Below are 57671 nucleotides of genomic sequence, written 5' to 3'. Positions count from 1 at the left end.
GAGAGCGGCTGGTCGAGCGCAAAGTCCTCGGGCAGGTCGACCGTCAGCGCGTAGTCGATGTCCGGCGCGGCGTCAGCCGGAGCGTCGGGTGCGGGCGGCACCTCGGTGCGCACGACGACGCCGGAGTCGATGAGCGTGGCGAAGATCTCGTCGGCGCGAACCTCAAGCTTGGCCTTTTCTTCGGGGGTCTGCAGGCTTGTCTCGATGAGGTCATGTACGCGGGCTCGGGCATTGCCGCCCTGCTCGACCACACTAATCACCATAGAGTGCGTGATGCGCAGGCGTGGCTTGAGTGTTTCGGGTGGCGTCTCGATCAGGCGCTCAAAAGTTTGCTTGTTCCATGAGACAAAGCCCTCGGGGGCCTTTTTCTTTTTAATCTTACGGAGTTTTTTGGGGTCGTCGCCCGCCTTGGCCATAAGCTTGGCATTCTCGATCTCGTGCTCGGGTGCCTCGGCGATCACCATGCCCTCGGTATCGAAGCCCGAGCGACCGGCGCGACCGGCAATTTGATGGAACTCGCGGGCGCGCAGGCGACGCATCTTGTAACCATCGAACTTGGTGAGCGCGGTGAGCACCACGGTGTGGATGGGTACGTTGATGCCGACGCCGAGTGTGTCGGTGCCGCAAATGACGGGCAGTAGGCCCTGCTGCGCCAGGCGCTCGACCAGCAGGCGATAGCGCGGCAACATGCCAGCATGGTGCACGCCGACGCCGCATCCAAGCAGGCGCTTGAGAATCTTGCCAAAGGCCGTGGAGAAGCTCGTTCCCTTTGCCGCTTCCTTAATGGCCTCGCGCTGCTCCTTGCTGGCGATGCCAAAATTGGCGAGCGACTGTGCCGTCGCAAGGGCGGCATCCTGGCTAAAGTGCACGATATAGAGCGGGGCCTCGCCACGGCGCATGGCGAGCTCGACCGTGCCCTCAAGGGAGGTCGTCACATAGTCGTAGCTCAGCGGAACAGGACGCGGGGCATCGACAACCAAGTCGCAAGCAGCGCCGGTGTGCTCCTCGAGCGAGGCGGCGATGGCGGAGACATCGCCGAGCGTGGCGCTCATGAGCATAAACTGCGTGTGGGGCAGGGTGAGCAGCGGTACCTGCCAGGCCCAACCGCGATCGGGGTCGGCAAAGTAGTGGAACTCGTCCATGGCGACGCAGCCAACATCGGCATCTTCGCCCTCGCGCAGCGCATCGTTGGCAAGGATTTCGGCCGTGCAGCAGATGACGGGCGCCTTGGTATTGATATGCGTATCGCCGGTGATCATGCCGACGTTATCGCGGCCGAGTACCTGTACCAGGTCGAAGAACTTTTCGCTGACCAGGGCTTTGATGGGGGCCGTGTAATAGCAGCGCTTGCCCTGAGCCATGCCCATAAAGAGCATGCCCAGCGCGACGAGCGATTTACCCGATCCAGTCGGTGTGCCTAAAATGACGTGATCGCCGGCGGCCAGGTCCATGAGGGCCTCTTCTTGGTGATCCCACAGCTCAATGCCACGGTCGCTCGTCCATTCAAAGAAGCGTTCGAAGGCCTGATCGGGCGTGAGCCATGGTTCGGGCTCGCTGCCGTCCTCGGGCTCCCACCAGGTGGGAGAGAGCGCGCCGAGCGAGCCAAACTCGGCTTCGGTTCCCGTGCCGCCCGAGAACGAGCTGGCGGCGCCGGCACCGGAGACGGTGCTGGCGGCGGTATCTGTCGTGGTCTGTGCCATGTGTTTGCTTTCTCTCGCGATTGTCCGCCAACTATTATGGCGTAGCGTCGCATCGATGCGTTCGCAGGCAAGAAAATGCAGGAAATGGGCGTTCTGCCCAGCTGTTTGGTGCAGTTGCCAGCTAAGTGAGTAGACTTTTTGCAATATCGCGAGCACATGGCTTTTGCACAAAGGCTCTACCTGCGGTTTTAGTATTGGTTATGCGGGTTGTGCTTGGCTATTGCAAAAAAGTCTACTCACTTAGATTTGAGGGTCGTTTGCTGGCGCCTATTTGCGCTTGTTTGCCGAAGCCGCGACCATCAGGGGCCCCTGGGACTCCTGCGGTAAGCGCTTCTTGCCCTTGCGGGCGCGGTTTTTAAAGTTCTCGACGGCCTCTTCCATGCCGAGGGGCACGTAGGTGAGCTCATCGAGATTGTCGGGCAGGTAGCACGCAAGGCTTTGCTCCTGCGCGCGCCCCGCCGTGAGCTGTTCATCGCTGGGCAGCGCGTCGGGAGTGGCGCAAATGCCATAGACGGCGGCACCCATCTCGCGCGTGCGGCGCTCGTATTCGGTCTCGGGATGCTCGGGATGGTCGCGGCGAACGTCGTCACTTACCCATAGTGTGTCGTAGCCGGCCGCGGCAAACTGCCCCAGGGCGTAGTCGCGCAATGGCTTGCTGTCGGTGCGCAGCGTGACGGTGGCGCCGGCTGAAAAAAGCGGGCGGTAGAGCATCAGATGGTCGACATGGACGAGTCGTTTTTTGGCGTACTTGGCCTTAGGCTGCGGCGTGGGAAAGTTGATGGTGATGGCATCGAGCTCGCCTGTGGCAAACAGCTGCGGTAACGATGCGGCGCCTCGGGGCAGGACGAGTGCGTTGGTCAGTTCCTGCTCGCAGATTTTCTGTGCGGCATAGGCGATGCAGATGGGCTCCTGGTCCATGCCGATAAAGAGCGTGTTTGGCTCGTGGGCCGCGCGCTCTACAAGGTACGTTCCCTTGCCGCAGCCAAGATCCAGGTGAAGGTGTTCGAAAGACTTGCTGCCTGCGGGCGCACAGGCCTCGCGCCAATCTCCGGCATAGATTTCAGGGTTCGTCTCAATCGCATCGGCGTAGCGCTCCAGGCGCTCTTCGAGCACAAAGTTCTTAGGCGTGCGAACGTGGACGGCTCCCATGAGGCTCCTTGGTCATAAGTATGGAACGCATAGCTGCGCGTTCCGTCAATGGGTTGAAAAAGGGTAGGCATAGCTTGCCCGAAAGACGCGGTGCGGCTCGACGGCGAGTCGTCGGCGCCTACAGGCGCTTGAGAATCACGTAGCGGTTGAGCTCGCCACTGCGACCGTCGGCATGGAAGCGCTCAAGCTCGCGTACGGGGACCTCGCCGCTCTTGTAGAACGTGCGCACGCCGCGCACCAAGTCGGTGATCTGCTGATCGTCAAAGTGGTGGCAATAGCGGTAAGCATGGCGGTCGTTTTGCCAGCCAATGAGGTGGTCGCCGGCTTCAAACTGTGCTGAATCGTAACCCTCAAACGGCGGGGTGAGCTCGGCGCGGGCCTCGGCGCGAACGGCCTTGCGCGCCATGCGCTCGTCGTTCATAAACTCCCAAAAGCTAATGGCGATGATGCCGCCCGGGCGCGTCTGCCGCACCAGGGCGTCGAGCACGCGTACGCGGTACTCGCACGACGGTACGTGGTGCATAAAGCCAAAACAGACCGAGATGTCGGCGAGCGGGGCGTCGAAAAGCGCGTCGGGAGTCTCGGCGGGGTTGAGCTTCATGAGGGCATCGAGCACGTCGAGTTCCTGGAAGTGCAGGTTGGGAATGCGCAGGGCGTGACCGTGCGCATCGATAGCCAGGTCTTGGCACGAGTCGACGCCATAGAACTCAAACGGGCAGCTGGCGTCTGCCGAGGAGTTTGCGCCGTCGACGCCCTTGGCGGCAAGTGCGCCGCCGGCGGCAAAGTTCTCGAATCGCATATTGCCGCAGGCGAGATCGAAGACGCGGACGGGATGCTCGATCCTGGCGACGTCGAGCTGCTCGAGCGCGATATCCATGGTGCGTACCCAGCCGGGCCACGGGGCCTGACGCGTATCGGAAAAGGAGGCGGAGTGCTCGCGATAGAACGTGTTGTTGAGCTGGATGAGCGATGAGGCGAAATCGCGGTTCACGGCGCGGGACTCCCTCCGTTGGCGGTGCGAAATTAACAGTACGACCATACTACCGTTAACGCCGCAACGGGGACAACTAAGCTACGTGTCATTGCTTTGTTTGGACACATTTCCGCAGCTCATATGCACCCGCAACCGCCGGTTGTCAAAAATCTCACTAGAATAGGTGGCATGCTTTTGGCGGTGGCGGATAGTTTTTTAACTGTGCAAGGCGCCTTAAGAACAAAAACGGTCCGGCGGCACGGCTGGCATCACATAGGAGGAACCATGAATGTAGAAACTGCGCAGCGGCTCGCCGACCTTCGCCGCAGCAAAGGCTTTAGCCAAGAAGGGCTGGCGCGAAAGCTGGGACTGTCGCGCCAAGCGGTCAGCAAATGGGAGCGCGCGGAGAGCTCGCCCGATACCGAGAACCTGATCTCGCTCGCCAAACTCTATGGCGTGAGCCTGGACGAGCTCCTCAATCCGAGCGATGAGATCGAGGACGATATCGAGTTTGAGAACGAGGACCGCGCCCGTCAGCGCGAGGCCGAGGCCGCGGAGCGCGCCCGCACCCATGAGGCGGCGGCACGCGCCACCGAGGCGGCAACACAGGCGAGTGATGCTGCGGCCAAGGCGGCACAAGCGGCAAGCTGGAGTGCGCAGGCCGCCAACGCCGCTACGGCGCAGGCGACGAGTGGCGGTGCAGTTGGCTCGACTCCGGCGAAGGGCCCGTTCCAGTCGTTCCCGTATTGGGCTGTGTGTTGGCTGCTGTTCTTTTTGCTGATGTTCCCGTTTGGCGCCGGCCCCTTTGCCGCGCTGATCTTCTTTACGATTCCTATTAGAGCGGGGGCGCGTTGCCGAGGGTATGGATGCCTCCAAGGCCGCGACGCAAAACATCGCATCCGTCGAGGACTCGACGCTCAAGGTTTCCCAGTTTGGAAGTGATGACGGTAAGGCAATCGATCGCTCAGTTACGGTTGAGCTGCCACGCCGTGTTGCCGAACATCTGAAGGGAGTCAACGCGCACGTGGGCTCGGGTGATCTGCAGATTGCCGGTGTCAGCTGTGATGGTTTCGACCTTTTCCTGGGCGCGGGAGATGTAGAGTTTTCGGGCAGCGTGACTGATGCGCTCAGCGCTGAGGTCGGTTCGGGCGATGTGACGTTCGAGCTTTACCAGGCCCCCGCGAAGTCGATGGACGTGAGTGTGGGCTCGGGCGATGTGGAGATGACGGTTCCGAACTCGACGGGCTTTAAGGCGAGCGTCACCTTGGGCAGCGGCGACTTCGAGAGCGATTTCCTTCCGCTTGGCTACGACGGCGAGACCATTTTGAATCTTGAATTCGACAACGGGGATAAGTCTGCCACGTATCGTTTTGAGGTCGGTTCGGGTGACATGTCGTTTGATCCGGAGAGAGAAACGGATATCGAAGACTTATAAACCCTAGACGCGCTCTTTGATGAAGGCGCCGGAGCCGCGACGGGCTTCGGCGCCTTTGCCTTTACAATGGGGGCATGGAACAGATTATCTTGAACATACTCGAGGCTCTGCGTCGCGGCGAGACCGTGGACGACAAAGCGCTCGTCAAACTGATACATGCCGAGGCGCGCCGTGAGGGTGCCGACAAGCGCGATCTGGCCAAGCGCCGTCTGCTGCCGTTCTACCAGCGGGTTAAACGTGAGGAGCCGGCTCGTTGGGCTGGGTGGAATGTCGATGCCGAGCTAGAGCGTCAACTGCTGCAGGTGCTACGCATGAAGCCGCGCCGCACGGCTTCGGGCGTAGCGACCATTACCGTCATCACCAAGCCGTGGCCGTGCTCGGGCGATTGCCTGTTTTGCCCCAACGACCTGCGTATGCCCAAAAGCTATTTGCATGCCGAGCCCGCGTGCGCCCGTGCGGAGCAAAACTGCTTCGATCCGTATCTGCAGGTGAGCGCTCGTCTGACCGCGCTTTCGCAGATGGGGCATGCGACCGATAAGATTGAGCTCATTGTGCTCGGTGGCACCTGGAGCGACTATCCGGAAGGCTATCAGACATGGTTTATGTCGGAGCTTTTCCGTGCGCTCAATGACGATGCCGTCGCCGGCGTGGCGGCCAACCCCATGTTGGCGCGTCCGGGCATCAGCCGTGCCGAGGCGGGGCGTCTGCTCGACGATGCACCCGCCGATGCGCTGCCGCCGGTGGTGTCGGAGCGCCGCGAGCGCTATCGGGCTGCCGGCATTGCGACAGACGAGGCCGAGCTCGCTGCCGGCGTTGCCGACGAGCAGGAGCGTGTGGATGCTGCCGTGGGCGGCTATAACCGTGCGGTGCGTCGTTTGTACGGCCCCGGTACGCCGTGGGGCGAGGTCACCGAGTGGCAGACGGCAACGATGGAGGAGCTCGAGCGTCAGCAGCGCATCAACGAGACGGCGAAGCATCGCGTGGTGGGACTCGTTATCGAGACGCGCCCCGATGCCGTAACGCCGCAGGCGCTTACGCTCATCCGCCGCCTGGGCTGCACCAAGATCCAGATGGGCATCCAGAGCCTCGACCAGTACCTGCTCGATATCAACGAGCGTCGCATTTCGGTGGGCCAAATCGAGCGGGCGTTTTCGCTTGCGCGCCTGTTTGGCTTTAAGATCCATGCGCATTTTATGCTTAACCTGCTGGGCGCCACGCCCGAGGGGGACAAGCGCGACTACGAGCGCTTTATGACCGAGGGGGCCTTTATGCCCGACGAGGTCAAGGTCTACCCGTGCGCGCTCATCGAGGGTTCGCGTCTGGTGGGCTGCTACGAGCGCGGCGAGTGGCGCCCCTATACCGAGGAGGAGCTACTCGACGTGCTAGCCGATGACATCGTGGCGACGCCGCCGTTCTGCCGTATCAGCCGCATGATCCGCGATTTTAGCTCCGATGACATTATGGTGGGCAACAAGAAGCCCAACCTGCGTCAGCTCGTCGAGAACCGCCTGGCTGCTCGGGGTGACGGTGCGACGGTGCGTGAGATTCGCTATCGCGAGATCAGCACGGCGGGTGCCGACTTGGATGAGCTGACCCTTGACGAGGATGTAGCGTACGAGACGCCGGTGACGCACGAGCGCTTTTTGCAGTGGGTGACGCCGCAGGGCAAGATTGCGGGCTTTTTGCGCCTGTCGCTGCCCGACCATTCGTTTGTTGCCGCGCATGCGGACGAGTTGCCGACGACGCCGGAAGAGGCGATGATTCGCGAGGTGCACGTGTACGGCATGGCGGCGCGCGTGGGCGACCAGGGCCAGGCGGCGCAGCATCATGGACTGGGGCGGTCGCTGGTGGAGCGTGCGTGCCATATTGCTCGGGACGCGGGCTATACGCACATCAACGTGATCAGCGCGATCGGTACGCGCGAGTACTATCGCCATTTGGGTTTTTACGACCATGGACTCTATCTGCAAAAGGAGCTCTAAATGAACAAGCCGAGTGTTTCTGCCGGCGTTGTTGCCGGTGTTGCTCTGGGAGCCGCGGCGCTTGGTGCGGCTGCCGTCGCTGTTCGTGCTGCCTGTCTGCAGGTTGCGCGAACCCGCAATGGGTTGGCGCGTGTGAAACGCGTGCACGATGAGGGCGGCGATGAAGTCCGCGTATTGGTGCAAGGCGGTGTCTACCAAAGCGCGAGTTACGTCGGCGAGCGCTGGGCGGAGCCCGTCTTTTCGTATTATCGCGCGTTTGACGACGTGTTTGAGGCCGAGGATGCGATGCGTGACGTTTATGGTCACGGTATCAGCCGTATGCTTATGCTAGGTGGCGGCGGGTTTGCCTATCCCAAATTTGCGCTGATGTCGCACGAGGGCCTGCGCATGGACGTTATCGAGTATGACGGAGAGATTACGCGCCTGGCGCGCCGCTGGTTCTACCTAGACGAGCTAGAGCGCGCGGCGGGCGATCGCCTGCGGGTGATAACCGCTGAGGCTCGCTCGTATCTGGGTGTGACGAGCGTGGGCCATCGTCGCTACGACGTGGTCGTGAGCGATTGCTTTGGCGGTGCCGAGCCCGTACGCGAGCTGGCGACGGTTGAGGCGTTGCGTTTAGTGCGGGGAAGCCTGAACCCCGGGGGTATCTACGTTGCCAATATCGTGAGCGCAAACGAGGGGAGCGATGTAACGTTCCTGCGCGACTGCGCTGCCACGGCACTCGAGGTATTCGCCCACGGCTGGGTGGTCCCCTGTGGCGATACAGAGTTCGGCGGCGAGGAAAACTACCTGCTCATCGCCAGCGACGGGAACTATGCCTTTGCCGAAGCCGTGCCCTTTGACGCCGACTTCCTCGGCGCCGTCCTTCACGACTAGCGCGTCTTTCTGCGACCAGTCTTTCTGGGACGGGGCTTTTTAGCTGCTTTCGGATGCCGGCTCGCTCCACATCGGGAGCAGTCAATTTGGGACGGGGCTATTTTAGCTATCCCTGCCACTAATCGGCCAAACCTTTCGCTTTACCTGCAAGGGCAGCTAAAATAGCCCCGTCCCAAATTGACTGCTCATATAGTCAGCCCCGTTTTATGCGTGGTCGCGCCAGCTGCGGACACGCTGCTTCATGCCATCTATGTCGAGCACGCCTTCGGCAAAGCCCTTACGCACGAGCTCTTCGGGAACGAACTCATCGTAACGATCAAAGTAAGGCACCTCGCCGGGATAGACGAGCTCGATGGGATCGAAGTCCTTCTCGGCCTCGGCGGCGAGTACCTCAAAGAACGTCTCTTCGTCGGCCTTCATCTTAAACTGCATAAAGTACGGGCGCGACGGGTCGAGTCCGCGAAGGCCCAGATCCGCGGCACATTTAATCTTGAGCATGCGCTCGAGCGCCAAAAAGGCATAGCTGCCCAGCCAGGGGAAGAGCACCCAGGTGTCGCCGCCCAGGTTAATGAGTGGCCTAGTGCCCGCACCCGAAATCTCGGCCGTATGGCGAGCCTGCGCCAGACGGGCTCGCGCGTTGCCCATAAGGTACGGATACGCGGCATGTTCGTTGAGCGCTTTACGCATGCGCTCGAGTACATGCGTGTTGATGTCGCCGGGGCAGTCGCCAAAGTAAGCCGGCACACGGCCCTTGACCTGCGTGGCAAAGACGGTATGGCGCTTCCAGTCCACTTCCTCGACAATCCAGCAGTGCCCGGCGATGGCGATGCGTTCACCGGGCGGTGGGGGATTGACGATCGTGCCCAGTTCGGACGACTCGCTGCGGACGGTGAACTCCTCGTTTTCCTGGAACACGGCGTAGAACTTAAAATTGTTGATGATGCGCTCGCCCGCGAGGCCCACGATGAGTCCGCCGCCCTCGGTGACCTGGATATGGTCGATCTTAATGAGGTGACGCAGCAGCACGCGATAGTCATCGGCTGAGACGCGATGGAAATAGCTGAGTGTGAGCACGCGCTGGGCAAGTTCTGCCGGCGTGAGCTCTCCGGTGCTGGCAAGCGTCGACATAGTCTGGTGATAGAGCAGACTGTAGGGGAGTCGATCGAGCTCGGGCGGCTCGACCCACTTTTCCTCGCGATAGAGTTGTACGAGTGCGATGCCCTGCAGGAGCTTCCACGGAATGGTTTCGGGCATCATCGTGCGCGGCTCGGGCTCTTCCTCGCGCATGACAAACCACATCTCGGGCGGAAGGTCGCGGCGTCCCGTGCGGCCCATTCGCTGCAAAAAGGAACTGACGGTAAATGGCGCATCGATTTGAAACGCACGCTCCAGACGGCCGATATCGATGCCAAGCTCAAGCGTAGAGGTGGTGACGGTCGTCTGTGCCTGCTCCTCATCGCGCATGAGCTCTTCTGCCGTCTCGCGCAACGATGCCGAAAGATTGCCGTGATGGATGAGGAAACGGTCAGGCTCGTGTCGGCTCTCACAGTAGCTGCGCAGCATGGAACATACGGCCTCTGCCTCCTCGCGCGAGTTGGCAAAGACCAGACACTTGCGCCCGCGGGTGTGTTCGAAGATATAGCCCATGCCGGGATCGGCGTTGTCGGGTGCGGTGTCGGTGGGGTTGAGGAGCGCTTGCTCGGCGGCCCGGGGGATGTCGACTTCGCCCTCGGGGGCCGAAGAAGTGCAGCGGTTCCCGGAGGTAGCCTTACCCTGTGCCCGTTTGCGACCTTGACGGCGCTTGTCCTGTGTGGGCTGTCCGCTGTGGCTCGCGCCTTGGGTGTCGGCCGGCAGCGCCGTGGGTGCCGCTGCCTCAATGCGCTCGGAGGCAAGCACTTCGGCCTCTTGAGGACCCATGCTCTCGAATCCCCGCTGCTGTGCCTGGGGACCCGAGTTGTAGAAGTGCTCCATGGAGATGCGCCACACGCGGCGCGGTTCCTCAAAACGAGGGATAACGCAGTCACGTCCCGTTCCCTGTGAGAGAAAAGCGCCCGTGCGCTCGGGGTCGCCGATGGTGGCCGAAAGGCCAATGCGTCGAGGCTGCACGCCGGCCATGCGCGAGAGTCGCTCGATAAGGCAGAGCGTCTGCCCGCCACGGTCGCCGCGCATGAGCGAGTGGACCTCGTCGATGACCACATAGCGCAGGTCGCAAAACATGCGCGGGATCGCCATGTGCTTATGGATCAGGAGCGCCTCGAGTGACTCGGGCGTAATCTGCAAGATGCCGCTCGGCTTTTTGATGAGCTTAGCCTTGTGCGACTGCGAGACATCGCCATGCCAGTGCCAGACAGGGATATCGGCCTCTTCGCAGAGGTCATTAAGGCGGACGAACTGATCATTGATGAGCGCCTTGAGGGGGCCGATGTAGAGGGCACCCACGCTCGCGGGCGGCTTCTCCCAAAACTCGGTCAGGATGGGAAAGAAGGCGGCCTCGGTTTTGCCGGAAGCCGTGGATGCCGTCAGGAGCACATTGTCTTGTGTGTTAAAGATGGCATCTGCCGCCGCAACCTGAATGGAGCGGAGACTCTCCCAATCGTGGGAGTAGATGAAGTCTTGGATAAACGGGGCGTAGCGGTCAAAGGCGTTCACGGGGCCTCCTTTCAAAAGCGAATCTCTCAACGCGGCGGGCAGTGGCTTGCTGCATGACTGCTTCAATGTTTGCCCAGATAAAACCTGCCAAAATAAACCTGTCCCTTTTTGGCAGGTTAGATGGCGAATTCGGCGAAGTTGCGGTCGGCGCCTGCGGTGCCGGTGTCGTCTGTTGCGGCTGCTGGCGCGTCACCGCCGACGCTTTGCAGCAGCTCGGCCACGTTGGCGTCGGGGTTTTGGCATAGGATGTCGAGCAGCTCGATAAAGTCACGAATGACTTCGCGCGGCGTCAGATGCGTGTCGGCTCCCACGCGACCGAACTCAATCTTGAGGAAGTCCACCAGGTCGCTCTCGGTAAGCGTGGGCGTCCAGCCAAAGTAGCCGGCGTGAATTTGCATGAGTTTTTCGATCAGCACCAGCAACTCTTCGTAGGTGAGTGGCTGCAGACGGATGATGGGCGCGAGCATGTCTTTAAGGTCCTCGCGTGCAAAGCGGCCCTGAGCGAGTCGGCTGCGCAGGGCCTCGTAGGAGAACACGCCGCGGCGGCGGTCTTCGATGGAGGTTGGCGTGCCGCCCATGATCATGCCCAGGTACTGCGCCTTGCCCTGAAGCGTGTCGTTGTACATGGTCAGGATCTTCTCGTAGTTGTATTGGCGCGTGATCGCGTTGGGAATCTTATACAGATTCACGAGTTCGTCGATGAGCACCAGCATGCCCTTGTAGCCGCTGCAGACCAAAAAGCGCGCAATGAGCTTAACGTAGTCGTACCAGTCGTCATCGCTGATGATGGTCGAGGAACCCAGTTCGGCGCGAGCCTCGCTCTTGGTGCGGTATTCGCCGCGGATCCATTTGGTTATGCGGCTCATGGCCTCTTCATCGCCCTCGGATACGGCCGTGCGGTAGCGGCGGAGCATGCGGGCGAAGTCGAAGCCGTGGACCATCTCCTCGAGCGGGGCCAGTTGGGCATTGACGACCGACTCGTCGACGTCGGCACACGAGGCGACCCAGCGATCCAGAATAAGGTTGAGCGCACCGCCCTCGGGGCGCGTCTTGGTCGATATGTTGCGGATGAGCTCACGGTAGGTGGCAAGGCCCTGCCCCTGACCGCCCTGCAGGCGGCGCTCGGGCGACAGGTCGGCATCGGCGACGACGAACCCCTCGCCCATGGCGTGCGTGCGGATGGTCTGGAGCAAAAAGCTCTTGCCTGCGCCGTAGCGACCGACCAGAAACCGGAAGCTCGCGCCACCGTCGGCGATGAGACTCAAATCGGTGAGCAGGGCGCGGATCTCGACCTCGCGCCCTACGGTGATATAGGGAAGGCCGATGCGCGGGACCACACCGCCCTTGAGTGAGTTGAGAATGACGGCAGCGACGCGCTTGGGCACGCGGGGTGCTGCGGATGCGGTATCACTCATGGTCTAGGTATCCTCTCACGTCTGCTTCGTAATCCTCGATAATTTGCGGTCCTGCCGCGCCGAACTCGATAACGGTGTCTCCCACCAGGTCAAAGAGCGTCTCGTTGATGCTGTCGACGAGCATATCCTCGCTCTGGCCCGACCTCTCCACTGCCGATGTCGCTTGCACTGTGTTTTGCTCGAGGAGCGCGCGAAGAAAGGCATCTTCGGCGGGCGCGAGTTTGTTCGTAGCTTCGGCAGACGCGGGCGTTACGGGTGCGGGCGCAGACACGAGGAGCGGTGCCATGACGCCAAACTCTTCGGCGGAGACAGTCGGCTCGTCGGGTTCGTCTTGCTGAATGGTCATCTCGCCAGGTTCGGCAGTCATGCCGGGCGCAGACTCGCGGCCCGGCTGCTCGATAAGCGTTGCCTCGGCTTCCACGGGCGTGCCGTCCTCGCGCTCCTCATCAATCAAAAGCGCTTCACGCGTTTGCGCGGCGGCGCTCCGAATGTGCCCCAGCTGGCTCAAATCGATATCGATCTTGACGGGCTGGTGTGCGGCATCCCACGAAAGCCATGCCACGATCTCGTCATCGATGATTTTGGCCAGATATTTGGGGACCTTCTCCTCCTTCAGGGGGTGGGCGGGGGCTAGGGCCAGGCGCAGACGTTGGTCGCAGGCGCGCATCATCTCACCAAGCTTGCTGCTCTTTTGCCTGCTGCCGTGAATTCGCATGCATTCCCAAAAACCGTTTTGGCAGCGGTAGATATGGATGGGGTCAAGACGGTATTCGCAGTCCTCGTGGCGCTCGGGCGCAAAGAACACGGCCGAGGCAAACATGGTATAGGGCATGGCCGTCTCCTCCCCAAACAAGCTCGCCACGATACCGTTCTTTCGATGCGTGTCATAGTAGCGCGCCATGCGGACGTACACGGCGCATGCCACGTGGCGTAGGTCGCGATGGTGGCTGCGATCGAGTCTAGAGTTATCGAGGTTATACGTGGAGAGGGCGTTGATAGCGGCCATGAGTCGCTCCTCGCCCGCCTCGTCGGGCGGGAGGGGGAGCGTAGGCTCGGAGGTCTTACGACGCGCAGACGGCAGATCCGACGGCGTCGGTGCAGGTGCAAGGTCTCGAGCCGCGCGCCGCAGCTCGATAAGGGCGTTATCGAACATGACGGTTTTAGAGTCGCGAAGCAGTTTGGGGTCGAGCCCGTGGAAAACGGCGTAATCTTGCAACCACACGCGTGCAAACCGGTCGATGCCGGGCTCGAAGGCACGATAGGCGTTCCAAAAGGCCTTGATCTTGTTAAAGCCATCGAGTGGGTCATCTACGCCAATGCCGCAGATCAGCTCATAGAGATACAGGAAGGCAAAGGACGTAGACGTTTCCTCGACAGTTCCGCGGCGCACTTGGGCACGCCAGGTAAAGTAGCCGCGCAACTGTCGATCGCTCATGGCATTGTAGGTGGGAAAGTACGACTTAAAGGTGCCGTTGTAGGGACAATCGTCCTCGAAGTCGGCCATCAGCAGGCCTTGGCGGTAAAAGAGCTCCGCCTCCGATAGCCAACGTCCCGCGCCGCCTTTGGGATCATCTTGCCAGCGTGATATCTCGCGCATCTTGCGGTACTGGTCGGGGAGGAAGTTCTGCATCTGTCGACCGGTCTTGAGAATCGGCTCGTCGGCATAGATTTCGTTTGAGAAGCGGGCGGACTGATGGGTCCGGGCCTCGGCCATAATGCGCTCGATGAGCATCTTGACGTCCTGGTCGGCCACCGCTTCTCCTCTCCTAACGCAGCTTCGGTGACCTCATATCATAGCACAGCATCAAACAGGTGTTCGAGAAACCGCTATGTAGATAGATTTAGAACAAGAGGGCGTAGATGACCGCCACGACGACGGAGGGGAGCATGTTGGCCGTGCGGAAGGTCTGAGGTCGAATAAGGTTAACCCCAACACAGAAGATGAGCATAGAGCCCACAAGCGAAAGGCTGTCGAGGGCTGCGGTGGTCATGATGGGGGAGAGTGCGCCGGCAAAAAGCGTGATCGTGCCCTGGAATACGGCAACGGGCAGGGCCGAGAAGATGCAGCCGCGGCCAAGCGAGGCCGTCATGGTGCAGACGATGATGCAGTCCAGCGCGCCCTTCAGGGCAAGCGTGGACCAGTCGCCGAGCAGACCGTCCTGAATCGATCCTACGATGGCCATGGCACCGATACACACGGTGAGCGATGCCGAGACAAAGGCGTTGGTGAACTCGTTGTCGCCTTCGCTGCCGGTTTTGCGCTTGAGCCATTCGCCGAGGTTCTCGATGGCGGCCTCCAGGTTGATGGCCTCGCCGATGAGCGAACCGAGGGCAAATGAGACGATAAGCATGGTGGTGCCGGTGGTCGCCAACGCCTCTCCATCGATAACGAGCATCTTTTGCATGGTGCCGCCCAGGCCGATAAACAGAACACACAACCCCGACGCCTTCATGAGCGTGTCTTGGATGCGAGGCGTAATGAAGCGCCCACCCATAAGGCCAAGCAGACCGCCCGCGATCAAAAGCGCGACGTTGATGATCGTTCCTAAACCCGGCATGAACCCTCCTGTAATTGATGCCAACGCGGCAATCGTAGCAGAACGGGGAGGGGGCGCTCAGTATCCGAGCCAAGCGGCGGTTAGCGGTCTAGGACAGGATGGGGCTAAAGTCGAAGCGCAGCGTCATGAGGTGCTGCGGGGATTCGATGGCTGCGGCAATGATGTCGGCATCTCGTGCGCGATCGAACCCTTCAAGTTCCATTTGATAGGGGACGTCTTCTTGGATACCGATGCGACGAGGAAGCAAAAGCTTGGTTCCGTCGAATTCTTCGGTTCGCGTTCCGTCTGCTGCAACGGAATAAAGGTGTAACTTGGCGGTCGTTGTGGCATCAAGTGCCGAGATAGCTTGGATATCGTTCGATGCGCTCTTTGCTCCCACTGCTGTAAGTGCCGTAGGCGCGACGACTTCGCCCGAAGGCAAAAAGACGAGCTCGACGGTGTTGGGGAATGCGATGAGGATATTTTTGCGGCGGGGCGCATTGGCAGCGACTGGCTCAATGCTTGCAGCATCGACGGTTTCCGTGTGGTCGAGCGCGACCATCATGCAACAGTTGCCTTCGTCGACACCTGGGGGAGCGGCAAAGTCCAGGCCGTCTTTCGGTTGGGAATCACCTAGTTCGGTGGCGCTGCCGCTTGGCTTCTCGAGAGGAACCGCAGCGTTATCTTCTGATGATGCATCGTCAACATGTGCCGGTGCGTCTGCGACCTCGTCTTTGGGGGATTTGTCATTATCGCTCGATATAGGAGCGGCAATCTCGACGGACCCCACTCCGTGCCATGTCATTTGGAGCAGCGCCGGATCGGCGAGAATGCGCTGCACGCCCGGCTCCTGGGCATCGATATTGATGGGGGCGGGTTCTGATCCGCGCGTGAGGTTAAGCGAGCCCTTCTGCCTGGTGCTTTGAGCCTTTTGGTCGTCCGCGTCGCCAGCGTAGAACAGCAAAGGCGCATCTCCCGTTGCGATGGCTTCGGTGTCCGCCTTGGTCAGCCGCAGCGACGCCGTAAAGGAGATGATGGGCTGCGCGCCATCGACATTCGAGGGAACGCAGCCCAGGCATACACCCCCTTCTTCTTCATGGGCCGTGCTGTCAAAGACGACCTTTGCCCCGTTCGCCGAGTCATCGACCGAGGCAATATCGATGCGCAGCTCTAAGTCGCATGGGTCGCCATCGGCGTCGACTGCAGCCGATTTCCATGTGCAGATGGCGCAACCTGTCCGGGGGCCGTTCTCCTTGTCCGGTCGCTTGATATCCACGACTATCGAGTCGACCGCATTGCGGTGAAGGCATCCCGAGGTTCGGACCGTGGCATGTGCGAGCGAAAAACGTTGGCAGGCGACGATACCCGACGAATTCGCCGCGGGGTTCAGAGCTTGCGGTAAGGAGCTTGCCGTGGCGGGCGTCGCCCAAGCGGCGAGAGGCGTACCGCTCGCCAGTGCGCTGCAGAGCGCGGCAACGGGCAAAAGGTTTTTGGGTGCCATGGTTCTCCTATCTATTCCGCGTACTCCGGTCGTGCTTGGCTATTGGTTGCGTTTGACGTGCAGGCCAAGGCACGTCAGTCCTGCTCCCACCGTGGCGACGCCTACCGCAATGAGTTGCCGGGTGTCGCTCGTCTGGACGAGCGGCTCGTGACGGCTGCCGCGATTAAGGCCCGAAAGATCGACGGTCACTTCTGTGGCCGCTTGCGCTTGCTCTTGTTGAGCAAAGGCCATTGCGGGTGCGGACGCCAAGATGCTGACGATGGCGGCCAGTGCAATCGCCTTAGGACGTGGCGTGCGCACCGGGCTCGACCGTCCAGGTGATGCTTGCCACTTGATCTCCCGTACCGGTGGCGTGGTAGATGTCACGCGTGACGCGGGCGACGTGGCCACTCACATTGAGCCTAATTTTGTCCGTTCCGTCGCCAATGTCCTTGTACTTCATGTCGAAGCTTGCGTCTTTGGAAAGATCGAGGCCCGTAGTCTGAGTCGCCGAGCTGGCATCCTTTTCTGCCTCATCGGGGCCAACCTTAAAATCGATGGAGTTCTGGGCCGAGCCCGTCTTTGCGTCTGCAACGATTGTCCAGTCGTTCTTGGCCGTGACCTTCATGTTGGTGACGTGGATGCCATATGCCGAGAGGTTGTCGATGGTAATCGTCTCGTCGGAGGGTCCTACAAGCGTTCCGTCGGCTTTGGCGGCAAAGGGGATGACCGTTGGCGCCTTAAACGAAACATTGCTAATGTCGGCCTTCACCGTCACATCGGTGGTTCCAACGCGCACCTCTGCCATGGCCGCCGTTGGCGCGGCGCCCATCGCAAGTGCGAGCGTAAGCCCTGCGCCCACGGCGAGTGCCCTGGCTCCGCTCAGGTTCATGGGTGTGTTCATAATCGATCCTTTCTGCTCGTCACGGACTGTTTCCGTGATGGTTGGACGAATGGGGACAGGGTGCTGCCCCTGCGAGCGCGTCGGCCACTAGCCTTCTGCCTGTGCCACCCGCACTTTGACGCGCGTCGGATTGCCGTGGGTGTCGTAGGTCTTGGCATCGAGTGCCTGAATCTCGATATATGCCTCGCCTTCTTGGATATCGCCGGCGGGGCAGGTCTCAACCGTCTTGCCGGCTTCGACCACACCGGACTCATAGATGGTCTCGTCGTTTTGAATCACGCGGAAGCGCTGGGGAAACTTGTTGTCTTGGACGTTTTGCACGTTGACGCGCAACTTGCCGCCTTCCTGCAACTGTGCGACCGGCGCGACCGAGATCGTCATCATGTTGTCGCGGACGATGGCGTCGAGCTCATCCTGGATTTCTTGGCGCGATTTACCTTCTGCCGTCGTGACTGAGGCGCCCGCTTCGGGCACGGGCTGCGACTGCCAGGCGTATAGCCCTATGGCGATGAGGGCGCAGACGACAGCCAGGCAGACAACGACGAGTTTCTTGCGACGCCCCAGTCCTGCAAGGCGGGGCGGCTTCTTCGCACTCATGCGGCGTCCTTGGTGGTGTAGACACGTGCGAACGTGGACGGGTCCGCTCCAAAGAGCATGTGAAGCATCAGGCGGCGCGAATAGATGAGCTCGTCGAAGTCGTGAGGGAGCTCGATGTTGTGGATACGCGCGATGTGGTGGGCGAGCGCCGAGAACGACTCGGGGTCGCAGATCACATCGGTAGTGACGTGGTAGACCTCCGTACCTGGAAATGCATCTTCGTCGAAAGGCAAGAGATAGGGGTCGTCATCGACTTCGATGGCGAAACCGTATTGGGGCCAGTAATATGCCATGGAAACCTCCCTGCTCTGGGGCCAAAACTCCTATTGGTTTGGCTGTCGATGCCGACCGTATCAGCCGCAACTTGCCCAATAACTAACCAATTGCTTGACGAGCCGATATCCCCGCAGGTAAAAGCATATGAAAAAAATCTCAACTATTTTTGACTGATAAATGCACATGTTGTGGCTGCGCGGCAACGTGTGGCAAAAGCGTCGCTTGTCTCGAAAATTCCACCGTTCGCCGAATTGCGCGAACGTTAAAAACGTCAATTATGGAGACGGTCTCGAACATGTCGGTGAAACGATGCGGTAACATTTCCCTGCAAACACTGTAGCTAGCTAAAGGGGGAGTTCGCGTGTCTGCAACCATCAAACCCTTCACCGACGAGTTCGAAGAGTATGGTCGCGATGAGTCTCGCACATCGGGCGAGGCCTCGAGCATCTCGTTTCCGACAACGGAGGACGAGGTCCGCGCCATTATGGAAAAGCTCCATGCCGAGCGTGTCCCGGTGACGGTTCAGGGCGCCCGGACCGGTCTTGCCGCCGGCGCCGTGCCTCATGGCGGTCACATTCTCAATACTTCCCGCATGAATCGCTACCTAGGCATTCGCCGCGATGAGCAGGGCCGCTTTCTTTTGCGCGTGGCGCCCGGCGTCGTGCTGTCTGAGCTGCGCAAGCAACTGGGCAAGAAAGTGCTGCCGACTGCCGGCTGGGACCAGGCATCGCTTGAGGCCTACGAGGAGTTCCAGGAAGCTCCCGAGCAATTCTTTCCTACCGATCCCACCGAGGCATCTGCCTGCCTGGGCGGTATGGCGGCATGCAACGCTTCCGGCGCCCGTAGCTACGCTTACGGCCCCATGCGCCCTCACATCACGGGCCTTCATGTCGTGCTGACCGATGGCGACCTGCTCGAGCTTCACCGTGGCGAGGTTTTTGCACAGGGTCGTCGCCTTTCGCTCGTCACGGTGCAGGGCCGCACGCTCGAGCTCGACCTTCCCGACTACACCATGCCCAAGACCAAAAATGCTTCGGGCTATTTCGTTGCTGACGATATGGATGCCATCGATCTGTTTATCGGTGCCTGTGGCACACTCGGCGTCATCACCGAGCTCGAGATTGCCCTGCAGGCGGCGCCTGCGGTCGTTTGGGGCGTGAGCTGCTTCTTTGACAGCGAAAACAAGGCCGTGTCCTTCACCGATTCTGTACGTCCCGTCCTGTCCCACGCGGCTGCCATCGAATATTTCGATGCAGGCGCCCTGGATATCCTGCGTCGTCAGCGTGAGCAGTCGACTGCGTTCGCCTCGCTGCCGGCGCTCGACAAAGACGCCAAGGTCTGTGTCTACGTGGAGCTCGACTGCGACGACGAAGCCCAGGCGACTGAGGAGCTGTATCACTTGGGGTGGGTACTGGAGCTTGCGGGCGGCAGCGACGATGCGACATGGGTCGCGCGCACCGAGGTCGATCGCGAGTGTCAGCGATTCTTCCGCCATGCGGTGCCCGAGAGCGTCAACATGCTCATCGACGAGCGTCGCCGCACGGACCCCACCATTACCAAGCTGGGGTCGGATATGTCGGTGCCCAACGCACACTTGGCCGATGTCATCGCCCTTTATCGCCGCACGTTGGCCGAAAGTGGGCTTGAATCTGCCGCCTGGGGGCACATCGGTAACAACCATCTGCATGTGAACATTCTGCCGCGCGATGCGCAGGATTACCGCCGCGGCGAAGAGCTCTTTGCCCAGTGGGCTTCCGAGGTCACGGCCATGGGCGGCGCCGTCTCCGCCGAACACGGCGTCGGCAAGATCAAGGCGGGCTTCTTGGAGACGATGTACGGTCACGAGGCCATGGTCGAGTCGGCGCGGCTCAAGCTCCAGCTCGATCCTGCCGGGCAGCTGGGCCGCGGTAACCTGTTTTCGGAGAAGCTCTTGGATGAGCTCGTCCAGAAAGGGGGCGCGTGAAGATGAGCGATTTCCATATGGTGGTGTGCGTCAAGGCGGTGCCGGGCAGCACCGAGGTCAAGATGGACCCCAAGACCAATACCATCGTGCGCGATGGTAAGCAGGCGGTCATTAATCCCTTTGACGCGAGCGCTTTGGAATGCGCGCTGGCGCTGAAGGACGACTTTATCGGCTTTGGCATGGACGTGCGCGTAACGGTGGTGTCGATGGGCATCCCCGCGACTGAATCGCTATTGCGCGACTGCATCGCCCGAGGCGCCGATGACGCACTGCTGCTAACCGATCGAGCCTTTGCAGGTGCCGATACCCTGGCAACCACCTATGCCCTCAAGTGCGGCATCGAGGCGCTCGACGAGGACTTCGACCTGCTCATCTGCGGCAAGATGGCGGTGGACGGCGATACGGCCCAGATTGGTCCCGAGCTTGCCGGTGCCTTCGAGATTCCCTGCGTGACCGACGTGAGCTGCGTGCAGAGTGCGGGCTTTACGACTTGTGGTTCACTGGCGCTTGTTCACGGCTGCGATGCCGGCGAGGAGACGGTCTATCTTGAGATGCCGTGCGCGATGACGACTGCCAAGGAGATTGGCCAACTGCGTATGCCGAGTATCGCCGGTATTCGTGCGGCCGAGGAGGCGGACGTGCGCGTGGTCAACGCTGCCGACGTGAACGCCGACCCCGCGCGCTGCGGTCTTGCCGGCTCGCCGACACAGGTCGTGCGATCGTTTGTGCCCGACCGCGACCAAACGTGCGAGGCCGTTGACGGAACGGCGTCCGAGCAGGCGGCGAAACTTGCCAAGATTATCGAGGGGATGGCATAGATGAGCGGATTGATTATCGATAGCGAAGCCTGTATCGGCTGTGGTCGCTGCGTTCGCGCCTGTGCCTCGGGCGGCATCGTAGTGGAAGGCGAGCGGCCCAACCGTTGCGCCCGCGTAACCGACGGCTGCATCCTATGCGGCGGGTGCGTCGACGCTTGCCCCGTCAATGCCATTTCGATCGAGCGCGACGAGGCCGCCGGCGCGGTTGACCTCGATGCATATCGAGACATTTGGGTATTCGCGCAGACCGACGAGCACGATACGGTGGCTCCCGTTGCCTTCGAGCTCATGGGCAAAGGCCGCGAGCTTGCGGATACACGCGGCTGTCGCCTGGTGGCGCTGGTCGGCATGGGCCCCGAGGGTTCTCTCGGTGACCTGGAGCATCTGGTTTGCGCCGGTGCAGACGAGGTCCTGATCTGTCGCGACGAGCGTCTGCGCCAGAACGATGTGGAGGTCTACGCTCGCCTCATCTGCGATTTGGTGGCAGAGCGCAAGCCCGAGGCCATTCTGTACGGAGCGACCGCCTTTGGCCGCGAACTGGCACCCGGCGTTGCCGTGCGTTTGCAGACGGGCCTTACGGCTGACTGTACCGTGCTTTCGATGGATACGGAGACGGGGCTGCTGCAACAGACGCGTCCGGCGTTTGGCGGCAACCTGATGGCCACCATCGTCTGCCCCAATCATCGTCCCCAGATGGCAACGGTGCGCCCCGGCATCTTTAAGGCGCCCGACTTTGACTACGGCCGCTCCGGCACGATCACCCAGATAGCACTTGCGGATGATGCTAAGGCTCGTGTCGAGATCTCGATTCCCGCCGAGGAGTGGGGACAGCAGGCTTCAATCGCCGATGCCGAGCGCCTGGTCGTGGTAGGTCGCGGCATTGGTTCCAAGAAAAACCTGCCGCTGATGCGAAGGCTCGCCGAGGCTCTGGGAGCCGAGCTTGGCTGCACGCGACCCGTCGTGGAGGCCGGCTGGTTGGAGTATCGCCATCAGATTGGCCAGACGGGCGTATCGGTTTCGCCCAAGATGCTTGTGAGTATCGGTGTTTCGGGCGCCATCCAGCATCTTGCCGGCATCGGTGGGGCGGAATGCATTATCGCCATCAACGAGGACCCGGATGCCCCCATCTTTGGTGCTGCCCAGTACAAGGTTGTCGGTGATGCCGTCGAGGTCGTCGAGGAGCTGCTAGCCCAGCTTGAGCGCTAGGCGCGCGCCAGCCAGTCGCGCATCTCTTCCCTAAGACGGCTCCAGGTTGCCTGTGTGGCGGGGTCGGTAAAGGGCTGCGTAATACCAAAGGGCGCGTCGAGCAGGCGGTAGATATCGCCCTGCTCGCGCGCCAGCGCGCGGCTCGCCGGATAGACGAGCTCAAACATAAAGCAGATGAGTCCTACCAGGTAGTCCGCGGGCTCGTCGCGTTCGTCACGTGCGACGCAGCGGTGCTCGTCAAAGGCGGCCAACGTCGGCGCCGAGAAGTGGCTGGCGAGAAATGCGTCCTCATCCACCTTGAGGATGGTGTCGACGGTGCTGTCGGCGATGGTGCGCATAATGTCGATTTTGTCGCCATCGCGCACGATATCGCAGAAGCACCGTGTACGCTCGTCGAGTTGTGCCGGCAGGCGAAAGTCACTGTGATAGGCGATGCTCGCGCGGATGAGCTCGTCTTCTGCCGGGCTGTCGATAAAGTCGCGGATACTTGTTGCCGCGGGCGCGTCTGCAGGGTTTTTGCCAAAGAGGACCTCGAGGCCCAACTTCGCATGGCTCATGCTCTCGGCATCCTTAAACGTGTCCCAGCGTCGCAGCTGCTCAAAGCGGCCCATATCGTGCAACAGCCCACAAAGCCACGCCAGGTCAATGTCCTGCGGTGCCCAGTCCTGCTTGCGTGCCACGGCATCGCATGCCTCGGCAACGTGGTACGTATGCTCGATTTTGAGCGCGATACGCGGATTGGCGGCATCGTAGGCATCGGTGTAGGTCCTGAAGGCCGCGATTGCCCCCGTTCGATCGATAGCTGTCATAACGACTTCCTAAAAAAGCTGTGTCTTTCTGTGTCTTTCGATCCGGTGGCAATTGTAGGTGAACTCGGTCGCCGCCGGGCGATGATTCTGCCATGTCGTCGTATGCGGCTCGGAAAGCTTGTCGGGACGAGGAACGCTATGGTGCTCAAAATCGTTAAAACCGTCTGGCCGGTGATGCTTACCAATGTTGCGATAGGTGCGCCGTTGTCGATGTTCCCACCGCTATTGCGGGTTTCGTCTGCACATCGCTCTTTATTTGCCTGCTCTTTTCGCAGCGGCTGTCGGCGTCGTTGCGGTGGCAATCAAGACAAAGTCGATGTTGTGGTGCTGCGTCTCGGGTATCGGGCTCTATATCGTTTTGAGCCTCGTATAGGAGTGGGGTGCGTTTACCGTCCGGGCCCCACGAATCGGATTTCTCACCGAGCCGGTCTGCTTCTTCTGGTACCATGGTCAAACTTTACTGTAGCAAAGCATGACGTGGGCTTTTGTTCTGCGTCGGCGGAAATGGGGGTTTCATGGCACAGGAAGCGATCGCCAACGAGCAAAAGAAATTCAAAGTACCGCGCATTCCGGGTGACATCATGATCTACCCGATGATCGTCGGCCTTTTGCTCAATACCTTCTGCCCGCAGGTCTTCGAGATCGGCGGCTTCTTTACCGCCGCCTGCCGCGGCGGTTCCAATACCATCGTCGCCGCGATCCTGTTGTTCGTGGGTGCCGGCATCAGCTTTAAGTCCACGCCGGGTGCCATCAAGACCGGCATCGTCGTACTGATTCCTAAGCTTGTGGTGGCAGCCGTGCTGGGCTTGAGCGTTGCGTATTTCTTTAATGACAACTTTTTGGGCCTGAGCTCGGTTTCCATCATCGGCGGCATTACGTTTTGCAACATGGCGCTCTACACGGGCATCATGGGCGAGTTTGGCGACGAGTCCGAGCAGGGCGCCGTGGGCATCCTGTTCTTCACGGCGGGCCCTGCGGTTACCATGATCATTCTTGGTGTCTCTGGTCTTGCCAACATTCCCGTTGGCACCATCATCGGTTCCATCCTGCCGCTCGTGATTGGCATGGTTTTGGGCAACCTCTTCCCGTTCATCAAGAACCTGCTGGTTCCCGGCACCAATCCTGCGATCGCCGTCATCGGATTTCAGCTCGGTGCGTCTATGAGCCTGTCGAGCTTTATCACCGGCGGCATTTCCGGCATCTTGCTGGGCCTTGTCACGTTGTTTGTCGTCGGCCCCATCACCTTTGCGTTCGAGCGCCTGTGCGGCGGTAACGGCAAAGCCGCCGTGGCTTGTTCCACCATCGCCGGCACGGCTATGACCACGCCGGTTGCTCTTGCCGAGGTCGCGCCGCGCTATGCCGAGCTTGCGCCCGCCGCATACGCTCAGATCGCCACCGCCGTCATCATCACGGCAATCATGGCTCCGATTCTGACCGGTTGGGTCGATAAGAAGTTCTACCAGGGCAAGGAAGACCTGTCGCCCGCCGGTGTCGAGGCCATCGAGGAAGCCGTCGCGGCCGACATCGATGGCGAGTAGCCATCGGCGCCCATCAATGATGCTGGCGTGCAACTCGCGCCGTGAGAGCGCCCGGGCGCTCTGGTATTATTCCCTCATTCCCCTCTGGATTGGGGGAGTTATGGTGATGCGTGCGGCTCGGAGAAGCGCTGTCGGTTTGATGATGGGGAGATGGGCCTGGTGGTCAAGGCGCTCAAGATTGAGATATTCCTGCTAAGCATGATTGTTCTTATCGGGCTTGCCGTGCGGAGTCGTCGCTCCTTGTTCTCGAGCACCCAGCAGCTATTGTTTAGCATGCTTGGCTACACCTCTGCCGCGTACATATTATTCGATATGATCTGGGTGCTATTGGATGGTGTGGACGGCACGTTGGGCATTGCTGTCAACTGGATTTCCAACGCGGTTTCGTTTTCGCTCTTTGCCATCGTGTGTCTCATTTGGTTTATCTATTCCGAGACGGTGCAGGGTTCTCGCCTTTTGGCCTCGCGCTATAGGGTGGTGCTTGTAGCGTCGCCTACGGTTCTGGTGGTCGTGCTGGCGTTTACCAGTTACTGGACGCACGCCCTGTTCTATATCGATTCGCAGGGCGTGTATAGTCGCGGCTCTGCTTATATGATCCAGCCCATTGTCAGCTACTGTTACGTTATACATACGTCCCTACATGCGTTTGTGCAATCTCGCAGGGTCGAGAGCCTGCAGACGAAGACCATCTATCGAACCTTGGCATTTTTCGCCATTCCGGCCCTGGTGGGCGGTACCTTTCAGGTTGTATACTCGTTGCCCGGCCTTTGTGTCGGCATAATGATTAGCATATTGCTGCTCTACATTGTCTTCCAGGAGCAGCTCATCTCGACCGACCCGTTGACTGGCCTCAACAATCGCAACCGTTTTGAGACCTATATACTGTCGCTCTTCTCAAATGTGGATCAGGCCAAAGACGTGTATCTGCTTGTGATGGACGCCGACGGCTTTAAGCAGATTAACGACCGCTATGGACATGTGGAGGGCGACCATGCTCTTCAGGTCATATCCGCTGCGCTCAAAGAAGTCTGCTCGGCGTCTGGTAGCTTTATCGCGCGTTATGGCGGCGATGAGTTCGTGGTGCTTCAAAAGGCGATAGCGGAGCAGGATATCTTGCATCTGTGCGCGGCAATCAACGACGAGCTCGCGCGCGCCGAGGTTCCGTATCTGTTGCGGATGTCCATCGGCTACGCACGGGTTGGTGATGGCGTCGATACCTGGCAAGACTTGCTCCGTGCTGCCGACGCGGAGCTCTACCGCGTAAAGCGCGAGAAGAAGAAAGCCGGCGTCCAGATACGCTAGAAAAAGGGGCGCACGACCGTTGCGATGGTCGTGCGCCCCTTCTGCGCTTTCGGGGACTAGTATCGGCTGTCGAAGATGCGCCTCGTCTTTTTCTCGGAGCGGGGTAGCTCACCAGGCGCGGCGTGGCATCGCCATGGTTTTCGATGGGGTTAAACGCGTCTGCAGTCTTGCCGCTGGAGTAGGCGTCTGCAATCTGCGGCAGGCGCTCGTTAACCTCGCCATGGGCGGCAAACGAACGGCGCGGGAAGATAACCCATTTGGGATCCTTCTCAAAGGTGCCAGCGGGATGTGCGACGGTATGCTCGGGTACCTCCAAATAGGTTGAGGCGTGACATACGCGGGTGGTGGGACGCACGATAACGGGCGTATGGTAGCGCTCCGAGATTTCAAATGCCTCTTGCATCATCGCGTAGCCCTGCTCCAGATTTTGCGGATCGAGCACGGGGATCTTCGCAAATGCGGCAAAGCGGCGCGTATCCTGCTCGGTTTGAGAGGAGATGGGGCCGGGATCATCGGCAACAAACAGCACCAGGCCGCCCTTGATGCCCACGTAGTTGAGGCTCATGAGCGGGTCGGAGGCAACGTTTAGTCCAACTTGTTTGCAGGTAAAAAGGCAGCGCGCTCCTGCATACGATGCACCTGCCAGCACCTCGAGCGCGGCTTTTTCGTTGGTCGACCACTCGACGTGGACACCCTCGGCACTACCTTGGGCCTTGAGTTTGGCAACTGTCTCGACAAGTTCCGTCGACGGCGTGCCCGGGTAACCGGCGACCACGCGAACGCCCGCCGCAAGCGCGGCATACGCAAAGGCCTGGTTTCCCATAACCAGTTTCTTATGCATCTGTATCCCCTCGATGTCGCCGGCGCGTTACGGCAAGACGGCGTCTGTCGCCGCGACTCGGTACGAAATCAACGAGATACAGCGTACTCCATTAAGCTAAAGCGAGAGCTGCCCTTTTCCAAACGGGGTGGTTTGTTAGGCCTTTTTAGGTTTGTTGACAATGATGATGCCACTGCAGACCAAGAGCAGGGCCACAATTACGGTAACGGGGCTCGTGCCAGCGCCCTCTCCGAGCAACAACGCGCTCAACAGCACGCCAAAGACCGGGTTCATAAAGCCAAAGACCGAAACGCGGCTAACGGGGTTGACGGCGAGTAGGCGGGACCACAGCGAGTACGCGACGGCGGAAATGAGCGCCATATAAATGATGAGCGCGATGGCGGGGGCGATTTCGGTGGGGAATAGCGCGCCGCCCATCAAAAACCCGATACCGGTAAGGACCAAACCGCCGACCAAAAACTGCCAGCCGGCGAGCAAGACGCCGTCATGCTCGCGCGAGAAGATGCCAATGAGGCAGGTCGACAGGGCGCCCGCAATAGTGGAAGCCAAGATAAATCCCTCGCCGTCGAGTGTAAAGCCAAAGGTGCCGTCCGCACCCGAAAGGTTGACGAATGCGACGCCGGCAAAGCCCAGTACGCAGCCGAGCACCTTGGTCGCATCGAGCTTTTCGGTGCGAAACGCCAGAGCGGCAAAGAGGATGGCGAGGAAGTTGGCGCTGGCCTCGATGATGGAACTCGACATGGCGCTGGCGCGCGAGAGTCCCAGGTAGAAAAAGAAGTACTGCCCGATAGTCTGGAAGAGCGACAGGATGCAGATGGGCTTAATGTCGCGAGCCTGTGGAACGAGTGGGCAGCGCTGGGCCGCGCTCATCCCAACGATAACCAGGGCGCCGGCAAGCGTGAAGCGCAAGCCCGCAAAGAGCAGCTGCGAGGCGCTATCGTGCGCGGGGATGCCAAAGAGCTCATAGCCGATCTTGATGCAGGGGAAAGCCGACCCCCAGAGTGCGCAGCAGACGAGGCAGCCCAGGATGAGTCCGGGCAGGGTGGCGAGATACGGCTTGCGGCTTTCCATGATGTCCTTCCTGTATGCGCGAAGTAAAAAAGAACCCGCCACCGGGTGTGCCGGTGGCGGGTGTTGTTACCCGAGGGGATTGTACCCGATGGGAACGTATTTAAGCGAAGTAGGCTACGCCGCTCTCAAAGATCGGCATGAACTTATCGCCGGGGACATGCTCGGGCACGTTGCGGTACAGGTTGTCGCCGCGACGCTCGGCATGGCCCATCTTGCCCAGGACGCGGCCGTCGGGGCTCGTGATGCCCTCGATGGCGAGCGCGGAGCCGTTGGGGTTGACGGTGAGATCCATGCTGGGCTTGCCATCCTCGCCCACGTACTGCGTGGCGACCTGGCCGTTGGCGATCAGCTGGGCGAGCACTTCATCGTTGGCGACAAAGCGGCCCTCGCCGTGGCTGATGGCGACGGTGTAGGGGTCGTCCAGACTGCACTGCGACAGCCACGGGGACAGGTTGGACGAGATGCGGGTGCGCACCAGACGGCTCTGATGGCGACCGATGGTGTTGAACGTCAGCGTGGGCGCATCGGGCGTGGCGTCGACGATGTCGCCGTAGGGCACCAGGCCAAGCTTGATCAGGGCCTGGAAGCCGTTGCAGATGCCCAGCATCAGGCCGTCGCGGGCCTTGAGCAGGTCGCGGACTGCCTCGGTGACCTCGGGAGCGCGGAAGAACGCCGTGATGAACTTGGCGGAGCCGTCGGGCTCGTCGCCGCCCGAGAAGCCGCCGGGAATCATGACGATCTGGCTTGCACGGATGCGGCGGGCGAGCTCGTGGGTGCTCTCGGCGACGGCCTCGGGCGTGAGGTTGTTGATCACGAAGGTGTCGGCCTCGGCGCCGGCGGCGCGGAAGGCGCGGGCGCTATCGTACTCGCAGTTGTTGCCGGGGAACACAGGGATGATCACGCGCGGGCGGGCGATCTTGGAGCCGCCGTACACGTGGATATCCTTGGCGCGGAAGTCGATGGCCTCGACCTCGGGGGTCTCGCCGGCGCTGCGGTAGGCGAAGACGCCTTCGATACCGCTCTCCCAGGCCTCCTGGAGCTCGGCGAGCTCGATGACTTCGGAGCCGGTGTCGATGACATAGCCCTCGACGGTGGTACCCAGGGGCTCGACGACAACGCCGTCGGCGACCTCGGGCAGCTCGGCGTCCTCGGCGAGCTCGACGATAAAGCTGCCGTAGAGCGGGGTGAAGAGGCTCTCCACGTCCACATCTTCGGCAAGCTCGATACCGATCTGGTTGCCGACGCACATCTTAAAGAGGCTCTCGGCGCCGCAGCCGTAGCCGGGCGTGGAGACGGCCAGGGCGTCGCCGGTAGCGGTGAGCGCCTCGACGGCGTCAAACGCGGCGAGCAGCTGCTGGGCATCGGGGCGGTAGTCCTCGCCATAGGTGGCGGGGGCGATGCGAACGACGCGGTGCGTGAGGCCCTTAAACTCGGGGGAGACGGCGCGGGCGGCACGGCCCACGGCGACAGCGAAGCTGATCAGGGTCGGCGGAACGTTGAGCTCGCCGGCCTCGTCCTCAAACGAGCCGCTCATGGAATCCTTGCCGCCGATGGCGCCGGCACCCAGGTCGACCTGGGCCATAAGGGCGCCCAGGACGGCTGCCATGGGCTTGCCCCAACGTTCGGGCTCGGTGCGCAGGCGCTCAAAGTACTCCTGGAAGGAGAGGTAGGCGCGCTTGTGCTCAAAGCCGGCGGCAACGAGCTTGGCGATGGACTCGACCACGGACAGGTAGGCGCCTGCAAACTGGTCGGCCTCCATCAGGTAGGGGTTGAAGCCCCATGCCATAGCGCTCGCCGTGGTGGTCTCGCCGTCCACGGGGAACTTGGCGACCATGGCAGAGCTCGGGGTGAGCTGCGTCTTGCCGCCAAAGGGCATGAGCACGGTAGCGGCACCGATGGTGGAGTCGAAGCGCTCGGAAAGGCCCTTGTTGGAGGCGACGTTGAGATCGGTGACAAGCGAGGTCATGCGCTCGGCAAGCGTGGTGCCGGCCCAGCTGGGTTGCCACACGCTGCGGGCACACACGTGGGCGACCTGGTGCTTGGGTGCACCGTTGGAGTTGAGGAACTCGCGGGACAGATCGACGATGGCGACGCCGTTCCAGGCCATACGCATGCGCGGCTCGGCGGTAACCTCGGCGATGACGGTCGCCTCCAGGTTCTCCTCGGCGGCATAACCCATGAACTCCTCGACGTCAGCGTCGGCGACGGCGCAGGCCATGCGCTCCTGGGACTCGGAGATAGCGAGCTCGGTTCCGTCCAGGCCGTCGTACTTCTTGGTCACGGTGTCCAGGTCGACATACAGGCCGTCGGCAAGCTCGCCCACGGCGACCGAGACGCCGCCGGCGCCAAAGTCGTTGCAGCGCTTGATCAGGCGGCAGGCGTCGCCGCGGCGGAACAGACGCTGCAGCTTGCGCTCGACCGGGGCGTTGCCCTTCTGGACCTCGGCACCCGAGGTTTCGATGGAATCGGTATTCTGAGTCTTGGAGGAGCCGGTGGCACCGCCGATGCCGTCACGGCCGGTGCGGCCGCCCAGCAGGATGATCTTGTCGGTGGGGGCGGGGCACTCGCGACGCACGTGGTTTGCCGGGGTGGCGCCCACGACGGCGCCGACCTCCATGCGCTTGGCCACGTAGCCGGGGTGATAGAGTTCGTTGACCTGACCGGTGGCAAGGCCGATCTGGTTGCCGTAGCTGGAGTAGCCGGCGGCAGCGGTGGTCACGAGCTTGCGCTGCGGCAGCTTGCCCTCGAGCGTCTCGGAGACCGGGACGGTGGGGTCGCCGGCGCCGGTGACGCGCATGGCCTGGTACACATAGCTGCGGCCAGAGAGCGGGTCGCGGATGGCGCCGCCCACGCAGGTGGCGGCACCGCCGAAGGGCTCGATCTCGGTCGGGTGGTTGTGGGTCTCGTTCTTAAACAGGAACAGCCAGTCCTGGTCCTCGCCGTCGACATCGACCTTCACCTTGACGGTGCAGGCGTTGATCTCCTCGGACTCGTCGACATCGGTCATGACGCCGGTCTTCTTAAGGTACTTGGCACCGATGGTGCCCATGTCCATGAGGCAGACGGGCTTGGCGTCGCGACCGAGCTCGTGGCGCATCTCCATATAGCGGTCGAAGGCCTGCTGTACCACGGCGTCATCGATTGTCACGTCGTCCAGGACGGTACCGAAGGTGGTGTGGCGGCAGTGGTCGGACCAATAGGTGTCGATCACGCGGATCTCGGTGATGGTGGGGTCGCGGTCCTCATCGCGGAAGTACTGCTGGCAGAAGGCGATGTCCGCCTCGTCCATGGCAAGGCCGCGCTCGGAGATAAAGGCGGCAAGGCCGGCCTCGTCGAGCTCGCGGAAGCCGTCGAGCACCTCGACGGGCTGGGGCTCGGGGGTCTCCATGTACAGCGTCTCGGGTAGGTCGAGCGAGGCGATGCGGGCCTCGACGGGATTCACCACGTAGTGCTTGATGGCCTCGATGGCGGCTTCGTCCAGAGCGCCCGAGATCATATAGACCTTGGCGGAGCGCACGGCGGGGCGCTCGCCCTGGCTGATGAGCTGCACGCACTCGCTGGCGGAGTCGGCGCGCTGGTCAAACTGGCCAGGCAGGAATTCGACGGCAAAGACGGCGCCATCGCTTGCGGGGAGTTCGTCGTAGGTCACATCGACCTGGGGCTCGCTAAAGACGGTCGGAACGCAGGAGCGGAAAAGCTCCTCGTCGATGCCCTCGACGTCGTAGCGGTTGATGATCCTCAGGGCCTCGATGCCCTTGATGCCGAGAATTTCGGTCAGCTCGCCCTTGAGCTGCTGAGCCTCGACGTCGAACCCGGGTTTCTTCTCCACGTAAATACGAGAGACCATTGGTTCCTGCCTTCCTGATCGGTTGGGCGTACGGTGCGGTATGCGGCAGCGGTCGGTTTGCGGGACAAGCCTCGCGGTCGCCTTGAGCCACATGTTTGTAAACGTCACTATGATACGACAGCTCATGGCGTATTGAGGACGGCGAGGGTGCTACAGTGAAGCGCAAACAAGAGAAAGGCATCACATGGCATTCGTTTCGCTCGCCATCATCGCGCTTGTGGCCTTCGCAAGCCCCTTTATCGCATCGGCGATTCCCGGAAAGCCCGTTCCCGAGACGGTCTTTTTGCTCGTGTTCGGCGCGGTGCTGGGACCTCACATGCTCGGCGTCATCCATGTAGATGCCGAGGTATCGCTTGTGTCCGAGCTCGGTCTGGCCTTTTTGTTCCTGCTTGCCGGCTTTGAGATCGACCCCAAGAACATCACGGGCGTCGAGGGACGCTACGGTATGGCGACGTGGGTCGTCACGTTTGGCATCGCCTGGCTTGCCGTGCGCTTTACCCCGTGGTTCTCGGTCAGCCATTTCGACGGTATCGCCGTGACGCTGGCGCTCACTTCGACGGCGCTCGGCACGCTCGTGCCCATCATGCGTGAGCGTTCGCTGACCGGCACGCGTGTGGGTGACTCCATCCTTGCCTATGGCACGTGGGGAGAGCTCGGTCCCGTGCTCGCCATGTCGGTGCTGCTCTCCGCTCGTACTGGTATCCAGACGCTCGTGATCCTTGGCTTGTTTGCACTGGTCTGTGTGCTGTTGGCCGTGGTTCCGAGCCGCTCCAAGCGCGTCGGCAGCCGCTTCTTTGCGTTTGTCGAGGAACGGGCCGACACGACGTCGCAGACGTTCGTGCGCCTGACGGTGCTCATCCTGGTCACACTCGTGGCATTTTCCGCCATCTTTGACCTCGACATCGTGTTGGGCTCTTTTGCCGCTGGCTTTGTCCTGCGCTATATCATCCCCGAGGGCAACCATACGCTCGAGACCAAGCTCGATGGCCTGGCCTATGGTTTTTTGATTCCGGTGTTCTTTACCGTGTCAGGCGCAAAGATTGACCTGACGGCCGTGGCGTCGCGCCCGGGTCTGCTCGTGGGCTTTATCGCGGCGTTGCTGATCATTCGCGCCGTGCCGATCCTTGTCTCTATGAGTATTTGTCCCGCGACACGTGACGTTTCGGCGTATGGCCGCATTACCGTGGCCCTGTACTGCACCACGGCCCTGCCGATCATCGTTGCCGTGACGAGTGTGGCCGTCAACGCAGGCGCTCTGTCGCAAGACGTCGCCTCGGTTATGGTAGCCGCCGGTGCCATCACGGTGTTCTTGATGCCGCTGCTCGCGCAGCTCTTCTATCGCGTGGTCGATGCCGCGCCGGCCACTGCCGTGGCAGAGGTCGCCGAGCACCCTGCCGACGCACTCGATATCCTGCGCGCTCACCACGACCTAGCGAGCCTGCTCGCGCGCGAACACGAATTGCTGACCTCGCATGGTCACGGTCGTTCGCTCGACGGCATACCTACCCTTGATTCCATTGCTGAACGCCTCTCGATCGAGGCGGCAAGCGGCCACATCGATGCCCGTATCGTGGACGCCGCTCATTTGCTGGCTGAGAAGACCTATGGCGACGAGATCGACCCGTCCAAGCTGACTCCACGCGAGCGCCGCCGCCTGGAGCGCGCCAAGCTCGCCGTGCGCGAATACCGCCGCCGCATGCTGGAGCTCTACGCGCGCGATGAAGCCCAGGACGACGACGGCAAATAACGAGATGCTTCCCTAGGGGAAGCCGCGTCCCGCTTTAAAGACGGGACTGCGGACAAAAAGTTGGACCGTTGAGGTCCGGAACGGAGTCCGCATGGCATACAGTAGGAGAATGGTGGAGAGGGCCAGGGCGCTTCGCGGCGCCGGGCTCACCGTCATGGAGATAACCGAGATACTCGGCGGGCCCGGCAAGACGTCCGTCTGGCGCTGGATCAGGGACGTGCGCAAGCCCGCGGGAAGGGCCGGTGGAGGAATGGACCTGCCGCGACTCGTCGGGGACGGCCCCGACTACCCCGACATCGACCCGGAGGACAAGGACGCCCTGATCGAGCGGCTCAGGCTCGAGAACGCGGTGCTGAGGGCGGTGCAGGACGTTTTAAAAGCCGAGAGCCTCGACGGGATGTCGAACAGGGAGAAGACCCTGGTGATAGACCGCCTGAGGCCGTGCGGGAAGTGGTCCTTGAGAGAACTCACGAGTTCCTTGGGGATATCAAAGAGCTCCTATGAGTACCAGCGCCGCGCGATCGCGAGGCCTGACCGGCGCGCGCCCCTGCGCGCGCTCGTGCGCAGGATCTTCACCGAGGACGGCGAGGGGGCGCGGGGGTACCGCTTCGTGACGGCGCGCCTGCGCGAGCTCGACGAGCCCGTGCGCGCCTCGGAGAAGGTCGTCCTCCGCATCATGCGCGAGGAGGGCCTGGTCCCCAGGTGGATGAGGAGGAAGAGGAGGCCCTACAGCTCCTATGCGGGCGAGCCGACGCCGGCCCCGCCGAACCTCGTGCGCCGCGACTTCCGCTCGGCCCTGCCGAACTTCCTGTGGCTCACCGACATCACCGAGTTCAGGCTGCCCTCCGGCAGGAAGGTCTACCTGTCGGCCATCAGGGACTGCTTCGACTCCTCGGTCGTGGCGTGGAGGGCCGGCGAGAGACCGGACGCCGACCTCGCGAACTCGACGCTGTCGGACGCGTGCTCCCGGCTGGCGCCCGGCGAGCGCCCCGTGATCCACTCCGACCGCGGCGGCCACTACCGCTGGCCCGGCTGGATCTCGATCTGCGAGGGGCACGGCCTCGCCAGGAGCATGTCCGCCAAGGGCTGCAGCCCGGACAACGCGGCGATGGAGGGCTTCTTCGGCCTGCTCAAGAGGGAGTTCTGGCACGGCAGGGACTGGTCGGGCTGGTCGCCCGGGGAGTTCATCGAGGCCCTCGGCGCGTGGATAGGGCGCTTCAACTCCGAGCGGGCAAGCGACGCGCTCGGTGGCGCGACACCGGACGACTACCGGTCGTCGCTGGGGATGGCCGCGATTTAGCGGTCCAGGAAATCGTCCGCAGTCCCAGGTTCAAAATGGGATGCGCTTTCCGAATCAAAGGCCTTGCGGAAAGCGCGTCCCAGAATCCGCGCCCAGAATGGGACATAGTTTCCGAAAGAAGGTCCTGAGGGAAGCTGTGTCCCGTTCGGAGCTGAAATACCGGGACGCAGTTTCCCTTACAAACAGAAGAAGGCGCGCTGCCTGCGGTTGATGCAGGCAGCGCGCCTTTTGCGTTGGGCCTCGTTGAGGTTCGAAGTCGTGGCTTGCGACCTTTAGGAGCGGGCGGCTCCGTCGACGGGGAGCACGGCGCCCGTGACGTAGGAGGACATGTCGCTCGCCAGGAAAACAAAGGCGTTGGCGACATCCTCGGGCTCGCCCATGCGACCCAGCGGAATGGTGGCGATGATGGGCTTGATGACCTCTTCGGGCAGGTTGGCGACCATATCGGTCTTGGTTACGCCGGGTGCGACGGCATTGACGCGAATGCCCATGGGGGCGAGCTCGCGCGAGAGCGACTGGACCATGCCGTTGACGGCAAACTTGGACGTGGGGTAACCGACACCGGAGGGCTGACCGTACTTGGCGACCATCGAGCTCGTGGTGGTGATGGTGCCGCCGTGGCCGGCCTCGGTCATAATCTTGGCGGCCGCCTGGTGACCGTTAAAGACGGCGACGACGTTGAGGTCCATGACTTTGGCGAACTCCTCGGCCGTGTAGTCCAAAAGCGGCGAGCGCTGGGAGATGCCGGCGTTGTTGACGACCGTGTCCAAGCCGCCCATGTCGGTTGCAGCCTGGGTAAAAGCCTCGGTCACGGCCTCGAGTGAGGCGAGGTCGCAGGAGCGGCCCCAGACCTTGGCGTCGGGATAGGCGGCCGCCAGCTTCTCAACGGCCGCGTCGGCAGTCTCCTGGCGCGAGCCAAAGACGGTGACGGCGGCGCCCTCTTCGATAAAACGGCAGGCGATGGCATAGCCGATACCGCGCGTGCCTCCGGTGACGATTGCTTTCTTGCCCTCGAGCAACATAGTGCTTCCTCTCATCGCGGGCGGACATTCTCAGCCAGCGTAGCGGTAGCCGGAATCGACCGCGTTTGCATATCGGTGAACGGTAGCGCGCGTTACCGATGAGCGGCTCGCGCAAATGTGCTCTGCCGTTGTGCTTAGGGCAGGAGGCAAAAGGGCTCCCGTCCCACATCGGACGGGAGCCCTCAAAGCTCGTATTGCTAGGCGAGCGTTGGGTTAGTTGGCCATGACGCCTTCGGTCCAGGCCTCGACGTTCTCGATGCGCAGGACGTTGGCGACCTCGGCCACGCAGTCGACGCTGGCAAGCTCGGCGGCGGCAGCCTGGACGTCCTTCTCGAGCGCGCGGTGCGTCAGGAAGATGACCGAGCAGGCATCGCTGACGCCCGACTTGCCGTCCTCGACCTGGTTGATGAGCGAGATCGAGATGTTGTGCTTGGCAAAGATATCGACCGTCTCGGACAGGGCGCCCACGCGGTCGGCGACCTTCAGGCGCACATAATACTTGGTCTGGAGTTCGTCCATGGGCTTAAAGGCGAGGTTGTGGCCATAGGGCTCAATCTCGGGCAGCGGAGCCACGCCGCGGCTGATCTGCTCGGAGAGCGACAGGATATCGCCCACGACGGCGCTCGCGGTGGGGAAGGAGCCTGCGCCTGCGCCGTAGAACATGGTCTCGCCCACGGCGTCACCCACCACGTAGACGGCGTTCATGGCGCCGTTGACCTTGGCAAGCATGTGGTCGGCGGGGATCAGCGTGGGATGCACGCGGACGTCGACGCCGGCGTCGGTGTTGCGGGCGATGCCGAGCAGCTTAATGGTGTAGCCGAGCTCGCGGGCCTGGGCGATGTCCTCGGCGCCGATGGTGCGGATACCCTGCTGGTACACATCATCGGTGGTCACGCGGGTGCCAAAGCCGATGGAGGCGAGGATCGCCGTCTTGCTGGCGGCGTCGAAGCCGTCGACGTCGGCGGACGGGTCGGCCTCGGCGTAGCCCTTGGCCTGCGCGTCGGCAAGCACGTCGGCGTAATCGGCGCCCTCGGCGTCCATGCGCGACAGGATATAGTTGGTGGTACCGTTGAGAATGCCGGCGATGGTCAGGATCTTGTTGCCCACCAGGTCGTGCTCGAGCGTGCTCACGATGGGGATGCCGCCGCCGCAGCTGGCCTCGCACTTAATCTGCACGCCGCACGCGCGCGCCTTCTCGGCAAGCGTCTCGACGTGGCGGCCCAACAGGGCCTTGTTGGCAGAGACGACGTGCTTGCCGTGCTCAAAGGCGGTGGTGAAGATCTCGGTCGCGGGATGCTCGCCGCCGATCAGCTCGACGACGATATCGACGGCGGGGTCGGTAACGACGTCATGCCAGTCACTCGTAAAGGCCTCGCGCTCAATACCGGCTGCCTCGGCCTGCTCCCAGGCAAGCGCGCAGGCGCGGGTCAGCTTAAGGTCGATGCCGTAGGCGGCCAGGTACTCATCGTGGTGGCTCTTGATCAGACGGGCCACGCCGCCGCCGACGGTTCCCAGACCGATCAGACCGACGTTCACGGTGCGCAGGGGTTCGCTCATAGATAGCTCCTTCGTGCATCTTATAGATTGATTGATCAAGTAATGTTGAGTGCATTCTAGCGTGAACCGAGAGCGCGTGCTCGCCAGGCAACAGGAGTCGCACAAAACGGCACCCTCGAAACGCTGCGGAAACATTGGAAACATGCTCGCTACAAACGAACTTCCGTAACAAACTGTCAACGTTTGCGCCATAAGGTTTGCCCCGTACCGCAAGACGGCCGCACCGCGGCCAGCGAAAAAAAGGGGGACACCATGTTCAACATCAACAGCATGCTCAGCCGTAGGAACTTTCTCGCCGGCGCCGCGGCGCTCGGCAGCGCTGCCGCACTCGCTGGTTGCTCGTCGGGTGGCTCGGACGGCGGCTCCGCCGATGACGGTAAGACCTTCAAGATCGGTGTCATCGGCCCTCTGACCGGCGCCGCGGCAACCTATGGCGTTTCGGCCGAGAAAGGTGCCAAGCTCGCCGCCAAGGATTTCTCGACCAAGGATCTCAAACTCTCGCTTAAGTCCGAGGATGACGTCGCCGACGGCGAGAAGGCCATCAACGCCTTCAATACCTTGTGCGACTGGGGCATGCAGGCGCTCGTCGGCCCCGTCACGACTGGTGCCGCCGTCGCCGTCTCGGGCGAGATCGCCGACGATATGCTCATGGTCACGCCTTCGGCCTCGTCGCTCGACGTCACCAAGGATAAGACCACGGTCTTTCAGGTTTGCTTCACCGATCCCACCATGGGCGCCAGCGCCGCGAAGTTCCTGGCCGAGAAGTATGCAGACGCCAAGATCGCCCTGTTCTACAACTCCGGCGATACGTATAGCTCGGGCGTTGCCGACGCTTTTGCCGAGCAGGCCAAGGCGTCCAAGCTCGATATCGTCGATACCGAGACCTTTAAGGACGACTCTTCCACGAGCTTTACCAACCAGCTCACCAAGGCCAAGGAGGCCGGCGCCACGCTTATCTTTGCCCCGATCTATTACACGCCGGCGTCCGTCCTGCTCAAGAACGCCAAGGACATGGGCTACGAAATGACCCTCATGGGCACCGACGGCATGGACGGCCTGCTCTCCGTTGAGGGCTTCGACACCTCTCTTGCCGAGGGCGTGCTGCTCATGACCCCGTTCTCTGCCGACGATGAGAAGAACGCCGACTTCGTCAAGGCATATAAGGACGCCTACAACGAGACGCCCAACCAGTTTGCCGCCGATGCTTATGACTGCATCCACGCGATTGTCGAGGCGATCGATGAGGCGGACATCGACATTACGGTCGACGGCGCCGACATTGCCGGCGACCTTGCCAAGGCTATGCGCAAGATCAAGATTGAGGGCCTGACAGGCGAGCTCACGTGGAACGACGAGGGCCAAGTCGAGAAGCCCGCTACGGCCTATGTGATTCAGGACGGCAAGTACATCGCCGCCTAAGTGCATATAACGAGACCGGTGGGGCCATGTTATTCAGGGCAGGAAAGCTTGTAACAGAACGGAAACATTACTTTCACACAATAAAGTCGCTAAACTGTATAAACCGACAGAAATACGCATAATTATGGATAAATGGACAAGGCAAAAGAAAAGTTGAAATAATCGCCACTTTTCTCAACTAAAGCGTCTACTATTTTGCGAACGCCGAAGACGGCGGAGGATGGCCTGTCGGGTAACCGAAACCCGACGAGATTTGAGAGGAGAGCCGCATGTCGAGCCTCACCGGTAAGTCATTGAACCCTGTTATGAATCGCAGGAGCGTTATCGCGAGCGCAGCAGGTCTGGGGGCGATGTCCATTCTAGCTGGCTGCTCCTCCAACGGCGGCGACAGCGGTTCCGCTTCGAGCGACGCTTCGTTTAAGATCGGCACCATTGGCCCGCTGACCGGTGCCGCCGCGTCTTACGGCAAGTCCGTTACCCAGGGCGTCGAGCTTGGCTGCAAGGACTTCTCCACCAAGGAGCTGCCGCTTGCCAGCAAGGCCGAGGACGACCAGGCCGACGGCGAGAAGGCCGTCAACGCCTTTAATAACCTGCTCGACTGGGGCATGCAGGCCCTCGTCGGCCCGACCACCACGGGTGCGTCGGTTGCCGTTGCCGCAGAGTGCAGCAACGACCCCAAGACATTCATGATCACCCCGTCCGCGTCCTCCGAGGACGTCACCGACGGAAAGGATTGCGTCTTCCAGGTTTGCTTTACCGACCCCAACCAGGGCGTCAACGCTGCCAAGTTCCTGGCAGAGAAGTATGCGGACGAGAAGTTCGTGCTGTTCTATAACTCCGGCGACGCTTATTCTTCGGGCATTGCAGATTCCTTTAAGGCTCAGGCCGCTGAGTCCAAGCTCGAGATTGTTGACGAGGAGACCTTTAAGGACGACTCCGCTACGAGCTTTACCAACCAGCTGACCAAGGCCAAGCAGGCCGGCGCCACCATGATCTTTGCGCCGATCTACTACACGCCGGCGTCCGTCCTGCTCAAGAACGCCAAGGACATGGGCTACGACGTCAAGATGATGGGCTGCGACGGCATGGACGGTATCCTGGGCGTCGAGGGCTTCGACACCTCTCTTGCCGAGGGTCTGCTGCTCATGACCCCGTTCTCCGCCGACGACGAGAAGAACGCCGACTTCGTCAACGCCTACAAGGATAAGTACGGCGATACCCCCGACCAGTTTGCCGCCGATGCCTACGACGGCGTGCACGCGGTGGCCGAGGCCCTCAAGGAGGCCGGTCTTGGTGTCGACGCCGACCCGACCGAGGTTGCCGAGAAGCTGCCCAAGGCTATGCTCAAGATTACCGTTGACGGTCTGACCGGCAAGCTCTCCTGGAACGACAAGGGCCAGGTCCAGAAGGATCCTACGGCGTATGTCATCACCGACGGCAAGTACGTACTGGCCTAATAGGCCGCCTTACATAGAGCGGTTTTGATCCCAAGCAGGGGAGGTTTTCGCCTTCCCTGCTTGCTTGGTATCTGGGGACAACGTAACGTCCCTGTTTCATACATCAACTGGAAACCTATTCGAAAGGGGGATGTGGAACATGACGGTCTTTATCCAATACCTGGTCAACGGCCTGTCCATGGGCAGCGTCTACGCCATCATCGCGTTGGGCTACACCATGGTCTACGGTATCGCCAAGATGCTCAACTTCGCTCACGGCGATGTCATCATGGTCGGTGCCTATGTCTCGTTCTGCGCCACGTCGTATCTCGGCCTCCCGGGCTGGGCATCTGTAGTTCTCTCTTGTGTGGTCTGCACGGTTCTCGGTGTTCTCATTGAGGGTCTGGCCTATAGGCCGCTGCGCCAAGCAGGCCCGCTGGCCGTTCTGATCACGGCCATCGGTGTGTCCTACTTCCTGCAGAATGCCGCGCAGCTTCTGTGGGGCGCCACGCCCAAGAACTTCACTTCGCTCGTCACCTTCCCGGTGCCGGAGTTCTTGGCCAAGTTCAACGTAAGTGCCGTCTCGCTCGTCACCATCGTCGCCTGCCTGGTTATCATGGCCGGTCTGATGATCTTTACAGGTAAGACCAAGATGGGCAAGGCCATGCGCGCCGTGTCCGAGGACAAGGCCGCCGCTCAGCTCATGGGCATCAACGTCAACCGCACCATCTCGATGACGTTCGCCATCGGCTCCGCCCTTGCCGCCATCGCCGGTGTGCTCCTGTGCTCCTACTCGCCGGTTCTGCAGCCCACCACGGGCGCCATGCCTGGCATCAAGGCCTTCGACGCTGCCGTTTTCGGCGGCATCGGCTCCATCCCCGGTGCCTTTGTCGGCGGCATTCTCATCGGCATCATCGAGGCGATGGCGCAGGCTTACATTTCCACGAGCCTTGCCAACTCCATCGTCTTTGGCGTTTTGATCATCGTCCTGCTCGTCAAGCCTGCCGGCCTCTTGGGCAAGTACGTACCCGAGAAGGTGTAGGTGAGCGTTATGAAGTTTCTTACAGACAAGCAGACGCGTCACGACTTTGTCACGTACGCCATGTGCGTTGTGGCGTTCGCCATCGTGTTCTTTATGCAGTCTAACCACATGATTCCGCGCATGATTGTCGGTCAGCTGGTTCCCATCACGGCCTATATCGTCATGGCCATCTCGCTCAACCTCGTCGTCGGCATCGCGGGCGACTTGTCGCTAGGCCACGCGGGTTTTATGAGCGTCGGCGCCTATACGGGAATCGTCACCGCCGTCGCGCTGGAGAGCGCCATTCCGTCCGACCCGGTGCGTCTGATCATCAGCATTGTGGTCGGCGCTATCGCCGCTGCCATTCTGGGCTTCCTGATCGGTATTCCGGTCCTTCGCCTGAGCGGTGACTACCTGGCCATCGTAACGTTGGCCTTTGGCGAGATCATCAAAGAGATCGTTACCTGCCTCATTGTGGGCGTCGATTCCCGCGGCCTGCACGTGATCTTTAACATCACGGGCAATTCCACGATCGACGACCTTCACCTGCTCGAAGACGGCACCGCTATCATCAAGGGTGCCCAGGGCGCATCTGGTGTTTCGACCTACTCGACGTTCCTTGCTGGCGCCATCCTGGTTATGGTTGCGCTCGTGATTGTGCTCAACTTGGTCCGCAGCCGCACCGGTCGTGCCATCATGGCCGTGCGCGATAACAAGATCGCTGCCGAGTCCGTGGGTATCTCCGTCACCCAGTACCGCATGATCGCCTTCGTGGTCTCCGCCGCTCTCGCCGGTGCTGCCGGAGCCCTCTTCGGCGGTAACTTCTCGCAGCTCTCCGCCACTAAGTTCGACTTCAACACGTCGATTCTCATTCTGGTGTTCGTGGTCCTGGGCGGTCTGGGCAACATGCGCGGTTCCGTCATCGCGGCGGCGCTGCTCACGGTGCTCCCCGAGCTGCTCCGTCAGTTCTCGGACTACCGCATGCTCATCTACGCCATCGTGTTGATTCTGGTCATGGTCTTTACTAACAACCCGCAGCTCAAGGCGTTCTTCGCGCGCATTAAGGACCGCTTTGCTTCCAAGAAGGAGGTGGCAACCGATGCCCAGTAAGTTTGAGTTCAACAAGGGCAAGATGGTCCCGTATCCTTCTGGCGCCATCGTTCCCGACCGCGACCTGGGCGAGCGCCCGGCGCTCGAGTGCATCCACCTGGGCATTGAGTTCGGCGGCCTTAAGGCGGTCGACGACTTTAGCCTGACCATCGGAAAGACCGAGATCGCCGGTCTCATCGGCCCCAACGGCGCCGGCAAGACCACGGTCTTCAACCTGCTCACCAAGGTGTACCAGCCCACGCACGGCACCATCCTGCTCGACGGTGAGGACACCTCGGGCAAGTCCGTCTACCAGGTCAACCGCATGGGTATCGCTCGTACCTTCCAAAACATCCGCCTGTTCAACACCATGACGGTGGAGGACAACGTAAAGGTCGGCCTGCACAACCAGGAGTGCTACTCCGGCTTTGAGGGCGTGCTGCGCCTGCCGACGTATTGGAAGCACGAGAAGGCCGCCCATGAGCGCGCCATGGAGCTTCTGTCTATCTTTGATATGGAACATCTGGCAAACGAGCAGGCCGGCTCGCTACCTTACGGCGCTCAGCGTCGTTTGGAGATCGTCCGCGCGCTTGCCACCAATCCCAAGCTACTACTGCTCGACGAGCCTGCCGCCGGCATGAACCCGTCCGAGACTGCGGAGCTCATGGCGAACATCGTCAAGATTCGCGACACCTTTGGCATTGCCATCATGCTCATCGAGCACGACATGTCGCTCGTCATGAATATTTGCGAGGGTATCTGCGTGCTTAACTTTGGCAAGGTCATCGCCAAGGGCACGGCCGAGGAAATCCAGAACAACGAAGCCGTTATTGAGGCTTATCTGGGCAAGCAGGATAAGGGGGAGAACTAAATGGCAGAGCCGATGCTTTCCGTCTACAACATCAACGTCTGGTACGGCGCCATCCACGCCATTAAGGACATCTCCTTTAACGTTAACGAGGGCGAGATCGTGGCCCTGATTGGCGCGAACGGCGCCGGCAAGTCCACGACGCTCAAGACTGTCTCGGGCCTGCTGCGCTCCAAGACCGGCTCCATCAAGTTTATGGGCGAGGACATTATCCATACGCCCGCCGACAAGCTGGTTGGTAAGGGCCTGTCTCAGGTACCCGAGGGGCGTCGTGCCTTTTTGCAGATGACGGTCGAGGAGAACCTGGAGATGGGTGCCTATACACAGCCCAAGTCCACGGTTGCCCCGGGCCTCGAACGTGTTTACGAGCAGTTCCCGCGCCTGAAGGAACGCCGTCGCCAGGTGGCCGGCACCCTTTCGGGCGGCGAGCAGCAGATGCTCGTTATGGGTCGTGCCCTTATGAGTAACCCCAAGCTGCTCATGCTCGACGAACCCTCCATGGGTCTGGCGCCGATCCTGATCGAGCAGATCTTCCAGATTGTCGAGGATTTGCACAAGGCCGGCACCACGGTGCTCCTGGTCGAGCAGAACGCGCAGATGGCGCTTTCCATCGCCACACGCGGCTACGTGCTCGAGACCGGCAAGATCACCATGACCGGCACCGGCCAAGAGCTGCTGCACGACGACAACGTCCGCAAAGCTTATCTTGGTGGTTAATCCATCCAGTAATAGGGGCGCTGACCAACTCGGTCAGCGCCCCTTTTGAAATGATCCGTTGGCTTGGTATTTAAAGTGCGACAATGCCGTGTGGAAATAGAAGTGTCATCTGGGGGTCTATCTATGCTGTACGAGTTTTGTGCCGAGAACTTTGAGCGGGTGCCGGCGGCCATTGCGGCCGGTGCGGGACGCATTGAGCTGTGCGACAACCTTGCGGTTGGTGGCACCACGCCCTCGGCCGGCGTTATCAGCGCTACGACCAGCTATGCTCGCGAGCACGATGCACGGGTGATGTGCATGATCCGTCCGCGTGGCGGCGACTTTCACTACAACCAGGACGAGCTGCGCATGATGGAGATGGACTTGGGCCTTGCCGTAAGTGCCGGCGTCGATGGCTTGGTCTTTGGCTGCTGCAAGCCTTGTGCCGGCGGATGGGCGCTCGATGAACTTGCGTTGGGCGCCCTCGTGATGGCTGCGGGCTGCGCGACCGAGGAGTGCAAGCGCGAGCCCATCGACATCACCTTTCACATGGCGTTTGACCAGCTCTCGCCCGAGGCTCAGCTCGACGCGATTGACACGCTCGCCGACTGCGGCATAACGCGCATCCTGACGCATGGCGGTGCCGCCGGCACGCCGATTGAGGACAACCTGGAGCATCTGTCCCACCTTATCGACTACGCGGACGATCGCCTGATCATCCTTCCCGGCGGCGGCATTTCCACGTCCAACCGCGATACCGTGGCTGCGGCACTGGGCGTCTCCGAGCTCCATGGCACCAAGATCGTGCCGCTGGAGGTATAACCCGTGCCCCTGGTATTTGACGTTCAGCAGGCGAGCGGGAAGCCCGACGACAACCGGCGCCCTGGTACTGCGTGCCCCTTTTGCGATACCGAGGAACTCGCCAATATCATCCGGCGCGACGGTGACTGTATCTGGCTCGAGAATAAGTTCAAGACCCTGCGCGCCACCCGTCAAACCGTGCTGATCGAGTCGGCCGACCACGACGCAGATCTGGTGACCTATGCGCCGGACGAGCTGCATCATGTGATGCGGTTTGCCCTGGGTTGCTGGCAGCAGATGATCGATTCACAGCAGTATCGAAGCGTGCTCATGTACAAGAACAAGGGTCCGCTCTCGGGCGGTAGTCTCGTTCATCCGCACATGCAGATTGTGGGTTTGGAGCAGGAAGATGGCTATGCTTCGCTGACTTCCGCCAATTTCGAAGGCATCAATGTCTGGCAACAGGGGAGAATTGCGGTCAACATCTCAACCGAACCGATTATGGGGTTCTTTGAGGTCAACGTTTCAGCTCCGCGGGGAATCGCCGCCAGCGATGACACGCGGGACCAAGCCGAGGCGGATCTCTTCGCCGATGCGATCCAGGTAGCTCTGCGTTATATCCTAAACGAGCACCACGGTGGCCGTGCAGAGTCGTACAACTTGTTCTTCTATCACCTGGGCGGTCGGACCATTGCCAAGGCGCTGCCGCGTTGGGTGGTTTCGCCCTACTTTGTCGGCTATCGTTTGGCCCAGGTCAATGCCGAGACGACGCTCGATATCGATGCTGAGCGCCTGCGCGAGCATCTGGAAACGCTCGTATAGCAAGACTAGCACCCGCGTAATGCGGACAGCCTAGCGTGCCATGGCGTCGCGGCCGGCCTCGACGCGCTTGCGCTGAGCAGCGCGCTCCTCGCCGGTTAGACGCTCAAAGAGATGCCCGATAAGCGAGGCAAGTACCTGCTGAAACAGCGTTCCGCACATGACGGGAAATACGACTTCGCCCGGAAAGTATTGCGTGGCGATGACGGCGCCCGAAGAGATGTTGCGCATGCCGCAGGTAAAGCACATGGTAGTCGTTTCGCTATACGGCAGATGCAGTGCGCGGGCGACCAGAATACCGACGACAAAGCCGCTGATGGCGAAGATCAAAATAAAGAGGGCGACTTCCAAGCGCACCGCGTTCATGTGCAGCACGTACTCGCTCATGGCGGTGGAGTTCGACGCGATAACACCCATCATCATGAACTTGCAGGCGGGCGAGAGCGCGGGGGAGAGCTTCTCGTGTCCCCATCCGCGCGTGAGTTCGTTAATCACGATGCCGAGCAGGGCGGGGATAGCGATCATGAAGGCCATGTTCTGCATCATGCCCGGCACGTCGATCGAGACGGTGGCGCCCAGCAAGAGCTTAAGCGTGAGCGGAATCGTAACGGGAGAGATAACCGAGGACGTCAGGATGATGGTGAGCGCGAGCGGGCCGTTGCCGCCGAACATGCTAATCCACATAAAGGCAGTGACTGCCACAGGTACGCTGTACTCGAGCACGATACCGCAGACAAGGTTGGGGTTGGAGCCAAAGAACAGCGATCCCATGGTATAGGCTGTTATGGGAATAAGCACCGCCGAGACCAGCAGCGCCAAAATCAGGTGCAGCGGACGGCGGAATACTTCGGCTACCTGATGGAAGGTGTTGCTGAGGGCACCTTGGAACGTCATAAAGGCAAACAGGGTGGGGACGATGGGCTTGAGTATGCCGATCTGCTGGGGAAAGAGCACGCCGAGCGTCACGCAAATCGGAACGATGATCTGCATATGCCCCGCGAGAAACTTACCCAGTCCAACCCATTGCTTCATATGCGCTTGTGACTCCCTTTGCTCGTGAATCCGTTTTGAATGGATATGCTAGACGCTCGCATGCGTCCGCGTGGCTGAAACGCCCGATTATTTCGCGGCTATTACCGCTCTCGTTTATCGAAACCACGGCGTGCTGGACGTTGTGCGTCCGCGCCGCACGGTATAATAAATTCGTTCAACAGATCTGCCTGCCGAAGCGGGCATACACAGAGGACTCATCGCTATGAACCGTGAGAGGTATCGCGGCGACCTGCCCCTATCGGGGGTGAGCGCCTATGTCATCGCTTAAGACAACGCATCGCTGGGCGGTCGCTCAGCAAAACCCCGAGCTCGAAAAGGAGCTTTCGGCTGGCCTGGGCATACCCGGGCTGGTGGCGCGCATTATGGTTGCGCACGGCATTACATCCATCGAGGAAGGTCAGCTTTTTTTGACGCCTTCGCTCGATCGCGACTGGGCGGACCCGCTCGTTATTCCGGGTATGGCGGTCGTCGTCGACCGCGTTGAGCGTGCTATTCGCAGCCACGAGCGCATCGCCGTTTTTGGCGATTTTGACGTCGACGGCATTACGTCGACTTGTCTGTTGACCGAGGCGCTGCGTTCGTTTGGCGCCAACGTCACGCCGTTTATTCCGCATCGTTTTGACGAGGGCTACGGCCTGTCGCGTGCGGCGCTCGACCGCGTTAACGAGCTCGCTCGCCCCCAGCTGATCGTGACCGTCGATAACGGCATTGCCGCCAAGGAAGAGGCCTCCTATCTGGAGAGCCTGGGGATCGATTTGGTGGTCACGGACCATCACGAGCCGTCCGACCAGGTGCCGCAGGGCGTGCCCCTGACCGACCCCAAGCTCGAGGACAAGGGTCCCTCGCGCGAGCTTGCCGGTGCCGGCGTGGCACTCAAGCTGGTGCAGGTCCTGGGCGAGCGTTTGGGCAAGCCGTCGTATTGGCGTTCGCTGATAGAGGTCGCGGCGCTGGGCACTGTGTCCGACATGATGCCGCTTACGCCCGAGAATCGCGCACTGGTCGCCGAGGGCATCCAGCAGATGCGCGTGACGGCCCGTCCCGGCTATATCGCGCTTGCCGCACTTGCCAAGGCCGACCTTTCTACCATTACGGCCGACGGCCTGTCGTTTTCGCTCATCCCCCGTCTGAATGCTGCCGGCCGCATGGCTGATCCCAAGCTGGCGCTCGACCTGCTGCTTGCCCGCGACCCCATCGAAGCGAGCGCGCTTGCCGCCGAGCTCGAGGAAATCAATCGCCAACGCCGCGAGATCGAGGCCGAGCTTACGCGCGATGCCATGGCGAAGGTCGAGGAGACTTATGACGGCGGGCGCGCAATCGTCGTGGGCGGCGAGGGCTGGCACGAGGGCGTCAAGGGCATCGTGGCGAGCCGCTTGACCAATCGCTATCACGTGCCGGCGCTGCTCTTCTCGATCGAGGATGGCGTTGCGCGCGGATCGGGCCGCTCGGTGGGCAAGATCAACCTGTTCGACGCCGTCGAGCGTTGCTCCGACCTGCTGATTCGTCGCGGCGGGCATGCCGGTGCGGTGGGTGTGACCATCGAGGCATCCAAGCTCGATGAGTTCCGCCGTCGCCTTTCGGCCGTGCTATCGGAGCTTCCCGCCGAGGACTTTGAGGACACTGACGAGGTTGCCGCCACCGTTGATCTCTCCGAGCTAAATATCGAGACCATCGAGCAAATTTCCCGTCTTGAGCCGTTTGGCCAGGGCAATAAGGTGCCGCTTCTGGCCGCCGAGGGCGTGACGATGTGCGATCGCGCCGTGGTGGGCAAAACCGGCGAGCACATGCGCTTTGTGGCGACCGATGGTGCCGCGAGTGTGCCGGCCATCATGTTCCGCGTGCCGCAGATCGATAGGCTCATCAATTGCGACAGCGCCGTCGACTTGGTGTTCGAGGCCGTGGCCGAGCATTGGCAGGGACGTGTGAAGCCCAAGCTCATGATCAAAGATGTCTTGGTGCGCGATACCGCGGCGCCCAATATCGACGATCCGGCATGTGAGCTTCGCCGCGGCGTGCAACCGGCGGATTCTGGTCTGCGCCTGGAGTCGCGTAAACGCGAGACGCTCGCCCAGCTTTCTTATACCGAGCTCACGCGCTCGCTTCTCCATAGCTTTATCGGCTCGAACCAGCCGCATCGCGCGCAGGTCGAGGCACTCGACGCGCTTGCCGACCATCAGAGCGTTTTGGCCGTTATGGGGACGGGGCGTGGCAAGTCTCTGATTTTCCATGTGCATGCCGCGCGCGAGACGGTTCTTCGCGGGCGTGCGAGCATTTTTGTCTATCCTCTGCGTTCGCTCGTTGCCGATCAGGCCTATCACCTTTCCTCGACGATGGCCGCGCTCGGCATTGGTGTCGGCGTGCTGACTGGCGAGACCGTGGAGGCCGTGCGTGATGACGTGTTCGCCGGCCTTGCTTCGGGTCGCATCGGTATCGTTCTCACGACGCCCGAGTTCTTGTCTATCCACCGTGATCGATTTGCGCGTTCTAGACGTATTGGCTTCGTTGTTATCGATGAGGCGCACCATGCCGGTCTTGCTAAGGGTGGTGACCGGAGTGCATACCTCGATATGCCCGATATTCTTAAAGCCCTGGGCGACCCCGTTGTCATGGCAGCAACGGCTACCGCGACGGCTCCAGTTGTGGCAGAGCTTGCTCGCGTATTGCCGATTACCAGCACGGTGGTCGACGAGACCGTTCGCGAGAACCTACAACTCGAGGACGATCGTGACCTTGCGAGCCGTGAAAATCGCCTGGTTTCGATCGTTGCGACGGGGGAGAAGACCGTCATCTACGTGAACTCGCGCGACCAGTCCGTGGCGCTTGCCAAGACGTTGCGCAAACGTGTGCCCGACTGCGCGACCCATATCGCGTTCTATAACGCCGGGCTTGCGCGTTCCGATCGCCGACGCGTCGAGGAGGCGTTTCGAGATGGCAGCCTGAGCTGCATCGTTTCAACCTCGGCCTTCGGTGAGGGCGTCAACCTGCCCGATATCCGCCATGTCGTGCTCTACCACATGCCGTTTGGCGCGATTGAGTTTAACCAGATGAGTGGCCGTGCCGGCCGCGATGGGCAGCCTGCCGTGATTCACCTGCTCTATTCGTCTCGTGACGCTCGTATTAATGAGCGCCTGCTCGATTGTTACGCGCCCGAGCGCGATGAGCTTGTCACGCTCTATCGGGCGCTGCAGACCATGTGGCGCTCCAATCGTGGCAAGACGGGGGACGATTCATTCTGCGCAAGCGATATCGACATTGCGCAGATGTGCCTTGCAATCGACGCGCGCACGCCGGTCGATGAGCGTTCGGTGGCAAGCGGCTTGGGAATCTTCGAAGAGCTCGGTTTCTGTCACGTTTCGGGGTTTGACGATACCCGTCGCATCGCGATGACCGAAAACCCCGGGCGCGTGCAGTTGAGCAGGTCGATCCGCTATTTGGAGGGCTTGCGCTCGCGCATGGAGTTCTCGGCTTTCCGGAGTTGGGCACTCGATTCGTGCGCTTCTGATATGCTTACCAAAATTAACCGCCCGATCGTACCGCGGACCTAGGGAAGGGGACCTCGATGGATGCCGCAGCCCGTACCGCCCATGATTCCGCCCTCCAGCCCTTTTCGGAGATGGAGCACTATACGCATGCCGATGATCTGCCGCCCGAGATTATGGCGGACAGCTACGACAAGCTGGAGCGCCTGTGCCTTAAATATATGAGTGAGGATGACTTCTCCAAGGTGGAGCAGGCCTACTGCTTTGCTGCCGAGAAGCACTGCAACCAAAAGCGGCGCTCGGGTGAGATGTACATTAACCATCCCGTCGAGGTGGCTATCATTTTGGCCGACCTTAAGATGGACTGCGATGTGGTGTGCGCTGCATTGCTGCACGATACCGTCGAGGATACCGATACCTCGCTTGCCGATGTTTCGGGTCTGTTTGGCGAAACCGTGGCAGAGCTCGTCGACGGCGTGACCAAGCTTACCAACATCGAAGTCGACAACATGGACGAAAAGCAGGCGCTTACGCTGCGCAAGATGTTCCTCGCCATGTCCAAGGACATTCGCGTCATCATCGTCAAACTCGCCGACCGCCTGCATAATATGCGCACGCTTGCCGCCCTGCGCGAGGACCGCCGCCTGTTTAAGGCGCGCGAGACCATGGATGTGTACGCGCCCCTGGCCGACCGCCTGGGCATGAGCTCTATCAAGTGGGAACTCGAGGATCTGTCCTTCTTCTACCTTGAACCCGACGCTTACCAGCGCATCGCCCGCATGGTGGCAGAGTCACGCGAGGTTCGCGAACGCTTTCTGGCCGAGACTATCAAGACGCTTACCGATGAGCTCGACCGCATTGGCCTTGAGGGTTTTCAGATCAACGGTCGTTCCAAGCACTATTGGTCCATCTATCAAAAGATGAAGCGCAAGGGCAAGGAGTTCTCCGAGATTTATGATCTGGTGGCGCTGCGCGTCATCACCCATTCGGTGCGCGATTGCTATTCCACGCTTGGTGCCGTGCATACTTTGTGGCATCCCATGCCCGGTCGTTTTAAAGACTATATCGCCATGCCCAAGGTCAATAACTACCAATCGCTCCATACGACGGTTATCGGCCCCACGGCCCGTCCGCTCGAGATTCAGATTCGAACCTACGAGATGCACGAGCAGGCCGAGTACGGCATCGCCGCCCACTGGCTATATAAGAAATCGGGCGGATCGTCTGCCTCCAAGACCAACGACGCACAGCGTCTGGACGATCAGATTAACTGGCTCAAGCACTCACTCGATTGGGCAGCCTCTGACGAGATCACCGATGCCAAAGAATATCTGCACTCACTGAAGGTCGACCTGTTTGACCAGGAGATTTTTGTCTTTACGCCCAAGGGTGAGGTCATGGCGCTTCGTGCGGGCTCTACACCGCTCGACTTTGCCTACGCTGTTCATACCGAGGTCGGCAACCACTGCGTCGGCGCCAAAATCAACGGTGCGGTGGCTCCGCTCACGCACGAAATCAAGACGGGTGACCGTGTCGAGATCCTGACTAACAAGAGCTCCAAGCCGTCGCGCGATTGGCTCAAGATCGTCAAGACGCCTTCGGCCAAGTCAAAGATTCGCCGTTACTTCGCCGCTGCGACCAAAGACGATGACGCTGCTGCCGGTCGCGATATGCTGGCCAAGGACCTGCGCAAGCGCGGGTACGGCATCTCTACGCCGCGATCCACGCGTGCACTCAATGCCGTGGCGGAGCAGTTTAACTTCAAGCAACTCGAGGACCTGTTCGCAGCCGTTGGCGCGGGCAAGGTCGCCCCGCGCGCTGTGGGCAATAAGGTCGAGCAAATCTTGGATCCCAAGCCCGAGGAGCAGCTCACCAAGGCCGAAGCCATCGCTGAGGTCGTCAAGCAGCCTGCCCGCGGTTCCAACCGCAAACCGCAAAAGCGTGGCAAGAGCGCAAGTAACGGCATTATCGTCAAGGGCGAGAGCAACAGCGGCCTGCTGGTTCGTCTGGCGCATTGCTGTAATCCGGTGACGGGCGACGACATCGTGGGCTTTATCACGCGCGGTCGAGGCGTCTCGGTGCATCGTGCCAACTGCCCCAACGTCAAGGGTCTCATGGAACACCCCGAGCGCATGATTGACGTGGAGTGGGATGGTGCTGCCGATACGCTTTTCCAGGTCGAGATCGTGGTCGAGTGCTTGGATCGTATGGGCTTGCTCAAGGATGTCACCATCGCCATTGGCGATGCAGGCGGAAATATCCTTTCCGCCGCTACCTCGACCAACCGCGAGGGCATTGCGACCCTGCGCTTTATGGTCGAGATTTCGGACGCGAGCGGTCTGGATCCGCTGCTGGCATCCATCAGCAGTGTCGACTCGGTCTATGACGCACGACGTCTGATGCCTGGCGAGGGTGGGGCTCAGCTTAAGCGTCGCGTATAGGCGTTACGAACGCACAACGGTAATGATATTGGCTACGTTCGAGGCATCGTTTGATGCCTCGACGCTTGTAGAAGGAGGACGTGCTCATGGTCACTGCAGCTTTGGACTTAACCCCTCGGGGTACGGCTTCGATCGAGGCGCTTGTAAACGGCCCCATTCAGACCAACAGTTACGCCGTAATCTCGAGCGGCGAATGCCTGATTATCGATCCGGCCTGGGAAGGTGAGCGTCTTGTGGAACATATCTATGCCAAGCATCCTGACGCGCACGTGCTAGGCGCTGTCTGCACCCATGGCCATGCCGATCACGTAGGTGGCGTTGCCGGAGCGCGAGCCGCCGTCGGTAAGGGTTTCCTATATGAGTTAGGTGCGAAGGACGTGTTGGTATCTCGTGAGAATATCGAGGAGCAGCGAGCGATGTGGGGCATCGATACGCCCGATCCGGGCGAGCCGACGCGATTGCTTGCTGAGGGCGATACGATTGAATTGGGTGATATCTGCCTGCAGGTGATCGAGACGCCCGGTCACACACCGGGTGGCATTGTCTTGTTCGCCGCCACCGAGCAGGGAAGCATCGCCTTTGTTGGCGACACCCTGTTCCCGGGCAGCCACGGCCGCACCGATCTCGCCGGTGGCGACGAGGCGGCGATTCTGCGCTCGCTCTCCAAGCTCGCCCAGCTGCTTCCAGCCGATACCGTTTGCTTAACGGGGCATGGTGATTCGACCACTATGGCGCGCGAGCTCATGCAGAACCCTTTCATGCAGATGTAGCTTTGTAGTCAGCTGCTTAAGCACGAGAAGTGTCCAAACGTCAAGATATTTTCCCCAACGGGCCGATTCCGTAGGGCAAACGGTCAAAAAAAGTCTGTTTGGACGATATTCGTGAACAAACGAACGTTTACGCTCGGGTACGCCGTGGTAAAATCTCATGCGTTATCGGAGCAACCTTACAGGAGGTTTCTTTTATGCTCGTCAACGCAGCAGACATGCTCAAGAAGGCCGAGGCCGGCAAGTATGCTCTCGGTGCCTTCAACACCAACAACCTCGAGTGGACTCTGGCTATTCTCCAGGCCGCCGAGGAGGCCAAGTCTCCGCTGATCCTTCAGTGCACCGCTGGTGCCGCTAAGTGGATGGGCGGTTTCAAGGTCTGCGCCGACATGGTCAAGGCTGCCGTCGAGGCCACGGGTGTTACCGTTCCCGTCGCCCTTCACCTCGATCACGGTTCTTACGAGGACTGCTTCAAGTGCATCGAGGCCGGCTTCACGTCCATCATGTATGACGGCTCTCACGAGGAAACCTTCCAGCTTAACCTCGATCGCACCAAGGAGCTCGTTGAGCTTGCCCATTCCAAGGGCATGTCCATCGAGGCCGAGGTCGGCGGCATCGGCGGCACCGAGGACGGCGTGACTTCCAACGGCGAGCTCGCTGACCCCGCTGAGTGCAAGCAGATTGCTGACCTGGGCGTCGACTTCCTCGCCTGCGGCATCGGCAACATCCACGGCGTGTATCCCGCCGACTGGGCCGGTCTTTCCTTCGAGCGCCTGAGCGAGATCAAGGCTCAGACCGGCGACCTGCCCCTCGTTCTGCACGGTGGTACCGGCATCCCCGAGGATCAGATCAAGAAGGCCATCTCCCTGGGCATCTCCAAGATCAACGTCAACACCGACCTGCAGCTCGTCTTCGCCAAGGGCGTCCGCGAGTACATCGAGGCTGGCAAGGATCAGCAGGGCAAGGGCTTTGACCCCCGCAAGCTCCTCAAGCCTGGTCGCGACAACATCGTTGCTCGCACCAAGGAGCTCATGGAGGAGTTTGGCTCCGTCAACAAGGCGTAAGTAGCGGTTTAACTTCCCGCCGGAGGCCCCGTTTCCCCTACGCTGTTTCCCTCGCGCTCACCTGGCTTCGCCAGAAGTCGCGCGATGGAATCAGCTCCGGGGAAACGGGGCCTCCTTCGTTAACTCGCTACGGGGTTACTGGGCTGAATTATTTATTTGACTACCGCTCAGCGGTGTTGATGGCTCCCTTGTTGGGGCTTTCTTTTTATGTCGGTACAATGGTCTCGGGTTGTCGTTCTGCGTGGGAGTGGTTATGGCTGTCGTTAATGTTTTGCCTGCCGATGGAAAGGTTGTTGCCGAGGGCCCCGTTGGTTGCTCTGTTGATGTTTGTTGCGATGATTTTCGTCATCTCGACATTGGATTGCCACCTGAGATCCTTCGTCTCAAGGACGCCGGGTACCTGGCGCAGGCTGTTGCGGCTTGCGACCGTCTTTTGGAGCAGGGCCCTGATCCCTCGTTGGCCGCTTGCGTTCGTGCCGAGCGGTATCGCATGATCGAGATGTCATTTCATTTTTCGGTGTCGCGCGATCAGGCTATTGCGATGATCCGCGAGGAGTGGCCGGAGTTTACCGAGGAACAGTTTGACGACCTGATCGATCGCAAGCGCATCGACTGGCGCTTTATCGATGGTGAACTGTTCGTTCTCGACAACTTCCTTGATTCTTTGCGTGTGTATCCCAAGGAGGTTCCGGGCCTGCGTCCCGATTCTACGGATGGAACTGCGCTGCGCAACCAGATGCTTAAGAAGATGGAATCACAGGGCGGGCTGTCTCGTGCCATTACGCTTAAAGCATCCGTGTCTGTTCCCGGTGCTCTGGAGGGGGAGACCGTTCGCGCGTGGCTTCCCGTTGCCGCCGCCTGTCGTCAACAGTCTCATATCGAGGTTCTCGATATGACGCCGGAGGGGGTCCTTGCTCCCGCGAACGCTTTGGCGCGTACCGCCTCGTGGGTTTCCTCGGCTGATCGATCGTTCTCAGTGACCTATCGTTATCTGATTGATGCTGCTTATTGCGATATCTACGGGGGAGCGCTTCCGGCGCATCCGTGTATGGACGCGCCGCTGCCCAAGGATATTTCCGAGGACCGACCGCATATTGCGTTCACGCCGTATCTGCAGCAGCTGACCGAACATGTTGTCGATGGTCTCGAGGATCAGCTCGACCGCGCTCGGGCTATCTATGATTATTTGACGCATCATATCGACTATCGATACCAGCCACCGTATCTGCTTCTGGGTTCTATCGCCGATGACTGCGCGCATTCGCTTCGCGGTGACTGCGGTGTTATGGCACTCACGTTTATCACCATGTGCCGCATCGCCGGCGTGCCCGCACGTTGGCAGAGCGGCCTGTACGTTGCGCCCGACTCGGTGGGCTCGCATGACTGGGCGGAGTTCTATACACCGCAGACGGGTTGGCTTAACGCCGATGTCTCGTTTGGCTCCTCGGCACGCAGGATGGGGGAGGAATGGCGCCGCCGCCACTACTTTGGCAACCTTGATCCATGGCGCATGGTGGCAAACTGTCGGTTCCAGGCAGAGTTTGAACCCGTCTTTGACGGTATGCGTGAGGACCCCTACGATAACCAGATGGGCGAGGCCTCGGTCGACGGTCGCGGATGCCGCCAGCGCGAGATGCTCCGCACGGTCGAACTCATCGAAATGCTCGAAGTTCCATTTTCGGACTAATCTACGGAAAGCTGTGATAAACTAACTCACGCAATACGTGCCCGAGTGGCGGAATTGGCAGACGCAGTGGACTCAAAATCCACCGTTGGCAACAACGTGCGAGTTCGAGTCTCGCCTCGGGCACCATACATGCAAAAGAGCGTTCAAGGGGGTTAAGGCCCCCTTTTTCGTGTACGTAATGTGATAACGAGCGGTACGTGTTATTATCGCCAAGGCGTTGTTTCCGCAATGCCCTAAAGAGGAACCCGAGGGTTCCCACCTTTTGGCGCCAATGAGCAGCTGACTGGTCATACAACTTAGATTCTCTTCCTCATATCGAGGATGTCTATGTGTACGACCTGGTTGCAAAAAAGCGCCGGGTTTTTTTTTTATGAATGGAGGTAGGGAAAATAGCTAAGTCTGATGACACCCGTATCAACGACGAGATCACTGCATCTTCGTGCCGTTTGATTGGCGTCGATGGCTCTCAGCTCGGCCTGTTCGCCATCCGCGATGCCCAGCGCGTCGCCGACGATCAGGGTCTCGACCTTGTCGAGATCGCTCCCAACGCGGAGCCGCCGGTCTGCAAGGTCATGGACTACGGTAAGTTCAAGTACCAGCAGGCCATGAAGGCCAAGGCTGCTCGTAAGAACCAGTCCAAGGTCGAGGTTAAGGAAATGAAGTTCCGACCCAAGATCGACGTTGGCGACTACGAGACCAAGAAGGGCCACGTTTTGCGTTTCCTCAAGAAGGGCGCACGCGTTAAGATCACCATCATGTTCCGCGGCCGTGAGATGGCTCACCCGGAGCAGGGTCTTAACGTTCTCGAGCGTCTCGCCGAGGATCTTAAGCCTTACGCTACGGTCGAGTCCAAGCCTAAGATGGAAGGCCGTAACATGCTTATGCTGCTCGCCCCGATTAAGGGCGCCTTTGATGAGGATAAAGCGGCAAGTGATACTAAGTAACTAGTGTTCTGTAACCGATTAAGGAGTATTTCATGCCTAAGATGAAGTCCCACAGCGGCACCAAGAAGCGTTTCCGCAAGACTGGTACCGGCAAGCTTATGCGCGCCAAGGCTTTCAAGAGCCACATCCTGAGCAAGAAGTCCACCAAGCGTAAGCGTGGCTTCCGTCAGGAGACCGAGATCGCCGCTGCCGACCGCAAGGTCATCAAGTCGCGTCTCGCCTAAGTTAGCGTTCCCGTTTTTCGTTTAACCGTCTAGGAGTTGATAGAACATGGCACGTATTAAGCGCGCTGTTGCCGCCAAGAAGAAGCGCCGTACCGTTATGCACCGTGCGAAGGGTTACTACGGTGCCGCTTCGCGTACTTACAAGCATGCTAAAGAGCAGGTCCAGCACTCTCTGCAGTATCAGTACCGTGACCGCCGCAATAAGAAGCGCGAGATTCGCTCTCTCTGGATCACCCGTATCAACGCTGCTGCTCGCCTGAACGACATCTCTTACTCTCAGTTCATGCACGGCCTGAAGGTCGCCGGTATCGAGCTCGACCGCAAGGTCCTGGCTCAGATGGCTTACGAGGACATCGAGTCTTTCAACGAGCTGGCTACCATCGCCAAGAAGGCTCTCGAGGCCTAATTGATTCTCTTGAATCGCTAGGGGAGTGTCGCGCTGTGCGCGGCGCTCCCTCTTTTTATCTAAGGCGCTGCTTTATATAGCAAAAGCGCGGGTAGATAGACACTTACAGGTGACCGATCTTTATATATCTCTTAACCGAAGGGTCATCATCTGATACGTGCAGTATTTCTGCACCAGCCTTTCTATTACTTATATAGGAAGCGATATATTGTGTAGGACTTGTGAAGAGTGGAATTGACGTCCCACATCGCTTCGCGGTCTGGCAATATATCTCCTTGCCGCGCGGCCCGGTCGGACCGGGAACCGGCGCAGGCGTGCACCTTGAGAACCGGATACTGCGAGGATGGACACACATGATGTGTCGCATCCGGGCAGACATCGAACCATTTGAAATGGTCTGACTTGGATTCGTTTTTCGCAAGGCCGCCGAGAGGCGGCCCCGAGAAATTCCTTTTCCTATCAAACA

Annotated in this window: 46 protein-coding genes, 1 tRNA gene and 1 pseudogene (1 of these 48 running past the window's edge); 28 read left to right on the top strand and 20 right to left on the bottom strand. The window is 60.6% G+C overall.

Translation table 11 applies throughout. From position 1 onward, the window contains the following. The 3 genes from ACTQ48_RS07885 to ACTQ48_RS07875 form a co-directional block, all read right to left on the bottom strand. A protein-coding gene (locus ACTQ48_RS07885; RefSeq protein ID WP_441570548.1) for a DEAD/DEAH box helicase crosses the window boundary here: on the bottom strand, positions 1–1700 show its 5' portion. It extends 982 nt beyond the left edge of the window; the window shows 1700 of its 2682 coding nt (coding positions 1–1700); the start codon lies at positions 1698–1700; its stop codon lies beyond the left edge, outside the window. A 267-nt stretch (positions 1701–1967) separates the two neighbouring features. Next, positions 1968–2849, bottom strand: coding sequence for a tRNA (guanine(46)-N(7))-methyltransferase TrmB (trmB, locus tag ACTQ48_RS07880; RefSeq protein ID WP_154517108.1), 882 nt, complete (start codon positions 2847–2849; stop codon positions 1968–1970). A gap of 118 nt (positions 2850–2967) precedes the next feature. Continuing rightward, positions 2968–3840 carry a class I SAM-dependent methyltransferase gene (locus tag ACTQ48_RS07875; RefSeq protein WP_441570546.1) on the bottom strand — a complete coding sequence of 291 codons (873 nt, stop codon included), beginning with the start codon at positions 3838–3840 and terminating at the stop codon, positions 2968–2970. A gap of 267 nt (positions 3841–4107) precedes the next feature. Here ACTQ48_RS07875 and ACTQ48_RS07870 point away from each other — a divergent pair, with 267 nt between their 5' ends. The 4 genes from ACTQ48_RS07870 to ACTQ48_RS07855 all read left to right on the top strand — a co-directional run bounded on the left by ACTQ48_RS07870 (position 4108) and on the right by ACTQ48_RS07855 (position 8115). Then, positions 4108–4764: a helix-turn-helix domain-containing protein gene (locus tag ACTQ48_RS07870; protein ID WP_441570544.1), complete on the top strand. Its 657-nt coding sequence runs from the start codon at positions 4108–4110 to the stop codon at positions 4762–4764. Beyond that, a complete protein-coding gene (locus tag ACTQ48_RS07865; protein ID WP_441570542.1) occupies positions 4685–5257 on the top strand; it encodes a DUF4097 family beta strand repeat-containing protein in 573 nt (190 codons plus the stop codon). Before ACTQ48_RS07870 ends, ACTQ48_RS07865 begins: the two co-directional genes overlap by 80 nt. A gap of 74 nt (positions 5258–5331) precedes the next feature. Further along, positions 5332–7239: an elongator complex protein 3 gene (locus ACTQ48_RS07860; protein WP_441570540.1), complete on the top strand. Its 1908-nt coding sequence runs from the start codon at positions 5332–5334 to the stop codon at positions 7237–7239. Continuing rightward, entirely contained in the window at positions 7240–8115 is an 876-nt protein-coding gene (locus tag ACTQ48_RS07855) for a spermidine synthase (protein WP_441570538.1), read from the top strand. Between the two features lie 204 nt (positions 8116–8319). Here the strand turns inward: ACTQ48_RS07855 and ACTQ48_RS07850 are convergent, their stop codons facing one another. The 9 genes from ACTQ48_RS07850 to ACTQ48_RS07810 all read right to left on the bottom strand — a co-directional run bounded on the left by ACTQ48_RS07850 (position 8320) and on the right by ACTQ48_RS07810 (position 17990). Continuing rightward, positions 8320–10764: a DEAD/DEAH box helicase gene (locus ACTQ48_RS07850; protein WP_441570537.1), complete on the bottom strand. Its 2445-nt coding sequence runs from the start codon at positions 10762–10764 to the stop codon at positions 8320–8322. A 116-nt stretch (positions 10765–10880) separates the two neighbouring features. Continuing rightward, positions 10881–12179, bottom strand: a complete 1299-nt coding sequence (locus tag ACTQ48_RS07845; protein ID WP_441017292.1) for an ATP-binding protein — start codon at positions 12177–12179, stop codon at positions 10881–10883. Then, positions 12172–13932: a TerB N-terminal domain-containing protein gene (locus tag ACTQ48_RS07840; RefSeq protein ID WP_441570535.1), complete on the bottom strand. Its 1761-nt coding sequence runs from the start codon at positions 13930–13932 to the stop codon at positions 12172–12174. Before ACTQ48_RS07840 ends, ACTQ48_RS07845 begins: the two co-directional genes overlap by 8 nt. A gap of 88 nt (positions 13933–14020) precedes the next feature. Beyond that, on the bottom strand, positions 14021–14737 hold the full coding sequence (locus ACTQ48_RS07835; protein WP_154517132.1) for a DUF554 domain-containing protein: 717 nt from the start codon (positions 14735–14737) through the stop codon (positions 14021–14023). An 88-nt stretch (positions 14738–14825) separates the two neighbouring features. After that, a complete protein-coding gene (locus tag ACTQ48_RS07830; protein ID WP_441570533.1) occupies positions 14826–16217 on the bottom strand; it encodes a hypothetical protein in 1392 nt (463 codons plus the stop codon). A gap of 39 nt (positions 16218–16256) precedes the next feature. Beyond that, positions 16257–16517 carry a hypothetical protein gene (locus ACTQ48_RS07825; RefSeq protein WP_441570532.1) on the bottom strand — a complete coding sequence of 87 codons (261 nt, stop codon included), beginning with the start codon at positions 16515–16517 and terminating at the stop codon, positions 16257–16259. Further along, on the bottom strand, positions 16498–17100 hold the full coding sequence (locus tag ACTQ48_RS07820; protein ID WP_441570531.1) for a hypothetical protein: 603 nt from the start codon (positions 17098–17100) through the stop codon (positions 16498–16500). Before ACTQ48_RS07820 ends, ACTQ48_RS07825 begins: the two co-directional genes overlap by 20 nt. Positions 17101–17187: 87 nt before the next feature. Further along, complete coding sequence (locus ACTQ48_RS07815) at positions 17188–17697, bottom strand: hypothetical protein (protein ID WP_441570530.1); 510 nt, start codon at positions 17695–17697, stop codon at positions 17188–17190. Beyond that, positions 17694–17990 (bottom strand): hypothetical protein, encoded by a 297-nt coding sequence (locus ACTQ48_RS07810; RefSeq protein WP_154517147.1) that lies wholly within the window; start codon positions 17988–17990, stop codon positions 17694–17696. The genes ACTQ48_RS07815 and ACTQ48_RS07810 overlap by 4 nt, the downstream gene beginning before the upstream one ends. A gap of 344 nt (positions 17991–18334) precedes the next feature. Between ACTQ48_RS07810 and ACTQ48_RS07805 the strand changes: the two genes are divergently transcribed. Genes ACTQ48_RS07805 through ACTQ48_RS07795 form a run of 3 tightly spaced genes read left to right on the top strand, consistent with a single transcriptional unit; the run spans position 18335 to position 21960 of the window. Beyond that, positions 18335–19936 (top strand): FAD-binding oxidoreductase, encoded by a 1602-nt coding sequence (locus tag ACTQ48_RS07805; RefSeq protein WP_441570529.1) that lies wholly within the window; start codon positions 18335–18337, stop codon positions 19934–19936. Between the two features lie 2 nt (positions 19937–19938). Next, positions 19939–20754 carry an electron transfer flavoprotein subunit beta/FixA family protein gene (locus tag ACTQ48_RS07800; RefSeq protein WP_154517150.1) on the top strand — a complete coding sequence of 272 codons (816 nt, stop codon included), beginning with the start codon at positions 19939–19941 and terminating at the stop codon, positions 20752–20754. Next, positions 20755–21960: an FAD-binding protein gene (locus ACTQ48_RS07795; RefSeq protein WP_441570528.1), complete on the top strand. Its 1206-nt coding sequence runs from the start codon at positions 20755–20757 to the stop codon at positions 21958–21960. On the opposite strand, the gene ACTQ48_RS07790 is transcribed toward ACTQ48_RS07795, so the two are convergent. Then, positions 21957–22769, bottom strand: a complete 813-nt coding sequence (locus tag ACTQ48_RS07790; RefSeq protein WP_427794189.1) for an HD domain-containing protein — start codon at positions 22767–22769, stop codon at positions 21957–21959. The genes ACTQ48_RS07795 and ACTQ48_RS07790 overlap by 4 nt on opposite strands. 515 nt (positions 22770–23284) lie before the next feature. Between ACTQ48_RS07790 and ACTQ48_RS07785 the strand changes: the two genes are divergently transcribed. Continuing rightward, positions 23285–24307 carry a 2-keto-3-deoxygluconate permease gene (locus ACTQ48_RS07785; protein WP_427719609.1) on the top strand — a complete coding sequence of 341 codons (1023 nt, stop codon included), beginning with the start codon at positions 23285–23287 and terminating at the stop codon, positions 24305–24307. 159 nt (positions 24308–24466) lie between these two features. Then, positions 24467–25609 (top strand): diguanylate cyclase domain-containing protein, encoded by a 1143-nt coding sequence (locus ACTQ48_RS07780; protein WP_441570527.1) that lies wholly within the window; start codon positions 24467–24469, stop codon positions 25607–25609. 307 nt (positions 25610–25916) lie between these two features. On the opposite strand, the pseudogene ACTQ48_RS07775 reads toward ACTQ48_RS07780, so the two are convergent. From ACTQ48_RS07775 to ACTQ48_RS07765, 3 genes and pseudogenes are all read right to left on the bottom strand, one after another. Beyond that, positions 25917–26432, bottom strand: a pseudogene (locus tag ACTQ48_RS07775) (hypothetical protein); the annotation flags it as partial. 153 nt (positions 26433–26585) lie between these two features. Continuing rightward, positions 26586–27521 carry a DMT family transporter gene (locus ACTQ48_RS07770; protein ID WP_441570526.1) on the bottom strand — a complete coding sequence of 312 codons (936 nt, stop codon included), beginning with the start codon at positions 27519–27521 and terminating at the stop codon, positions 26586–26588. 100 nt (positions 27522–27621) lie between these two features. Next, on the bottom strand, positions 27622–31368 hold the full coding sequence (locus tag ACTQ48_RS07765; RefSeq protein WP_441570525.1) for a phosphoribosylformylglycinamidine synthase: 3747 nt from the start codon (positions 31366–31368) through the stop codon (positions 27622–27624). A 184-nt stretch (positions 31369–31552) separates the two neighbouring features. On the opposite strand from ACTQ48_RS07765, the gene ACTQ48_RS07760 reads away from it, so the two are divergent. Together ACTQ48_RS07760 and ACTQ48_RS07755 are read left to right on the top strand one after the other, a co-directional pair. Further along, entirely contained in the window at positions 31553–33115 is a 1563-nt protein-coding gene (locus tag ACTQ48_RS07760) for a cation:proton antiporter domain-containing protein (RefSeq protein WP_441017326.1), read from the top strand. Positions 33116–33206: 91 nt separating this feature from the next. Further along, positions 33207–34415: an IS3 family transposase gene (locus ACTQ48_RS07755; protein ID WP_441570524.1), complete on the top strand. Its 1209-nt coding sequence runs from the start codon at positions 33207–33209 to the stop codon at positions 34413–34415. Between the two features lie 272 nt (positions 34416–34687). Here ACTQ48_RS07755 and ACTQ48_RS07750 read toward each other — a convergent pair whose 3' ends face one another. Both ACTQ48_RS07750 and ACTQ48_RS07745 read right to left on the bottom strand, forming a co-directional pair. Next, positions 34688–35437, bottom strand: a complete 750-nt coding sequence (locus ACTQ48_RS07750; protein WP_441570523.1) for an SDR family NAD(P)-dependent oxidoreductase — start codon at positions 35435–35437, stop codon at positions 34688–34690. Between the two features lie 213 nt (positions 35438–35650). Next, positions 35651–36994, bottom strand: a complete 1344-nt coding sequence (locus ACTQ48_RS07745) for a homoserine dehydrogenase (RefSeq protein WP_427729157.1) — start codon at positions 36992–36994, stop codon at positions 35651–35653. Positions 36995–37246: 252 nt separating this feature from the next. On the opposite strand from ACTQ48_RS07745, the gene ACTQ48_RS07740 reads away from it, so the two are divergent. The 8 genes from ACTQ48_RS07740 (at position 37247) to ACTQ48_RS07705 (ending at position 45146) form a co-directional block, all read left to right on the top strand. Continuing rightward, positions 37247–38413: an ABC transporter substrate-binding protein gene (locus ACTQ48_RS07740; protein WP_441570522.1), complete on the top strand. Its 1167-nt coding sequence runs from the start codon at positions 37247–37249 to the stop codon at positions 38411–38413. Positions 38414–38682: 269 nt separating this feature from the next. Next, complete coding sequence (locus ACTQ48_RS07735; RefSeq protein WP_427719715.1) at positions 38683–39870, top strand: ABC transporter substrate-binding protein; 1188 nt, start codon at positions 38683–38685, stop codon at positions 39868–39870. Positions 39871–40009: 139 nt separating this feature from the next. Next, entirely contained in the window at positions 40010–40891 is an 882-nt protein-coding gene (locus ACTQ48_RS07730) for a branched-chain amino acid ABC transporter permease (RefSeq protein WP_154517188.1), read from the top strand. A gap of 9 nt (positions 40892–40900) precedes the next feature. Then, positions 40901–41980, top strand: a complete 1080-nt coding sequence (locus tag ACTQ48_RS07725) for a branched-chain amino acid ABC transporter permease (protein ID WP_441064165.1) — start codon at positions 40901–40903, stop codon at positions 41978–41980. After that, entirely contained in the window at positions 41970–42830 is an 861-nt protein-coding gene (locus ACTQ48_RS07720) for an ABC transporter ATP-binding protein (RefSeq protein ID WP_441570521.1), read from the top strand. Before ACTQ48_RS07725 ends, ACTQ48_RS07720 begins: the two co-directional genes overlap by 11 nt. After that, positions 42831–43544, top strand: coding sequence for an ABC transporter ATP-binding protein (locus ACTQ48_RS07715; protein WP_229770701.1), 714 nt, complete (start codon positions 42831–42833; stop codon positions 43542–43544). It begins immediately after the preceding gene. A gap of 123 nt (positions 43545–43667) precedes the next feature. After that, a complete protein-coding gene (locus tag ACTQ48_RS07710; protein ID WP_441570520.1) occupies positions 43668–44345 on the top strand; it encodes a copper homeostasis protein CutC in 678 nt (225 codons plus the stop codon). 3 nt (positions 44346–44348) lie between these two features. Beyond that, positions 44349–45146 (top strand): DUF4931 domain-containing protein, encoded by a 798-nt coding sequence (locus ACTQ48_RS07705; protein WP_441570519.1) that lies wholly within the window; start codon positions 44349–44351, stop codon positions 45144–45146. Between the two features lie 30 nt (positions 45147–45176). Here ACTQ48_RS07705 and ACTQ48_RS07700 read toward each other — a convergent pair whose 3' ends face one another. Further along, entirely contained in the window at positions 45177–46175 is a 999-nt protein-coding gene (locus ACTQ48_RS07700; RefSeq protein ID WP_441570518.1) for a bile acid:sodium symporter family protein, read from the bottom strand. Positions 46176–46450: 275 nt separating this feature from the next. Here ACTQ48_RS07700 and recJ point away from each other — a divergent pair, with 275 nt between their 5' ends. The 9 genes from recJ (at position 46451) to rplT (ending at position 57205) form a co-directional block, all read left to right on the top strand. Continuing rightward, entirely contained in the window at positions 46451–49738 is a 3288-nt protein-coding gene (gene recJ / locus ACTQ48_RS07695; RefSeq protein WP_441570517.1) for a single-stranded-DNA-specific exonuclease RecJ, read from the top strand. Between the two features lie 14 nt (positions 49739–49752). Further along, a complete protein-coding gene (locus tag ACTQ48_RS07690) occupies positions 49753–52113 on the top strand; it encodes a RelA/SpoT family protein (RefSeq protein ID WP_154517206.1) in 2361 nt (786 codons plus the stop codon). 86 nt (positions 52114–52199) lie between these two features. After that, complete coding sequence (locus tag ACTQ48_RS07685; RefSeq protein WP_441017253.1) at positions 52200–52883, top strand: MBL fold metallo-hydrolase; 684 nt, start codon at positions 52200–52202, stop codon at positions 52881–52883. A gap of 194 nt (positions 52884–53077) precedes the next feature. Continuing rightward, positions 53078–53944: a class II fructose-1,6-bisphosphate aldolase gene (gene fba / locus ACTQ48_RS07680; RefSeq protein WP_441567664.1), complete on the top strand. Its 867-nt coding sequence runs from the start codon at positions 53078–53080 to the stop codon at positions 53942–53944. A 253-nt stretch (positions 53945–54197) separates the two neighbouring features. Continuing rightward, positions 54198–55631 (top strand): transglutaminase-like domain-containing protein, encoded by a 1434-nt coding sequence (locus tag ACTQ48_RS07675; protein WP_441570516.1) that lies wholly within the window; start codon positions 54198–54200, stop codon positions 55629–55631. A gap of 39 nt (positions 55632–55670) precedes the next feature. Next, positions 55671–55757 (top strand) — tRNA-Leu (locus tag ACTQ48_RS07670). Positions 55758–56005: 248 nt separating this feature from the next. Continuing rightward, positions 56006–56575, top strand: coding sequence for a translation initiation factor IF-3 (gene infC / locus ACTQ48_RS07665; protein ID WP_006234423.1), 570 nt, complete (start codon positions 56006–56008; stop codon positions 56573–56575). Positions 56576–56607: 32 nt separating this feature from the next. Continuing rightward, a complete protein-coding gene (gene rpmI, locus ACTQ48_RS07660; RefSeq protein ID WP_006234422.1) occupies positions 56608–56799 on the top strand; it encodes a 50S ribosomal protein L35 in 192 nt (63 codons plus the stop codon). A gap of 46 nt (positions 56800–56845) precedes the next feature. Further along, positions 56846–57205: a 50S ribosomal protein L20 gene (gene rplT / locus ACTQ48_RS07655; RefSeq protein ID WP_006234421.1), complete on the top strand. Its 360-nt coding sequence runs from the start codon at positions 56846–56848 to the stop codon at positions 57203–57205. A 185-nt stretch (positions 57206–57390) separates the two neighbouring features. Here rplT and ACTQ48_RS07650 read toward each other — a convergent pair. Continuing rightward, the coding region (locus ACTQ48_RS07650; RefSeq protein WP_441570515.1) for a hypothetical protein at positions 57391–57671 on the bottom strand (281 nt) is incomplete at its 5' end.

This window comes from Collinsella sp. Sow4_E3, assembly GCF_052116285.1.
Lineage (GTDB): Bacteria > Actinomycetota > Coriobacteriia > Coriobacteriales > Coriobacteriaceae > Collinsella.
Note: the sequence above shows the minus strand (reverse complement) of the source record. Positions and strands in the feature narration are given on the sequence as shown.

Bases quoted from the DNA above. Each gene is read 5' to 3' on its own strand.
- ACTQ48_RS07785 (WP_427719609.1), top strand. From the start codon at position 23,285: ATGGCACAGGAAGCGATCGCCAACGAGCAAAAGAAATTCAAAGTACCG.
- ACTQ48_RS07770 (WP_441570526.1), bottom strand. From the start codon at position 27,521: ATGGAAAGCCGCAAGCCGTATCTCGCCACCCTGCCCGGACTCATCCTG.
- fba (WP_441567664.1), top strand. From the start codon at position 53,078: ATGCTCGTCAACGCAGCAGACATGCTCAAGAAGGCCGAGGCCGGCAAG.
- ACTQ48_RS07800 (WP_154517150.1), top strand. From the start codon at position 19,939: ATGAGCGATTTCCATATGGTGGTGTGCGTCAAGGCGGTGCCGGGCAGC.
- ACTQ48_RS07755 (WP_441570524.1), top strand. From the start codon at position 33,207: ATGGCATACAGTAGGAGAATGGTGGAGAGGGCCAGGGCGCTTCGCGGC.
- ACTQ48_RS07690 (WP_154517206.1), top strand. From the start codon at position 49,753: ATGGATGCCGCAGCCCGTACCGCCCATGATTCCGCCCTCCAGCCCTTT.
- ACTQ48_RS07870 (WP_441570544.1), top strand. From the start codon at position 4,108: ATGAATGTAGAAACTGCGCAGCGGCTCGCCGACCTTCGCCGCAGCAAA.
- ACTQ48_RS07865 (WP_441570542.1), top strand. From the start codon at position 4,685: ATGGATGCCTCCAAGGCCGCGACGCAAAACATCGCATCCGTCGAGGAC.
- ACTQ48_RS07745 (WP_427729157.1), bottom strand. From the start codon at position 36,994: ATGAGCGAACCCCTGCGCACCGTGAACGTCGGTCTGATCGGTCTGGGA.
- ACTQ48_RS07675 (WP_441570516.1), top strand. From the start codon at position 54,198: ATGGCTGTCGTTAATGTTTTGCCTGCCGATGGAAAGGTTGTTGCCGAG.
- ACTQ48_RS07765 (WP_441570525.1), bottom strand. From the start codon at position 31,368: ATGGTCTCTCGTATTTACGTGGAGAAGAAACCCGGGTTCGACGTCGAG.
- ACTQ48_RS07730 (WP_154517188.1), top strand. From the start codon at position 40,010: ATGACGGTCTTTATCCAATACCTGGTCAACGGCCTGTCCATGGGCAGC.
- ACTQ48_RS07715 (WP_229770701.1), top strand. From the start codon at position 42,831: ATGGCAGAGCCGATGCTTTCCGTCTACAACATCAACGTCTGGTACGGC.
- ACTQ48_RS07795 (WP_441570528.1), top strand. From the start codon at position 20,755: ATGAGCGGATTGATTATCGATAGCGAAGCCTGTATCGGCTGTGGTCGC.
- ACTQ48_RS07710 (WP_441570520.1), top strand. From the start codon at position 43,668: ATGCTGTACGAGTTTTGTGCCGAGAACTTTGAGCGGGTGCCGGCGGCC.
- ACTQ48_RS07720 (WP_441570521.1), top strand. From the start codon at position 41,970: ATGCCCAGTAAGTTTGAGTTCAACAAGGGCAAGATGGTCCCGTATCCT.
- ACTQ48_RS07820 (WP_441570531.1), bottom strand. From the start codon at position 17,100: ATGAACACACCCATGAACCTGAGCGGAGCCAGGGCACTCGCCGTGGGC.
- ACTQ48_RS07790 (WP_427794189.1), bottom strand. From the start codon at position 22,769: ATGACAGCTATCGATCGAACGGGGGCAATCGCGGCCTTCAGGACCTAC.
- rpmI (WP_006234422.1), top strand. From the start codon at position 56,608: ATGCCTAAGATGAAGTCCCACAGCGGCACCAAGAAGCGTTTCCGCAAG.
- ACTQ48_RS07700 (WP_441570518.1), bottom strand. From the start codon at position 46,175: ATGAAGCAATGGGTTGGACTGGGTAAGTTTCTCGCGGGGCATATGCAG.
- ACTQ48_RS07725 (WP_441064165.1), top strand. From the start codon at position 40,901: ATGAAGTTTCTTACAGACAAGCAGACGCGTCACGACTTTGTCACGTAC.
- recJ (WP_441570517.1), top strand. From the start codon at position 46,451: ATGTCATCGCTTAAGACAACGCATCGCTGGGCGGTCGCTCAGCAAAAC.
- ACTQ48_RS07855 (WP_441570538.1), top strand. From the start codon at position 7,240: ATGAACAAGCCGAGTGTTTCTGCCGGCGTTGTTGCCGGTGTTGCTCTG.
- ACTQ48_RS07735 (WP_427719715.1), top strand. From the start codon at position 38,683: ATGTCGAGCCTCACCGGTAAGTCATTGAACCCTGTTATGAATCGCAGG.
- ACTQ48_RS07685 (WP_441017253.1), top strand. From the start codon at position 52,200: ATGGTCACTGCAGCTTTGGACTTAACCCCTCGGGGTACGGCTTCGATC.
- ACTQ48_RS07830 (WP_441570533.1), bottom strand. From the start codon at position 16,217: ATGGCACCCAAAAACCTTTTGCCCGTTGCCGCGCTCTGCAGCGCACTG.
- ACTQ48_RS07815 (WP_441570530.1), bottom strand. From the start codon at position 17,697: ATGAGTGCGAAGAAGCCGCCCCGCCTTGCAGGACTGGGGCGTCGCAAG.
- trmB (WP_154517108.1), bottom strand. From the start codon at position 2,849: ATGGGAGCCGTCCACGTTCGCACGCCTAAGAACTTTGTGCTCGAAGAG.
- ACTQ48_RS07845 (WP_441017292.1), bottom strand. From the start codon at position 12,179: ATGAGTGATACCGCATCCGCAGCACCCCGCGTGCCCAAGCGCGTCGCT.
- ACTQ48_RS07810 (WP_154517147.1), bottom strand. From the start codon at position 17,990: ATGGCATATTACTGGCCCCAATACGGTTTCGCCATCGAAGTCGATGAC.
- ACTQ48_RS07760 (WP_441017326.1), top strand. From the start codon at position 31,553: ATGGCATTCGTTTCGCTCGCCATCATCGCGCTTGTGGCCTTCGCAAGC.
- ACTQ48_RS07740 (WP_441570522.1), top strand. From the start codon at position 37,247: ATGTTCAACATCAACAGCATGCTCAGCCGTAGGAACTTTCTCGCCGGC.
- ACTQ48_RS07750 (WP_441570523.1), bottom strand. From the start codon at position 35,437: ATGTTGCTCGAGGGCAAGAAAGCAATCGTCACCGGAGGCACGCGCGGT.
- rplT (WP_006234421.1), top strand. From the start codon at position 56,846: ATGGCACGTATTAAGCGCGCTGTTGCCGCCAAGAAGAAGCGCCGTACC.
- ACTQ48_RS07860 (WP_441570540.1), top strand. From the start codon at position 5,332: ATGGAACAGATTATCTTGAACATACTCGAGGCTCTGCGTCGCGGCGAG.
- infC (WP_006234423.1), top strand. From the start codon at position 56,006: ATGGAGGTAGGGAAAATAGCTAAGTCTGATGACACCCGTATCAACGAC.
- ACTQ48_RS07835 (WP_154517132.1), bottom strand. From the start codon at position 14,737: ATGCCGGGTTTAGGAACGATCATCAACGTCGCGCTTTTGATCGCGGGC.